Source organism: bacterium (assembly GCA_026414725.1).
Taxonomy (GTDB): Bacteria; Ratteibacteria; UBA8468; order B48-G9; family JAFGKM01; genus JAAYXZ01.
The window spans coordinates 1-57,671 of record JAOAIL010000009.1 but is presented as its reverse complement, the minus strand read 5'-3'; the positions used below and the strand labels follow the sequence as shown (position 1 = coordinate 57,671).

At 35.3% G+C, this 57,671-nt stretch carries 61 protein-coding genes, 1 tRNA gene and 1 pseudogene (1 of these 63 running past the window's edge); 20 read left to right on the top strand and 43 right to left on the bottom strand.

The genetic code is table 11. The features are described 5' to 3' along the window. The 8 genes in view from N3D17_04770 to N3D17_04735 are tightly spaced (at most 48 nt apart) and all read right to left on the bottom strand, a layout consistent with a single transcriptional unit that may run on beyond the window. Positions 1-659: the 5' portion of a carbamoyl phosphate synthase small subunit gene (locus N3D17_04770; protein MCX8082689.1), read on the bottom strand. Its footprint begins 346 nt before the window's first position; 659 of the gene's 1,005 nt are visible here — the first part of the coding sequence; the start codon lies at positions 657-659; its stop codon lies off the left edge, out of view. Then, the gene (gene purF, locus N3D17_04765; GenBank protein ID MCX8082688.1) at positions 656-1,984 is read right to left on the bottom strand and encodes an amidophosphoribosyltransferase; all 1,329 of its coding nucleotides are present in this window, start codon (positions 1,982-1,984) and stop codon (positions 656-658) included. Before purF ends, N3D17_04770 begins: the two co-directional genes overlap by 4 nt. Positions 1,985-2,032: 48 nt before the next feature. Next, positions 2,033-2,968 (bottom strand): 7-cyano-7-deazaguanine synthase, encoded by a 936-nt coding sequence (locus N3D17_04760; protein MCX8082687.1) that lies wholly within the window; start codon positions 2,966-2,968, stop codon positions 2,033-2,035. 45 nt (positions 2,969-3,013) lie between these two features. Continuing rightward, positions 3,014-3,985 (bottom strand): tetraacyldisaccharide 4'-kinase, encoded by a 972-nt coding sequence (lpxK, locus tag N3D17_04755; protein ID MCX8082686.1) that lies wholly within the window; start codon positions 3,983-3,985, stop codon positions 3,014-3,016. Between the two features lie 37 nt (positions 3,986-4,022). Then, positions 4,023-5,255 (bottom strand): endonuclease Q family protein, encoded by a 1,233-nt coding sequence (locus N3D17_04750; GenBank protein MCX8082685.1) that lies wholly within the window; start codon positions 5,253-5,255, stop codon positions 4,023-4,025. Then, positions 5,246-5,743, bottom strand: a complete 498-nt coding sequence (locus N3D17_04745) for an HIT domain-containing protein (GenBank protein MCX8082684.1) — start codon at positions 5,741-5,743, stop codon at positions 5,246-5,248. The genes N3D17_04750 and N3D17_04745 overlap by 10 nt, the downstream gene beginning before the upstream one ends. Before the next feature lie 8 nt (positions 5,744-5,751). Further along, positions 5,752-7,143 (bottom strand): CCA tRNA nucleotidyltransferase, encoded by a 1,392-nt coding sequence (locus N3D17_04740; protein MCX8082683.1) that lies wholly within the window; start codon positions 7,141-7,143, stop codon positions 5,752-5,754. Beyond that, positions 7,140-7,508: a hypothetical protein gene (locus tag N3D17_04735; GenBank protein ID MCX8082682.1), complete on the bottom strand. Its 369-nt coding sequence runs from the start codon at positions 7,506-7,508 to the stop codon at positions 7,140-7,142. Before N3D17_04735 ends, N3D17_04740 begins: the two co-directional genes overlap by 4 nt. A gap of 110 nt (positions 7,509-7,618) precedes the next feature. Here N3D17_04735 and nusA point away from each other — a divergent pair, with 110 nt between their 5' ends. The 17 genes from nusA (at position 7,619) to N3D17_04650 (ending at position 24,162) form a co-directional block, all read left to right on the top strand. Further along, a complete protein-coding gene (gene nusA / locus N3D17_04730; GenBank protein ID MCX8082681.1) occupies positions 7,619-8,818 on the top strand; it encodes a transcription termination factor NusA in 1,200 nt (399 codons plus the stop codon). Beyond that, a complete protein-coding gene (gene infB, locus N3D17_04725; protein ID MCX8082680.1) occupies positions 8,775-10,940 on the top strand; it encodes a translation initiation factor IF-2 in 2,166 nt (721 codons plus the stop codon). The genes nusA and infB overlap by 44 nt, the downstream gene beginning before the upstream one ends. Positions 10,941-10,963: 23 nt before the next feature. Continuing rightward, a complete protein-coding gene (locus N3D17_04720; GenBank protein MCX8082679.1) occupies positions 10,964-11,302 on the top strand; it encodes a histidine triad nucleotide-binding protein in 339 nt (112 codons plus the stop codon). A 27-nt stretch (positions 11,303-11,329) separates the two neighbouring features. Next, a complete protein-coding gene (gene kdsA, locus N3D17_04715; GenBank protein MCX8082678.1) occupies positions 11,330-12,166 on the top strand; it encodes a 3-deoxy-8-phosphooctulonate synthase in 837 nt (278 codons plus the stop codon). A 48-nt stretch (positions 12,167-12,214) separates the two neighbouring features. Next, positions 12,215-13,210, top strand: a complete 996-nt coding sequence (locus N3D17_04710) for a KpsF/GutQ family sugar-phosphate isomerase (GenBank protein ID MCX8082677.1) — start codon at positions 12,215-12,217, stop codon at positions 13,208-13,210. After that, the gene (locus N3D17_04705; protein MCX8082676.1) at positions 13,200-13,712 is read left to right on the top strand and encodes an HAD hydrolase family protein; all 513 of its coding nucleotides are present in this window, start codon (positions 13,200-13,202) and stop codon (positions 13,710-13,712) included. The genes N3D17_04710 and N3D17_04705 overlap by 11 nt, the downstream gene beginning before the upstream one ends. Further along, complete coding sequence (locus N3D17_04700; GenBank protein ID MCX8082675.1) at positions 13,673-14,239, top strand: hypothetical protein; 567 nt, start codon at positions 13,673-13,675, stop codon at positions 14,237-14,239. Before N3D17_04705 ends, N3D17_04700 begins: the two co-directional genes overlap by 40 nt. Next, a complete protein-coding gene (locus N3D17_04695; protein ID MCX8082674.1) occupies positions 14,205-15,101 on the top strand; it encodes a SpoIID/LytB domain-containing protein in 897 nt (298 codons plus the stop codon). Before N3D17_04700 ends, N3D17_04695 begins: the two co-directional genes overlap by 35 nt. A gap of 13 nt (positions 15,102-15,114) precedes the next feature. After that, positions 15,115-15,411: an HPF/RaiA family ribosome-associated protein gene (locus tag N3D17_04690; GenBank protein MCX8082673.1), complete on the top strand. Its 297-nt coding sequence runs from the start codon at positions 15,115-15,117 to the stop codon at positions 15,409-15,411. A gap of 20 nt (positions 15,412-15,431) precedes the next feature. Further along, positions 15,432-15,905, top strand: a complete 474-nt coding sequence (locus N3D17_04685; GenBank protein MCX8082672.1) for a PTS sugar transporter subunit IIA — start codon at positions 15,432-15,434, stop codon at positions 15,903-15,905. Between the two features lie 30 nt (positions 15,906-15,935). Beyond that, positions 15,936-17,660 carry a phosphoenolpyruvate--protein phosphotransferase gene (gene ptsP / locus N3D17_04680; protein MCX8082671.1) on the top strand — a complete coding sequence of 575 codons (1,725 nt, stop codon included), beginning with the start codon at positions 15,936-15,938 and terminating at the stop codon, positions 17,658-17,660. 1 nt (position 17,661) lies between these two features. After that, positions 17,662-18,693 carry a bifunctional phosphoglucose/phosphomannose isomerase gene (locus tag N3D17_04675; protein MCX8082670.1) on the top strand — a complete coding sequence of 344 codons (1,032 nt, stop codon included), beginning with the start codon at positions 17,662-17,664 and terminating at the stop codon, positions 18,691-18,693. A gap of 2 nt (positions 18,694-18,695) precedes the next feature. After that, on the top strand, positions 18,696-19,838 hold the full coding sequence (gene metK, locus N3D17_04670) for a methionine adenosyltransferase (protein ID MCX8082669.1): 1,143 nt from the start codon (positions 18,696-18,698) through the stop codon (positions 19,836-19,838). Beyond that, on the top strand, positions 19,835-21,082 hold the full coding sequence (ahcY, locus tag N3D17_04665) for an adenosylhomocysteinase (GenBank protein ID MCX8082668.1): 1,248 nt from the start codon (positions 19,835-19,837) through the stop codon (positions 21,080-21,082). The genes metK and ahcY overlap by 4 nt, the downstream gene beginning before the upstream one ends. Next, positions 21,064-21,684: a dephospho-CoA kinase gene (gene coaE, locus N3D17_04660; GenBank protein MCX8082667.1), complete on the top strand. Its 621-nt coding sequence runs from the start codon at positions 21,064-21,066 to the stop codon at positions 21,682-21,684. The genes ahcY and coaE overlap by 19 nt, the downstream gene beginning before the upstream one ends. Before the next feature lie 84 nt (positions 21,685-21,768). Then, positions 21,769-23,025, top strand: a complete 1,257-nt coding sequence (rho, locus tag N3D17_04655) for a transcription termination factor Rho (GenBank protein MCX8082666.1) — start codon at positions 21,769-21,771, stop codon at positions 23,023-23,025. A 60-nt stretch (positions 23,026-23,085) separates the two neighbouring features. Further along, the gene (locus N3D17_04650) at positions 23,086-24,162 is read left to right on the top strand and encodes an MFS transporter (protein MCX8082665.1); all 1,077 of its coding nucleotides are present in this window, start codon (positions 23,086-23,088) and stop codon (positions 24,160-24,162) included. On the opposite strand, the gene N3D17_04645 is transcribed toward N3D17_04650, so the two are convergent. The 11 genes and pseudogenes from N3D17_04645 to N3D17_04595 form a co-directional block, all read right to left on the bottom strand. Further along, positions 24,150-24,593 (bottom strand): hypothetical protein, encoded by a 444-nt coding sequence (locus tag N3D17_04645; protein MCX8082664.1) that lies wholly within the window; start codon positions 24,591-24,593, stop codon positions 24,150-24,152. The genes N3D17_04650 and N3D17_04645 overlap by 13 nt on opposite strands. Position 24,594: 1 nt before the next feature. After that, entirely contained in the window at positions 24,595-25,023 is a 429-nt protein-coding gene (locus tag N3D17_04640; GenBank protein ID MCX8082663.1) for a hypothetical protein, read from the bottom strand. Positions 25,024-25,026: 3 nt separating this feature from the next. Further along, a complete protein-coding gene (locus N3D17_04635; GenBank protein MCX8082662.1) occupies positions 25,027-25,932 on the bottom strand; it encodes a dihydrodipicolinate synthase family protein in 906 nt (301 codons plus the stop codon). A gap of 12 nt (positions 25,933-25,944) precedes the next feature. Continuing rightward, positions 25,945-26,724: an SDR family oxidoreductase gene (locus N3D17_04630; protein ID MCX8082661.1), complete on the bottom strand. Its 780-nt coding sequence runs from the start codon at positions 26,722-26,724 to the stop codon at positions 25,945-25,947. Then, on the bottom strand, positions 26,725-27,648 hold the full coding sequence (locus N3D17_04625; protein MCX8082660.1) for a Gfo/Idh/MocA family oxidoreductase: 924 nt from the start codon (positions 27,646-27,648) through the stop codon (positions 26,725-26,727). It abuts the gene before it with no gap. A 9-nt stretch (positions 27,649-27,657) separates the two neighbouring features. Then, positions 27,658-28,971 (bottom strand): aminotransferase class III-fold pyridoxal phosphate-dependent enzyme, encoded by a 1,314-nt coding sequence (locus N3D17_04620; GenBank protein ID MCX8082659.1) that lies wholly within the window; start codon positions 28,969-28,971, stop codon positions 27,658-27,660. A 155-nt stretch (positions 28,972-29,126) separates the two neighbouring features. Then, on the bottom strand, positions 29,127-29,663 hold the full coding sequence (locus tag N3D17_04615) for a trimethylamine methyltransferase family protein (GenBank protein MCX8082658.1): 537 nt from the start codon (positions 29,661-29,663) through the stop codon (positions 29,127-29,129). Continuing rightward, a pseudogene (locus N3D17_04610) lies at positions 29,658-29,705 on the bottom strand (hypothetical protein). The gene N3D17_04615 and the pseudogene N3D17_04610 overlap by 6 nt, the downstream one beginning before the upstream one ends. Before the next feature lie 138 nt (positions 29,706-29,843). Beyond that, a complete protein-coding gene (locus tag N3D17_04605) occupies positions 29,844-30,935 on the bottom strand; it encodes a glycoside hydrolase (GenBank protein ID MCX8082657.1) in 1,092 nt (363 codons plus the stop codon). Continuing rightward, entirely contained in the window at positions 30,928-32,115 is a 1,188-nt protein-coding gene (locus N3D17_04600; protein ID MCX8082656.1) for a glycoside hydrolase, read from the bottom strand. The genes N3D17_04605 and N3D17_04600 overlap by 8 nt, the downstream gene beginning before the upstream one ends. A gap of 75 nt (positions 32,116-32,190) precedes the next feature. After that, positions 32,191-32,862 (bottom strand): GntR family transcriptional regulator, encoded by a 672-nt coding sequence (locus N3D17_04595; protein MCX8082655.1) that lies wholly within the window; start codon positions 32,860-32,862, stop codon positions 32,191-32,193. Between the two features lie 111 nt (positions 32,863-32,973). Here N3D17_04595 and N3D17_04590 point away from each other — a divergent pair, with 111 nt between their 5' ends. After that, positions 32,974-33,234 carry a hypothetical protein gene (locus N3D17_04590; protein MCX8082654.1) on the top strand — a complete coding sequence of 87 codons (261 nt, stop codon included), beginning with the start codon at positions 32,974-32,976 and terminating at the stop codon, positions 33,232-33,234. 118 nt (positions 33,235-33,352) lie between these two features. On the opposite strand, the gene N3D17_04585 is transcribed toward N3D17_04590, so the two are convergent. Beyond that, on the bottom strand, positions 33,353-34,297 hold the full coding sequence (locus N3D17_04585; protein MCX8082653.1) for a sugar kinase: 945 nt from the start codon (positions 34,295-34,297) through the stop codon (positions 33,353-33,355). Between the two features lie 289 nt (positions 34,298-34,586). Between N3D17_04585 and N3D17_04580 the strand changes: the two genes are divergently transcribed. Beyond that, positions 34,587-35,513: a transglutaminase domain-containing protein gene (locus tag N3D17_04580; protein ID MCX8082652.1), complete on the top strand. Its 927-nt coding sequence runs from the start codon at positions 34,587-34,589 to the stop codon at positions 35,511-35,513. Between the two features lie 100 nt (positions 35,514-35,613). Beyond that, positions 35,614-35,698 (top strand) — tRNA-Ser (locus tag N3D17_04575). Between the two features lie 156 nt (positions 35,699-35,854). On the opposite strand, the gene N3D17_04570 is transcribed toward N3D17_04575, so the two are convergent. The 23 genes from N3D17_04570 to N3D17_04460 all read right to left on the bottom strand — a co-directional run. Continuing rightward, positions 35,855-36,565, bottom strand: coding sequence for a vitamin B12 dependent methionine synthase (locus tag N3D17_04570; GenBank protein ID MCX8082651.1), 711 nt, complete (start codon positions 36,563-36,565; stop codon positions 35,855-35,857). An 18-nt stretch (positions 36,566-36,583) separates the two neighbouring features. Next, positions 36,584-37,213: a hypothetical protein gene (locus N3D17_04565; protein MCX8082650.1), complete on the bottom strand. Its 630-nt coding sequence runs from the start codon at positions 37,211-37,213 to the stop codon at positions 36,584-36,586. Then, positions 37,189-38,295 (bottom strand): peptide chain release factor 2, encoded by a 1,107-nt coding sequence (gene prfB / locus N3D17_04560; GenBank protein MCX8082649.1) that lies wholly within the window; start codon positions 38,293-38,295, stop codon positions 37,189-37,191. The genes N3D17_04565 and prfB overlap by 25 nt, the downstream gene beginning before the upstream one ends. Beyond that, on the bottom strand, positions 38,270-39,280 hold the full coding sequence (gene obgE / locus N3D17_04555; GenBank protein MCX8082648.1) for a GTPase ObgE: 1,011 nt from the start codon (positions 39,278-39,280) through the stop codon (positions 38,270-38,272). Before obgE ends, prfB begins: the two co-directional genes overlap by 26 nt. Continuing rightward, positions 39,273-40,550: an excinuclease ABC subunit UvrC gene (locus N3D17_04550; GenBank protein MCX8082647.1), complete on the bottom strand. Its 1,278-nt coding sequence runs from the start codon at positions 40,548-40,550 to the stop codon at positions 39,273-39,275. The genes obgE and N3D17_04550 overlap by 8 nt, the downstream gene beginning before the upstream one ends. After that, on the bottom strand, positions 40,513-40,818 hold the full coding sequence (locus tag N3D17_04545) for a DUF1844 domain-containing protein (GenBank protein MCX8082646.1): 306 nt from the start codon (positions 40,816-40,818) through the stop codon (positions 40,513-40,515). Before N3D17_04545 ends, N3D17_04550 begins: the two co-directional genes overlap by 38 nt. Positions 40,819-40,832: 14 nt before the next feature. Then, positions 40,833-41,453 (bottom strand): site-2 protease family protein, encoded by a 621-nt coding sequence (locus N3D17_04540; GenBank protein MCX8082645.1) that lies wholly within the window; start codon positions 41,451-41,453, stop codon positions 40,833-40,835. After that, complete coding sequence (gene murJ / locus N3D17_04535) at positions 41,454-42,974, bottom strand: murein biosynthesis integral membrane protein MurJ (protein ID MCX8082644.1); 1,521 nt, start codon at positions 42,972-42,974, stop codon at positions 41,454-41,456. Next, positions 42,971-44,398 carry a lysine--tRNA ligase gene (gene lysS, locus N3D17_04530; protein MCX8082643.1) on the bottom strand — a complete coding sequence of 476 codons (1,428 nt, stop codon included), beginning with the start codon at positions 44,396-44,398 and terminating at the stop codon, positions 42,971-42,973. Before lysS ends, murJ begins: the two co-directional genes overlap by 4 nt. Then, the gene (locus tag N3D17_04525) at positions 44,391-45,662 is read right to left on the bottom strand and encodes a hemolysin family protein (protein MCX8082642.1); all 1,272 of its coding nucleotides are present in this window, start codon (positions 45,660-45,662) and stop codon (positions 44,391-44,393) included. The genes lysS and N3D17_04525 overlap by 8 nt, the downstream gene beginning before the upstream one ends. Continuing rightward, a complete protein-coding gene (locus N3D17_04520; protein MCX8082641.1) occupies positions 45,659-46,240 on the bottom strand; it encodes a biotin--[acetyl-CoA-carboxylase] ligase in 582 nt (193 codons plus the stop codon). The genes N3D17_04525 and N3D17_04520 overlap by 4 nt, the downstream gene beginning before the upstream one ends. After that, the gene (locus N3D17_04515) at positions 46,218-46,991 is read right to left on the bottom strand and encodes a type III pantothenate kinase (protein MCX8082640.1); all 774 of its coding nucleotides are present in this window, start codon (positions 46,989-46,991) and stop codon (positions 46,218-46,220) included. Before N3D17_04515 ends, N3D17_04520 begins: the two co-directional genes overlap by 23 nt. After that, a complete protein-coding gene (locus N3D17_04510; protein MCX8082639.1) occupies positions 46,988-48,289 on the bottom strand; it encodes a CsgG/HfaB family protein in 1,302 nt (433 codons plus the stop codon). The genes N3D17_04515 and N3D17_04510 overlap by 4 nt, the downstream gene beginning before the upstream one ends. 92 nt (positions 48,290-48,381) lie before the next feature. After that, on the bottom strand, positions 48,382-49,668 hold the full coding sequence (locus tag N3D17_04505; protein MCX8082638.1) for a homoserine dehydrogenase: 1,287 nt from the start codon (positions 49,666-49,668) through the stop codon (positions 48,382-48,384). 3 nt (positions 49,669-49,671) lie between these two features. Continuing rightward, entirely contained in the window at positions 49,672-50,415 is a 744-nt protein-coding gene (locus tag N3D17_04500) for a hypothetical protein (GenBank protein MCX8082637.1), read from the bottom strand. Continuing rightward, entirely contained in the window at positions 50,376-51,155 is a 780-nt protein-coding gene (trpA, locus tag N3D17_04495; protein MCX8082636.1) for a tryptophan synthase subunit alpha, read from the bottom strand. Before trpA ends, N3D17_04500 begins: the two co-directional genes overlap by 40 nt. 6 nt (positions 51,156-51,161) lie before the next feature. Beyond that, positions 51,162-52,346 (bottom strand): tryptophan synthase subunit beta, encoded by a 1,185-nt coding sequence (trpB, locus tag N3D17_04490; GenBank protein MCX8082635.1) that lies wholly within the window; start codon positions 52,344-52,346, stop codon positions 51,162-51,164. Continuing rightward, on the bottom strand, positions 52,333-52,977 hold the full coding sequence (locus N3D17_04485) for a phosphoribosylanthranilate isomerase (GenBank protein ID MCX8082634.1): 645 nt from the start codon (positions 52,975-52,977) through the stop codon (positions 52,333-52,335). Before N3D17_04485 ends, trpB begins: the two co-directional genes overlap by 14 nt. An 88-nt stretch (positions 52,978-53,065) precedes the next feature. After that, the gene (locus tag N3D17_04480) at positions 53,066-54,412 is read right to left on the bottom strand and encodes a TrpB-like pyridoxal phosphate-dependent enzyme (protein ID MCX8082633.1); all 1,347 of its coding nucleotides are present in this window, start codon (positions 54,410-54,412) and stop codon (positions 53,066-53,068) included. 14 nt (positions 54,413-54,426) lie between these two features. Beyond that, positions 54,427-55,194, bottom strand: a complete 768-nt coding sequence (gene trpC / locus N3D17_04475) for an indole-3-glycerol phosphate synthase TrpC (protein ID MCX8082632.1) — start codon at positions 55,192-55,194, stop codon at positions 54,427-54,429. Then, entirely contained in the window at positions 55,172-55,810 is a 639-nt protein-coding gene (locus tag N3D17_04470) for a hypothetical protein (protein MCX8082631.1), read from the bottom strand. The genes trpC and N3D17_04470 overlap by 23 nt, the downstream gene beginning before the upstream one ends. Beyond that, positions 55,807-56,832 carry an anthranilate phosphoribosyltransferase gene (gene trpD, locus N3D17_04465; protein MCX8082630.1) on the bottom strand — a complete coding sequence of 342 codons (1,026 nt, stop codon included), beginning with the start codon at positions 56,830-56,832 and terminating at the stop codon, positions 55,807-55,809. Before trpD ends, N3D17_04470 begins: the two co-directional genes overlap by 4 nt. A gap of 26 nt (positions 56,833-56,858) precedes the next feature. Next, the coding region (locus N3D17_04460; GenBank protein ID MCX8082629.1) for a Gfo/Idh/MocA family oxidoreductase at positions 56,859-57,671 on the bottom strand (813 nt) is incomplete at its 5' end.

Here is a 57,671-nt window from a genome sequence, read left to right as displayed (position 1 = left end):
AAAATTGTCTCTTCATCTTCAAAAGCAGAAGAAAGATATATCCATTCTGCACATTTAAGTACTTCTTTAATCTCCGAACAAAAACTCACATATAATAAATTATTGCCAAACGGCAAGGATTTTAAAATTTCTATTTCACTCCTTTTTGCAGGATGGACAACAGCAATATATGGACCCCCTACTTTTTCAATATTCTTTATATCAAGATAAAATCTTTTCTTTTCTTTCAATATATTCTGAACTTCTATTTCATCCACATCTGCAGGAGCAATTACTCCCTTTATCCCTTTATTCTCTCTTATTATTTCTGTGATATACTGGGTATCCACTCCTTCTACTACAGGAATTTTCTTATTGCATAAAAATTCCCTTAGAGAACATTTTGCACGGAAATTACTATAAATCTTACTATGTTCAGAGATGATAATACCGGAAGGGAATAATGTATCTGACTCTAAATCTTCATAATTTATACCATAATTCCCTATAAGTGGATATGTGAAACATACTATTTTCCCATAATATTCAGGACTGGTAAAAACCTTCTCATAACCAACAACCCTCGTATCAAAAATTATTTGTCCTGAACTTATTTCTCCCTCTATAAAAAAATCTCCTTCAAAAACATCTCCTGTTTCCAGTATAACTTTACTTTTCATCTCTCCTCCACACGTTTCCCTGTAAAACAGGAAAGACAAAGATAATTTGCCGGTAATCCTATTGCATCAATAAAGTCATCAAGAGTATTATATCTCAAACTATCTGCTCCTATCCGTTCTTTTATCTCATTCAAGGAAAATCGTTTTGCAGCAAGTTCCTTATAAGAACGGGTAGATATACCGTAAAAACAAGGGGCTATAAGTGGAGGGCAGGCAATCCTTACATGAACCTCTTTTGCACCTGCATTTTTCAACTCCATAACCTTAAACTGTATCTGTGTACCTCTAACAATAGAATCATCACAAAGAACTATTCTTTTCCCTTTCACATTGTCCTTTATCACAGAAAGTTTAATCCGTGCTTCTTCATCTCTCCTTTCCTGTGTTAATGGTGTATAACTTCTACTTGCAAACCTGTCTATAAGGAAGACCTCTTCATAAGGGAGTCCTGAAGTATGATGATATCCAAGTGCACATCCAATACCTGAAAAAGGAACAGGTGCAACTAAATCAGCAGATATCTTTCCATCTTTTTCTGCTAACCTTCTTCCAAAATTTTCTCTTGCTCTTATTACTGGAATCCCTTCAATAATAGAATCAATAGATGCAGTATATGCCCATTCAAAAGCACAGAAGGCAGGACTGGAATTTTTAATCTTTGTAAGTGTGGTAATACCTTTTTTATTTATAAATAATACCTCACCCGGTTCAACATCTCTGATAACTTCCATTCCTAAAATATCAAATGCTCTGGATTCAGAAGAAACAGCAATAGCACCAGCCCCTTTACCGATAATAAGTGGCTTAAAACCATAAGGGTCTCTCGCTGTATATATTCCTTCTTTTGTAAGTATAACAATACTGTATGCTCCTTTCACCCTTTCGCTCAATCGTACAATACCATTAAGAAAATCCTTTTCGTAAGAGATAAGTTTACCGATAAGTTCTATATCTGTCTCATTACTGAAGGAATGCCCTTCATTTTTTAACTGATTCCTTAACTTTACACTGTTCAGTATATTACCACTAAAAGCAATGGCAAACTTTCCCATTCTGGATATTAATATAACTGGCTGACGGTCCTTTAAACTTACATGTCCTATACCAGATGTGCCTTTCAGTGACTTAAGTTCTATATCTGTAAAGGTATGACGGACAAATCCTTTATGGGTAATAATATGGATATCTGTATTAGAGGATGTTGCTATACCACAATACCTCTGACCGCGATGCTGAAGTTTAAATATCCCATAGTATAAATCTTTTACTACCTGTTTATTATCGCTTCTGTACAATCCAAAAACACCGCAATTTTCTTCATTCATTACTTTTTAATATTACATTTTCTCTATGTTAATGTTTCTGTTCTCTTATTATATATACTCTATCGTACTCGGTGGTTTGGGTGTTATATCATATACTACTTTTACAACTCCTGGAACTTCCTTTAAAATTCTATCCCTCGCCTTGAAAAGAATCATCCATGGGATTTTACACGGACTGGCTGTTAGAGCATCTTTTGACTCTACTGCTCTAATGGCAATAATATCCCCCAATATCCTTTTACCATTCACTATACCTGTGGCTTTATCAGAAAGCAAAACTACAAGAACTTGAAAAACATTTTTACCTGTTATTGTCTCCTCTACTATTTTCGTTGCCTTTCTTATCTTTTCTACCTTTTCAGGAACAACTTCTCCTATTATCCTTGTTGCTAATCCAGGTCCTGGGAAGGGTCTTCTTTCTGCAAACTTATTCGGCAATCCCAATTTTTTAGCAACTTCCCTTACCTGATGTTTATAAAGTTCCTTTAAGGGTTCAACAACTTTCAGTCCAAAAGTGGAAGGATTAAGTCCTATCTGAGATAAAACATTGTGCTGTGTTTTTATTCCTTTCTGTGTTTCTACAATATCTGCTGCAATAGTCCCCTGAATAAGAAAATCCACAGAATAACTTTTCACTGCCTGTCCGAGTGTTCTATAAAAGGCATCTCTGAAAGCAATCCGTTTTTCTTCGGGGTCTATCTTCCCCTTCAATGCTTCAAAAAACCTGTCTTTTACATCCCAGACCTCAAGGTTTATTCCCATACTTTCAAAAAATTTCCTAACTTCTTCTGGTTCTCCCTCTCTCATAAGTCCATCATCAAGAAAAAGTACAACAACATTATTACCCAGTACCTTCTTTGCAAGTATTGCACAGGTCATACTATCAACACCACCTGATGTTGCTACTATCGCTCTGGAATTGCCTATTTTAACTTTAAGTTCTTTTTCTTTCTCTGATATAAATTTAGTAGGTGAGAAAGACATTTTTTTGACCTCCTTATGATTTTCTTCTTATTCTTCTTAAACAAATTATTCTACTGTATTATATAGTAATATGTCAAATTCCTCTCTGTTATTCAAAATCGGTTTTATCTTAAGAAAAAAGACAGGTACTTTCCATCTATACTCACTTAATTTCACATAGTCCTTTTCTGTCGTTATAAGATATTCTGCCCCTTTCTTTAGGAAGGTATCTTCCAGTTCTTTTATATCCTGTGTCTGATAATGGAAATGGTCGGGATATATAACTCCGTATATTTTTAATGGTGATACCGTTGATAATAAAGAGAAAAAACTAAAAGGATTTCCTGTCCCTGTAAAGGCAAGAAGCACTTTACCTTTTAATGAACTTAAAGGCAGATGTCCATTTATATTATTCTGTATGGAATCAATTTTATAATCCATAGTAAATACAGGTTTTCTATATCTTTTTAGATACCTTATAAGATTCTTACACCTCATAGTATCTACCATAGAAGAATGACTTATTATAAATACATCTGCCCTTTTAAGTTCTCTCTTAGGTTCTCTCAAAAGACCCGCTGGTATCAGAAAATTATTGTCAAAAGGATTTGTAGCATCTATAACTAAAATGTCCATATCTTTATAGATATGATGGCAGTGAAATCCATCATCCAGAATCACAATATCCTTTTTATTGCCAGAAAGCTCCTTATAAATCTCTTCTATCTTTTTACCTGTAATTGTTATTCCTGGTATATTCTGTTTTAACATAATTGCTTCATCTTCCATTGATGAATTTATCTGCCCTTTCTTATTGCCAGAAGAAGCCACAACGATATGTTTTCTATATCTCTGATAAAAATCTGCAATATACATTACTAGAGATGTTTTCCCTGTTCCACCAGCGGTGATATTTCCTACACTTATAACAGGAACTTCTAATCTTCTTATTCGGACAAAACACCTTTTCAGATATATAACTGCCAGATAACACAGAGAAAAAGGTATAAGATATATTGAGAGAACTTTAAAAAACAAATTGTTTCTTTGAAGAGTAAATCTCCTGTAGATATTGCTAAAAAAGGGTCTGCTCGTCCTCAATTTTAAAATCTCTACAGGGTATCTCCACTTTTCCAAATTCTCCATCATATCCAGGAACAATATTTATTCTCCCTTCTCTTACTTTACATATTCCATCAACAATATCTTCATCAATCTTTTTCCTTAACTCATCTTCTGGAAGATTGAGAAGTACAGTGAATTCAGAACCCGTTCTTTCAATAATCTCTATATACTTGTTTCTTACCTGAAGTGAATCTACATCCTTATTTAAAATACTTGCAATAATCTGGTCAAGTGGAACCATCTTTCGGAAAGGAACAAATTTGGATGGTTTTTCTCCATAGTTTCTATCAGATAATTCATAAACACGATTCATCACACCTATTGTCATTTTTCTACCACACACAGGACAGATATTGTTATTCTTTTTTGTCTCTTCAGGAGACATACAGACATTACAGTTTCTATGACCATCAAAATGATATTTCCCTTCCTCAGGAAAATATTCAACCGTTAGTAAAAAATTATTTGTATCTTTATCTCTCAAAAATTTTTTTAACTGATAAAAATCAAACCTGTCTGTAAATATATTGACTTCTCTCCCTATTTTTGTAGGAGAGTGTGCATCTGAATTAGAAATAAGCGAATATCTATCAAGAGATGAAACCATCCAGTTCATTTCGGGGTCACTGCTTAAACCTGTCTCAAGAGCAAAAACCTCATCTTCAAAATCTCCAAAACATTCATATATGGAGTTAAAACCGGAGTTAGACCCAAAAAGAGAAAAATGAGGTGTCCATATATGAGCGGGTACTATAAAACCTGCATCATCACTGTCTTTAAATATCTTTACAAACTCTTTAACATCCATTTGTAATATAGGTCTACCATCTATATTAAGGTCCGTATATCTCTCCAGAACTTTATTAAGCTTATCTGCCTTTGAAAAAGAAGATAGAAATATAATGAGATGTACCCTTTTTACTTTCCCCTTTCTATCTTCAAAGATATTACATACCTCTCCTGTAAGAATAAAGTCAATACCGTTGTAATGGTATATACCATCCCTGTCGGTCTCTACAAGAACTCGTGAAAGTTCATGGAACCATAAGAAGTGAGTGATATCACCTGTTCCGAGTAGGTTTATACCTTTATATTTTGCCCATCTTGTAAGTTCATCAAGATTCATATTTTTACTTGTAGCACGACTGTATTTAGAATGAATATGAAAGTCCGCTATATACATCTTTTTAACTCCCTGAACTCTAAATATAAAATTTTATAAAGTTCCACTAGCGACTGACATATAACTTTTGAACTGGAGATTACAGGCATAAAATTTGTATCTCCTTTCCATCTGGGGACTATATGAAAATGTATATGTCCTGCAACACCTGCACCTGCAATCTCTCCAAGGTTAATTCCTATGTTGAACCCTTCTGGGTTAATAACCTTTTTTATTATTTTTACTGATGCTTTTAGAAGAAAAAATATCTCTTTTTCCTCTTCCTCTTTCATCTTTTCTATACTGGCTATATGTCTATTAGGAACGACCATAAGATGTCCATTATTATATGGAAATGTATTAATAATCACAAAAGAATATTTACCTCTATATAGAATAAAATTTTTCCTGTCATTACTATCCTTGATTGCTTTACAAAGAAAACATCCCTTTTTTTTATCACCCTGTTTTATATATGCCATTCTCCATGGTGCCCATAAAATATCCATATATTTTTTCATTTCTCTCCCTTCAAACTGGATAAAATTACCTCTTTATTTTCTTTTATATATCGCTTGAGGTCTCTTTTTCTGTTCTTTATTATTCCATCCAGCACAAGTGATTCTAATCTCTCTTTTATCTCTCCTACCTTCCTGCCCGGAGAGATACTGAATAAATCCATTATAACATAACCATCTATTGCAAGTTTGAAAGAACTTATCTTATCCTTTCTGTTGATTTCTTTTATACGTTCCTCCAGTTGTGCTAATTTTTCAAGTGCATTTCTTACCCTTCCAGGATTATGACTTGTAAGGTCTGCCTTCGCAAGTGTAAAAAGTGGTCTTATATCCTTCCCCATCTCCCTTATAAATCTCCTGAGAGCATTATCCGTAGGATTCTCTTTAGCAAGTAGATGTGGCCTGAGATGAAACCTTATCATTCGTCCAATAAATTTCCCTTTATCTTCAGGTATATTGAATCTTTTACATATCTTATAAGCCATTTTCTGTCCGACAAATTCATGTCTATGGAAACTTACTTTACCATTTATTATCTGTAGAGTTGAAGGTTTCCCAATATCATGAAGCAACGCTGCCATTTTAAGATATATATTTTTTGTATGGGCACTGGTATTATCAAGAACCTTTAAGGTATGAGGAAATAATTCTTTACAGGGATGTTCTGTTTTTTTCTCTTTCAACGCAGATACTTCCGGAAGAATTATTTCCAGTGCACCTATCTCATCCAGTAGATAAAAACCTCTTGATGGTTCTTTTGCCTCCAATATCTTCAATATCTCTTCTGATATTCTTTCTGTACTGACTATATGGAGGCGTGATACATTTCTTTTCATACCATCCATTGTATGTTTTTCTATCTCAAATTTTAATCTTGTCGCAAACCTTATACCTCTCAATATTCTTAATGGGTCATCATAAAATGTCTTTTCTGGAGATACAGGAGTTCTTATTATCTTATTTTTAATATCCTGTCTTCCATTAAAAAAATCAATAATTTCTCCGGTAATAAGATTCTGTGCTATAGTATTAATAGTAAAATCCCTTCTTGCACAATCTTCTTCTATGGTCGCATTCTGAACATACGGTTTCCTCGAATTGTCAGGATAACTTTCCTTTCTTGCTGTTGCAAATTCAATCTTTATACCTGAAATTTCTATCATGGCTGTCCCAAATCTACCGTAAAAAACAGGCATTGGAAGGTGATATTCAATAGCAAAGTCCTTTGCAAAAGCAAGCGCATCCATTTCCATTACAATATCAATATCATTACTCTTTCGTCTAAGTAATCTATCCCTTATATATCCACCCACAAGATATGAAATGATTCCTTTCCTTTCTGAAAATTCTCCAAGCTTTTTTATAATATCCTCCGAAGAAAATTTTTTCATCTTTCTATTCCTATGATAGTCCCATCTATATCAGTTATTTCAATAGAAGTTCCTTTTAACAATTGTTTAACAACCTTTTTATTGACACAATTCAGAGAAACAGAAAGGCACTGTTGAACAGTAACACCTTTTCCGACCTTGACATAACCACCATACTTACCTGAAATAAGCACTCCTATATAACCCTTTTCTGATTTAAAAAGCCGTGCTTCTGCAGGAATTTTGGAGAATTTAATAGAAGAGGGGTCTCTGAGAGTACAAATTCTAAATCTTTTAATCTGACCATCCGGAGCAGCAATTTTTACACTTCTCACCTCAACTATATTAATTCCTACAAAACCATCCCTGCATTTTTTCCATTCCATTAAATCATAAATTTTAGTTTATTTTATATAGTAAACTTTTATTTTATTATTATACCTTATATTGACTAATCTCTGAAAAGTTCGTAAAATAGAAATGGAGGTGGAATTGAATGAAGAAGGAACTAATGGTTTTACTTGAGTACTGGGAAAAAGAAAAAGGTATAGATAAAGCATTTTTACTTTCTGCCCTGGAAAGTGGACTGTTAACGGTATATCGCAAAAAAGCAAAGATGGATGAAGGTATAAGTATAAAGATAGATCCTGATACAGGGGACATTAAGTTTCTCAATGAAAAGGGTGAAGTAATACCACCTCCTTCTTTTCCATGGGAACGTATAGCAGCACAGACAGCAAAACATGTCATTATGCAACGGCTGAGGGAAGCAGAAAAATCCACTATATACAATGAATTCAAGAAATTAGAAGGTACTGTAGTAAGTGGACGGGTGGAAAGATTTGAAGAAGATAATATTGTAGTGTCTTTAGGAAAAGCTGAGGGACTTCTTCCACATCTCCATAGATTAGAAAATGACCACTTCAAGGTAGGTAGTCCTATAAACGCTTATATACTGGAAGTTAGAAAGCCCAATAAAGGAATCTATCAGATAATCCTTTCCAGAACACATCCTGATTTTGTAAGGTGTCTTTTAGAAAAAGAGGTCCCCGAAATTACAGAAGGGATTGTACAAATTAAAGATATAGCACGATTTCCTGGTGACCTTGTAAAAATCGCTGTATTTTCAACTGACTCTAAAATTGACCCTGTTGGAACATGTGTTGGAGAAAAAGCAAGTAGAATAAAAAACATAATGAAAGAATTAAGCGGAGAGAAGGTAGAGATTATACTATGGGATAAAGATATAAATAAATATATCCTGAACTCTTTAAGCCCTGCAACAGGGAAAAAAGTTATAATACACGAGAGGAAAAAAGAAGCGATAGTAGTTGTTGAAGATAGTCAGGTGTTCCTAGCTGTCGGGAAAAAAGGACAAAATGTACGGCTTGCTTCAAAACTCACTGGCTGGGATATAAGAGTTGTCAGGGAAAGTGAATATGCAGCAGGAGGAAAACCTGCTATTTCTGTAATAGAAGGCATGGATGAAACAATTGCTACTGAACTGGCAAAGTATGGGTTTGGCTCAATAAAATCTCTTTCAGAAGCAGATGTGGAAGAATTAAAAAAGATACCTTCCATTAGTGAAGATATGGCTGAACAACTTATAAAAAAAGCAAAAGAATACAGAGAAAAGATAATTAAGGAAAACAATGAAAGTAAGGGACAAAGCGAAGAAACTCAAGATGCAGGGTAAGGATTTTCTTGCCCTGCTGGAGAAAAATTTAGGAATTAAAGGCAAGAAAACAGTAAGTGTTCTGTCGGATGAAGAGATAGAAAAAATTGACAGATATATTGAGAATAAATTGAAAGAGCCGAAAGATAAACGAACAGGGGAAAAAAAAGAAAAAAAAGGGGAAACTACTGAAAAACATAAGAAGAAGGTGCTATCCAAGAAGAAAAAAGAGACGCCATCAAAAACAATCTCCCGGGAGAAAAAAAGAAAAACAACCCATAAAGCAAAAAGTGTAAAAACTAAAAAAGAAGATATAGAAAAAATACCAGAAACTGTAATACAAACAGAAGAAATTAGCCCACCTGTTACAGAAATTACAGAAAAAACAACTACTGAAGAAGTAAAACCAAATGTTCTCTTGCAAGGGACAGAGAATATAAAACAACTTGCTGAGAAAATTGCAATACCAGCAAACGAAATCATAAAATTTTTCCTTACAAAAGGGATTGTGCTAAATATCAACCAGTGTCCAGGGAAAGAAAATATTAAAAATTTGTGTGAATACTTTGGTTTGAAAACAGAGTTCGTTACACCTGCAATAGAAAAAAAACCTGTTGTAGAAAAAGAAAAACTACTTGTACCGCGTGCCCCTGTTGTTACGATTATGGGACATGTAGACCACGGTAAAACAACTATACTTGATACTATCAGAAAAAGTCGTATAGCAGACAAAGAATATGGACAGATTACTCAGAAAATCGGAGCATATAAACTTAATACTTCTAAAGGTTCTATTGTCTTTCTTGATACGCCAGGACATGAAGCATTTACATCTATGAGAGCACGAGGTGCGATGATTACAGATATAGTTGTTCTGGTTGTTGCCGCTGATGAAGGGGTAAAACCACAAACAGTTGAAGCGATAAATCATGCAAGGTCTGCAAATGTCCCCATCATAGTAGCAGTGAACAAGATAGATAAACCCAATGTCAATCCGGATAAAGTGAAGAAACAACTTGCTGAACACAAACTTATTCCAGAAGAATGGGGTGGAGATACAATATTTGTTAATGTTTCAGGTCTAACAGGACAGGGGATAGAAGATTTGCTTGATATGATAATTCTTTTAGGAGAGATGCTTGAATTGAAAGCATCTCCAGAAGGCAGAGCAGATGGAATAGTTATTGAATCATATATTGACAAAACGAAAGGTCCTATTATAAATGTGCTTATAAGAAATGGGGAACTGAAAACCGGTGATTTTTTTGTAGCAGGAGCTATTAAGGGAAAAGTTAGAGCAATTATAGACGACTGGGGAAGACGGCTTGAAAAAGTCGGACCTTCAACCCCTGTTGAGATATTAGGGGGTGAGGGAGTAGCAAACCCTGGAGAAGATTTTCATGTTGTAGAGTCAGAAAAGATTGCGAGGGAGATTATAGAACAAAGGAACTATAGAACTGCTGGAAAAGAAATATCTACAAGGAAGATAACACTTGAAAATCTTTACAAAGAAATTCAGAAGGGTGGATTGAAAGAATTAAAATTGATATTGAAGACGGATTATGTGGGAACAATTGAAGCAATAAGAAATATTATTGAAAAGATACCAACAAGTGAGGTTAAAATTGATATAATCCATTCAGAAACAGGGGCAGTATCAGAATCAGATATTCTTTTGGCTTCTGCTTCAAATGCGATTGTGTTAGGTTTTAATGTCCCTGTATTACAAAAAGCGGAAGAACTTGCTAAAAGTGAAGGCGTAGAAGTTAGAACTTACAGGATTATCTATGAACTTGCTGATGAGATAAGAAGAGCTGTTGAAGGCATGTTGGAACCGGAAGAAAAGGAAGTTCTATCAGGACAGGCACAGGTAAAAAAGGTCTTCCGTCTTTCAAATAATGAGTGTGTTGCAGGATGCCTTGTGGTTAACGGAGTGATTACGAGAGATTCTATCGCTAAAATTATAAGGAATGGTACTGTTATATACCAGGGGAGTATATCCAGTTTAAAAAGGTTCAAAGAGAATGTAAAAGAAGTAAAACAAAATACTGAATGTGGAATAGGAATAGAAAAATTCTCTGACTTCCAGGAAGGAGATATTATCCAGTCGTATATAAAAACTAAAGTAGCGAGGAAAATTTAAGTGTTTAAAAGGAGAACATAGAAATGGAAGAATGTATCTTCTGTAAAATAGTCAGGGGAGAAATGAAATGTAGCAGTGTCTATGAAGATAATGACTTCATTGCTTTCCGTGATATAAACCCTCAGGCACCTATCCATATCCTTATAATTCCTAAAAAACACATTGCGAAACTTTATGATACAGAGGATATATCTATACTGGGACAGTTATTAAATATCGCTACGAAACTTGCAAAAAAAGAAGGAATAGAAGAAAACGGATATAGAATTGTTATAAACACCAACCGTAATGCTGGACAGAGTGTTGAACATCTCCATCTGCATCTATTAGGAGGCAGGGTTATGCAATGGCCTCCTGGTTGATATTTCTGATAATCAGTGAATATTCATATGGTTAAAGAAATAAAACTAAAAAATATTAAAATTGGAGGGGAAAATATCTTCTGTCTTATAGCCGGTCCCTGTGTTATAGAAAATGAAAAGATTGTATTTGATACTGCTGAATATCTTAAAAAGATATGTGAGAAAGAAGATATCCCCTTCGTATTCAAAGCATCATTTGACAAGGCAAACAGGTCTTCTATCAGTTCATTTAGAGGGCATGGAATGAAAAAGGGGCTTGAAATACTTGCAAAAGTCAAAAAGAAATTTGAAATACCTGTTACAACTGATGTACACTGTCAAACTCAGATAATGCCGGTTGCTGATGTAGTTGATATAATTCAGATACCTGCCTTCCTCTGCAGACAGACAGACCTCCTTGTTACTGCAGGTAAAACTGGAAAGGCAGTTAATGTAAAAAAAGGTCAATTCCTTTCACCATGGGAAGTAAAAAACATAATAGAGAAAGTTATCTCAACAGGTAACCAAAAAGTGCTTATTACTGAACGTGGAACAAGTTTTGGATATAACAACCTTGTATCTGATTTCCGTGCTCTACCTATAATGAGAAGTTTTGGATACCCTGTAATATTTGATGTTACTCATAGTGTTCAACAACCTGGTGGACTGGGAAAAAGTTCTGGAGGGAACAGGGAATTTGTTCCTTATCTTGCAAAAGCTGCCATAGCGGTTGGCTGTGATGGAATATTTGCTGAGGTTCATCCCGACCCTTCAAAAGCATTGTCAGATAGTTCCAATATGCTAAACTTAAAAGAGATGGAGATACTTCTGACAGAACTTAAATCTATATATCTTGCTTTATCTGGAAATAAAAAGAATAGTTGATGAATAATAAAGATATTATTGATTCTATATTGATTCTATAGAGTATATATGAAAACGAATATGAAGAAAATGGATTTATTAAATTATGCTAAAAATGTTATTGATACAGAATGCCAGAATTTAAAAAACATACGTAATCATCTGGGTAACGATTTTATAAATGCACTTGATACAATTTCTCATTGTAAAGGCAAGATTATACTTACAGGTATGGGGAAAAGTGGTATTATATGTCGTAAAATCGCAGGTACATTTTCCAGTTTAGGGATACCTTCTGTATTTTTACACCCAGGAGATGCTGTCCATGGAGACCTCGGTACTGTTTCAAAAAACGATATAGTTATGGTTGTTTCAAACAGTGGAGAGACAGAAGAGATATTAAGAATACTGCCTTCTATAAGAAAGATAGGAGCGGTTGTCATATCTCTTACCTGTTCAAAAAATTCTTCATTAGGAAGATACAGTGATATTGTAATAGAAACAGGAGATATTAAGGAAGCAGATGTCTTCGGTATGATACCATCTTCAAGTACAACCTGCGCATTGGTCCTCGGAGACGCAATGGCATTATCGTTAATGCGTATAAAAGGTGTTCAGAAACGTGACTTTGCATTTTTCCATCCTGCAGGGAATCTGGGGAAAAGGTTGATGCTGAAAGTTAAAGATGTTATGCATAAAGGAAAAGAGATTCCTTTTGTAGGCAAGGATGCTAAAATATCTGACGTCGTAAGAGAAATAACTGAAAAGAATCTTGGGTTTACCCTCGTCAGTGATAAAAATGGAAGGGTGGCAGGTATTATCACAGATGGTGATATAAGACGACTGCTAAATAAAAAAACAGATATCTCTGATGTAAAGGCAGAAGAGTATATGACAAAACAACCAAAAACCATAGATGAAGAATGTCTTGCTGTAGAGGCATTGAGTATAATGGAAAAATTAGAAATTACCTGTCTTGTAATACTTAACAAAGATAGAAAAGCAAGGGGAGTTGTACACTTACATGACTTACTTGGAAAAAAAGAGTTCAAAATTGAATATTGAAAATATAAAAGTTGTTGCAACTGATATTGATGGTGTTTTAACAAACGGAAAGATTTTCTATTTCAAAGGGGAGATATACCGCAATTTTAACACAAAAGATGGAACTGGTTTTAAACTACTTTCAATAGCAGGTATAAAAACAATAGTTATAAGTGCCAAGAAATCAGAAGAGACCAAAAAACGGTTTTCTGAAATTAAAGTTGACTGTTATATTGAAGGTGTAGAGAATAAACTCTCAGCGATAGAAAAATTTATAACAAAGAAAGGTATAAGATGGCAAGAGATATGTTATATCGGTGATGACCTCCAAGATTTTAATATAATGAAGCAAGCAGGGTTTTCTGTTGCTCCTTATAATGCCTGTAAAGAGATTAAAAATATCGCTGACTATATATGTAAGAAAGCCGGAGGGGATGGTGTATTCAGAGAGACGGTTGAAGTCATTCTAAAAGGGAAAGGTGTATGGGAAAACATTCTAAAAAAGTTTTTAGCATCATTATAGTTTTACTTCTGATATGTGGATGTGTTAGAAAAGAAGAAAATAAAGCATTAGAAAAACCAGAAGAAGAGATAAAAAACTTTACATTGAAACAATTTACAGACAAGAGGGCTGGCTTTGTTTTAGAGGGTGAAAGTGCTGAAATCTCTTCCCAAGAAGCATCAATAAACACTCCACAATTATCACTCTCAACAGGAACAGAGATTATAGAAATATCAACAGGGAAAGAAGGTTCTGGTGAAATTAAAATAGACCCTGACGAAAAGAAAGTCAAAACCATTATAATTACAGGTAATATAAAAATTGTCTACAGAGATATAAAAACGAAAGATATAACAATGGAAGGCAGTTGTAAAAAACTTACTTATAGAGAAACAGAAAAAACTATTATTATGGAGATATCCCCTATTATAAAACGGGGAGACAATTATTTTTCTGGAGACATAATGTACTATAATCTTGAGAAAAACTCTCTTGATATTAAAGGGAATGTAAATGCACAGATATATACAGAAAAAAGTTCTCATTAGTATTTTATTATTTACAGGTATGGTTTTCTGTCAGGATATAAGGGTATGTGTTAAAAAATATGGAAATAATCTGACTATTAATACCCTTGATATAGAAAACTATCTTGTAGGAGTTCTTTCAAAAGAGATGGATTCTCTCTGGCCTGAAGAAGCATTAAAAGCACAGGCGGTTGTATCTCGTACATTTGCTGTATATATGATAAATGAGAGTAGAAAAAAAGAACTTCCATACGATATTGAGAATTCTATATTCCATCAGGTATATGATGCAAATTGCTGTGAAAAAATAGAAAAAGCAGTAAAAGATACAGAAGGAGAGATTTTAACTTATAATGGAAATATTGTTCAGGTATTTTTCCACGCTACCTGCGGTGGACATACGGCAAAAACATCGGATGTATGGGGAGGAAGTTATTTTCACATCTCTTCAGTAGAAGATCCTTACTGTATTGAAAGCCCCTACTCTTTATGGAAAAAGTCATTCTCACAGGAAAAACTATCAAAAATACTGGGATTGCCATATATTGAAAAGATATCTATTGAAAAAAGAGATAATACAGGTCGTGTGATTTCCTTGAGATTAGCAGGAAAAGATGGTAAAATTATAAACCTGACGGGACATAGATTCAGGATGATGGTTAATGGAAATAAATATGTATCTTTCAATAATCCTGAAATAATTCCCAGTACAAATTTTAATATAAAGAGAGAGAATAATTTTTTTATATTTGAGGGTAGAGGTTATGGACATGGAGTCGGAATGTGCCAGTGGGGCGCAAAAAAGATGGCAGAAAATGGCTGGGATTATAAACAGATACTAAAGTATTACTTTCCTGAAATGGAATTGTCACGTATTGAATAATATGGAGGTGCTAATGGAAATAAAAATTCACTCAGCAGTTCCTATAGATAAAGGATTTGAAGAGTATATTAGAGATAAATTTGAACGGTTGAGAAAATTTCTCTTTGATGAGGGACATGCTGAATTTCATATAAAAAAAGAAGGGGCTATCTACATCAGTGAAATAAAAATTCATTCTAAAAGTTATAATATCTTTCTCAAAGATGAGGATAATGATATGAATAGAAGTGTTGAAAAATTGTTTGATAGAGCAAAAATGCAGACAAGAAAGATGCATGATAAAGTAGTGGCAAAAAACTATAAAATATAACTGAAAAAGGAGAGGACAGGATGAAAATAACAGATTTTTTGAAGGATGATTGTATATTAATAGGGATTAAGAGTAGAGAAACAAAAGGAGCAATTGCAGAATTACTGGACCTATTGAAAAAGAGAGGATACATCAACAATACTGATGAAATACTTGAGAGTGTACTGGAAAGAGAAAAGTTAGGTTCAACTGGGATAGGAGGCGGTATTGCAGTTCCACATACCAAGACAGACCAGATTGAAAATCTTGTAGGAGCAGTTGGTATCTCAGAAAATGGCGTTTCTTTTGATGCTCTTGATGGTGAACCTGTTTACATTATCTTTCTCATACTGGCACCTACAAAATCCATAGGGCTGCATCTTAAAGCACTTGCAAAGATAGCGCGGCTGCTCAAGGATAAAACATTCAGGAATGCTTTACGTAAGGCATCTTCACCTGTAGAAGTTTTCAATATCATAAAAGAAGATGAAGAAAAATTAACTACTATATCATAAAGATTATAGTAAAATTTGCTTTTCATGACAATGAAAAAAATAAAAGGGATAGGTATCTCTCCCGGTATTGCTATTGGAAAAGCATTTGTTCTTGAATCCTATTCTTTACAGGACACAGAATATACTATTGATAAGTCCACCATAGAAAAAGAAATAGCACGATTTCATGATGCAATCAATACATCGGAATCCCAGATTGAGGAACTCAAACAAACATTTGAAAAAGAGGTTGGTACTAAGTATGCAGATATATTTTCATTTCATCTTGCACTCCTGAAAGATAAATTGTTCAAAAGTGAAGTAGAAAGGATTATAAAAGAAGAAAAGGTAAACAGCGAGAGTGCAGTCAGGAAAGTAATAAATCAAATAAGTAGAATATTCAAAAAAGAAGAAAAGGATTTTCATCAAGACAGAAGAAGGGATATATTAGATGTTATTGAAAGAATTATTCATAATCTTCGGGGTTCTTCTTATACAGGAATAAAAATATTCTCTGATGAAATAATCGTTGCAAGAGACCTATCCCCCAGTCAAACTGTCTCAATTAATAAAAGTTATATTAGAGGATTTATAACAGCAATAGGGAGTGAAACATCACACACAGCAATAATTGCAAAAGCACTGGAAATTCCAGCAGTGGTTGCTGGGGAAAAGATAATAACAGAGATAAAAACCGGTGATACTGTGATTATAGATGGGTATACAGGAGATGTTATAATAAAGCCCTCAAAAAATATCATTGATGATTATAAAAAGAAGCAGGAACAATTATCAATGCGGAAAAAACAACTACTCTTTCTCAGAGATAAACCTTGCGAAACAATAGATGGTAAAAGGATATTCCTGCATGCTAACATAGAACTTCCAGAAGAAGTAGAGGCAGCCAAAAAATATGGAGCAGATGGAATTGGACTTTATAGAACAGAATATCTATATCTCAATAGGAATGACCTTCCTACAGAAGAGGAACACTTCATCGCATATAAAAAAGTGGCTGAAAAGATAGGAACGGAAAAACCTGTCATTATAAGAACAATAGATATTGGAGGAGATAAATTTGTATCTGTCCTTTCTATAAGGAAAGAACTTAATCCTTTTCTCGGGTGGCGAGGAATAAGATTTTCTTTAGAAAGACAGGATATTTTTGAAACCCAATTAAGGGCAATTCTGATGGCTTCTGTTTATGGGAATTTAAAGGTGATGTTTCCTATGGTTTCAACAATAGAAGAGGTAAGAATGTCTCATAAAATACTACAAAAGGTAAAAAATGACCTTAAAAAAGAGAAAAAACATTTTAAGGAAGATATTGAAGTAGGGATAATGGTAGAAACACCTTCAGCAGCCCTTATAACTGATAAACTTGCAGTAGAATCTGACTTCTTCAGTATCGGTTCAAATGACCTGGTGCAGTATACACTCGCAGTTGACAGGAGTAATGAAAAGATATTGCACCTTTATCAACCATGCCATCCGTCTGTTATAAAACTTATACAACTTACTATTGAAAACGGAAAGAGAAAAGGTATATGGACCGGCCTTTGCGGAGAGATGGCTTCCATTCCTGAGATAGCATGTCTTCTTGTAGGTATGGGTATAGACGAGTTAAGTATGGCTCCGTCTGCAATCCCTGCAGTAAAAGAAAAGATAAGGTCTGTAAAATATACTACTATGGTAGAAATTTTAAAAGAGGTCATTTCATTTGAAACACATGAACAGGTCTATAAATATCTTTTAAACAGAATAAATGGAGGTTGAAATGGAATCTATGATAGAAAATATAAAAAAACTGGATAAACAGGATATGTTCAACAAACTTAAAGGATTTGCCTCTCAGTGTAAAGATGGTTATTCCTTTGTTATTCCTGAAATGCCTTTTAAGTCAATAGAAAAAGTTATCTTCTCTGGTATGGGTGGCTCTGCAATAGGAGGAGATATAATCTCTACTATTGCTTCTGAAAATTCTAAAATACCTACTTTTGTGAACAGGGACTATACACTTCCACTCTGGGCTTCGGATGCAAAAACACTGGTAGTGGCTATAAGTTATTCAGGTAATACTGAAGAAACACTCAGTGTTCTAAAAGAATCTATAAAAAGAAAAACTTCTATAGTATGTATCTCAAGTGGTGGAAAAATAGAAGAAATTGTTAAAGAAGAAAATATACCTTTTGTAAAGATACCTGCTGGATTTCCCCCAAGATGTGCATTAGGATATCTTTTCTTCTCCTGTTATAAAATAATGGAGCAAATCGGTGTTGTCCCTTCTGTAGAAAATAAAATTTTTACTGCAATGGCAAGATGGATTGAAAAATTCTTACCGGAAAATAAAGATAATTTAGCAAAACATCTTGCAGAAAAATTCTATAACAGAATCCCTTTACTCTATTCAAGTAATAAATTTCTACCTGTAATTACAAGGTGGAAAACACAGATTGCAGAAAATAGCAAAGCATTTGCTTTTATGAACGTCTTCCCTGAAATGAACCATAATGAGATTATGTCCTGGCGTTATCCTGAATGGTTTATAGAAAAGTGCCTACCTGTCTTTATAATATCTAAAAAGGAACATCCGAGAGTAAATTTAAGATTTGAGATAACTAAAGAGATTATTTTCAAGAAACAACCACAGATAATTAATTTAATAGCTGAAGGAGAATCTTTACTTGAAGAATTATTCTATCTGATTGTTCTCGGTGACTGGATAAGTTTCTATCTCGCTATTCTCAATAATGAAAATCCAACAGAGATAGCAGAGATAAACTTACTTAAACAAAAATTAGGAGGTTAAATATGAAAAATTCTTATCTTTTTACTTCAGAATCAGTTACAGAGGGACATCCGGATAAAATCTGTGACCAGATATCTGATTCTATACTGGATGAAGTACTCAAGCAGGATAAAAATGGAAGGGTTGCTTGTGAATGTCTTACAACAAGAGGACTTATTTTTGTTGCGGGAGAGATAACAACAACTGGTTATGTTGACATTCCTGGCGTTGTAAGAGAATTATTAAAAGACATAGGATATACTGATACCTCTTATGGATTTAACTTTGATTCCAGTGCTATCATTACATCCATTCAGAACCAATCCCCTGATATTGCACTTGGAGTTAATAAAGGTGGTGCAGGGGACCAGGGAATGATGTTCGGGTATGCGACTGATGAGACAGAAGAACTAATGCCAATGCCAATAATCCTTGCACATAAACTTGTCCGCCGTCTTGCAGAGGTAAGAAAAAAAGGAGAACTAAAATACTTGAGACCTGATGGAAAATCCCAGGTAACAGTCCGTTATGAAAATGGTATACCGAGGAGTGTTGAAAGTGTTGTACTTTCATCACAGCATAATCCCAGTGTCAGTCATAAAAAAATTAAGGAAGACCTTATAGAATTGGTTATAAAAAAAGTTATACCCTACGAGATGAGAAGTAAAAAAATGAAAATTTTTGTTAATCCTACAGGTAGATTTATCATAGGGGGACCACAGGCAGATACAGGAGTAACGGGGAGAAAAATAATAGTAGATACCTATGGTGGAGTAGGCAGTCATGGAGGAGGATGTTTTTCTGGTAAAGACCCAACAAAGGTTGACAGGTCTGCTTCCTATATTGCAAGATACCTTGCAAAAAACATAGTGGCATCAGGATTAGCAAAAAGATGTGAACTTCAAATTGCCTATGTAATAGGAATGAAACAACCCGTATCAATAATGGTAAACACTGAAAATACAGGGATAATACCTGATAATGAAATAGTGAAATTAATCAGAAATAACTTTGACCTTTCACCGTGGGGCATAATAAAAAAACTGGACCTTTTAAAACCAATATACAGAAAAACCGCCTGTTATGGCCACTTTGGTAGAGAAGAAGAAGGATTTACATGGGAAAAGAAGGATGCTATCAAAATCTTCCAGAAGGAGATAAGATGAACTATTCAATAAAGGATATAAAATTAGCAGAAGGAGGTAAGAAAAGGATTGAATGGGCATATCAGGATATGAAAGTTATGGGTTTGCTGAGAGACACCTATAAAAAGATTAAATCATTTAAGGGGATGCGGATAGGATGCTGTCTGCATATTACAACCGAAACAGCCAATCTTGTAATAACCCTTAAAGAAGCCGGAGCAGATATTTATCTATGTGCTTCAAATCCATTAAGCACTCAGGACGATGTGGCTGCCTGTCTTGTAAAATATGAAAAAATAAATGTCTTTGGAAAGTATGGGGACGACAAGAAGGCATATTATCAGAACATTAAAAATGTTATGGCAATAAAACCACATCTTGTGGTAGATGATGGATGTGATCTTATATCATCACTTCATAAAAATCCTGTATTTACAGAAAACCTTATAGGAGCTACAGAAGAGACAACAACAGGTGTAATACGTCTTAGAAATTTAGCAAAAAAAGGGATGTTAAAATTTCCTGTTATTGCAGTGAATGACGCTGATACAAAACATCTTTTTGATAATAGATATGGAACAGGTCAGTCAACTGTTGATGGAATACTTCGCGCTACCAATATTATGATAAGTGGGAAGATAGCAGTTGTATGTGGTTATGGATGGTGTGGTAAAGGAATAGCAAAACGTTTATCAGGAATGGGTGCCAGGGTTATTATTACTGAGATAGAACCAGTGAAGGCACTTGAGGCAATAATGGATGGATATTATGTTTTACCTGTATCAGAAGCAGTAAAAATCGGAGATATTTTCATAACTTCAACAGGAAATACAACAGTCATAGGGTTAAAGGATATAAAAAAGATGAAAGATGGTGCAATCCTCGCCAATGCAGGACATTTCAATGTAGAGATTGATGTAGCATCTCTTGAAAGTATTGCTAAAAAAAGGAAAATAAAAGAGTGTCTTGATGAATATATAATGCCCAGCGGGAAAAAAATTTATCTATTAGGAGAAGGACGACTTGTAAACCTTGCATGTGCTGAAGGGCATCCTTCTTGTGTTATGGATATGAGTTTTGCCAATCAGTTTTTATCTCTTGAATATCTTAAAAATCATCCTTCATTAAAACCAGAGGTATATAAAGTTCCTTCTGATATAGATAGAAAAGTTGCGGAGATGAAACTTAAAACAATGGGTATAAGAATAGACAAACTAACCTCTGAACAAAAAAAATATCTGGCTTCATGGGAAGCGGGAACATAAAAAAACAAAAAAACTCCCTTAAAATTGGAATAACTGGTATATTTGGTTCAGGAAAAACCACAGTGAGTTCTATCTTTAAGAAAAATGGAATTCCTGTAATATCCTGTGATGATATAGTCCATAATCTTTTGAAGAAAAAAGAGATTATAAATAAGATAAGTCTTGTCTTTGGAAAAGATGTCATAAACAAAGGTAAGATTGACAGACAACGATTGAGTAATATTGTGTTTTCTAATAATAAGGAAAGAAAAAAACTTGAAATGATTTTACATCCTTATGTTTTCAAAGAGATTGATAAAAAATTACTTGACTACAGCAGAAAAAAGAGTATAATAGCAATAGAAATTCCTTTATTGTTTGAAACAAAATCGGAAAAATTAGTTGATAAAATAGTTGTTGTCTCAGCATCCCACCAGAAAATCTCGCAACGGCTGGAAGGAAGATTTAGTAAAAAAGAGATAAAAGAAAGATGGAACGCACAAATCCCATTGAGAGAGAAAGAAAAAAAAGCGGACTATGTTATTGATAATTCAGGTTTTTACTCTAAAACATTTCAACAGGTTAAAGATATTATAAAAAAGTTAAAAGTTCTCACAGAATAAATACATTATCTATTCCTTAAAAAATCAAGGAGGCAATATATGGAATTAATAAATAATATGGAAGTTCTTAAGGACTTGAAAGATATGGATGTAGCAGCACTGAGGAAATTAACAATCCCTAAATTGCAAACAATAGCAAAAGCACTTAAGGTTGAAGGTATAAGCAATCTCCGGAAAGAAGAACTTATATATAAGATAATGGAATCACAGACAAAAAGAGAAGGACTTTTGTTTGCTGAAGGGGTCTTAGAAATACTTCCTGATGGATTTGGATTTTTGAGGTCTCCAAATTACAACTATCTACCAGGACCTGATGATATATATGTCTCCCCGTCTCAGATTAAAAAATTCTCTTTGAAAACAGGAGATACAATCGCGGGACAGGTAAGACCACCAAAAGACAACGAAAAATATTTTGCTCTGTTAAAAGTTGAAAACGTAAATGGTGACCCACCTGAAAGTATTCAATCAAGAATACCATTTGAAGAACTTACTCCTATCCACCCCAACCAGCGACTCTTACTGGAGACAACTTCAGAAGAGATAACCACAAGGGTAATAGACCTTGTTACCCCCATAGGCAAAGGACAGAGAGGACTGATTGTATCACCACCACGAGCAGGAAAAACAGTTATCCTTCAAAAACTTGCAAATTCAATAGCAAAAAATCATCCTGAGGTATATCTTATTGTATTACTTGTAGCGGAAAGACCGGAAGAGGTTACAGAGATGAGACGAATCGTGAAAGGTGAAGTAATAAGTGCAACATTTGACGAATCACCTGAGAGACATACACAGGTAGCAGAAATAGTAATGGAAAAAGCAAAACGTCTTGTAGAACATAAAAAAGATGTTGTAATTCTACTTGACAGTATCACACGACTTGCAAGGGCTTATAATGTTCTCGTCCCTCACACAGGAAAAATTATGTCAGGCGGTCTTGAATCCACTGCTCTTGATAAACCCAAAAGGTTCTTTGGAGCAGCAAGAAACATTGAGGAAGGAGGAAGTTTAACAGTTATTGGAACAGCACTTATAGATACAGGGAGTAAGATGGATGATGTTATTTTTGAAGAGTTCAAAGGAACAGGAAATATGGAGATTAATCTTGACAGAAAACTTGCTGACAGGAGAATCTTTCCAGCAATAGATATTAACCGGTCTGGTACACGAAGAGAAGAACTCCTCGTAAATCCGGATGAACTACAACTTATGTGGCTTTTAAGAAAAGTTCTTGCTCCATTAAATCCCATAGAGGCGATGGAACTGCTAATAGCGAGGATGAAGAGTGCAAAATCCAATATAGAACTTCTCCTCAATATCAAAGCACAGACCCAGTAATATAAAGTAGCAAAAGGGAAAAACTGGTTTTAACTATTCAATAAGTATTCTAATATTCATATGTTCCAGGCAATATATATAGCAAGTTTTTTAATGACGTGCAGCGGTAATCTTCTTACCATAGCACTTACATTGTTTCTATCTAAAGAAAAAAATTGTGGACCTTTAATCATAGGACTTGTTGGATTCACTATAAATTTTATATACACTATTTCCACTTTATTACTTGCACGTTATCCTCTGAAAAATAAAATTTTTATATATGCACCTCTGATTATAGGGATAAATTATTTTCTATTATTCTTTTCTCCTCTACCCCTTATTTTCATATTTTTGTTCATAGGAGGTACTTTTCTCGGACTTTTCTGGCCATCGGTTCAGAGATGTTTTGCTGATACTAAAGATGATATTAAAATAGGCATATTTAATCTCTCCTGGTCTGCAGGAGTAATATGCGGTACATTCTTATCAGGATTTATATACGGTTTAAATCCTCACCTGCCAGCATTTATTATAATACTTTTGGAAATACTGGCTTTTTTTATCCTTATAAAAAACAGGAGCACATTATCTTTTCACACAATAAACTCTCCTTCATCTAAAATAACAGAAGTCCAGGTATTACCTATAAAAATTATAAAAAAAGTTAGATTAGTCCACTTTCTACACTTCTTTGCATCAGGTGCAGTATTCTTCCTGTATCCTAAACTTGGACTTATGAAAGGATTTAATCCCCAGTTTATTGGAATAACTATAGGAATGTTATTTGTTAGCAGGTTTATTACATTTTCCCTGCTTATGGATAAATCCCTTATATTATATCCGGCAAACTATATTCTTGTATGTATATTTCTTTTTATCAGCTGCATTACAATAGGACTTAGCAATCATCCTTTTATAATACTTTCATCTGTTATTATCATGGGTATTGCAGGAGCTTTTTCATACCATAACAGTTTGCATATGCATATAAAATATAACCTTAAAACTGAGATACATGAAGGTATAATAGGGGCTGGCGCATTCGTAGGGTCTATTACTGCAGGACTACTGGGCGAGTTCATAAATCTTCCTATGGCTTATGTAATAATTGGCTCTCTTATTCTTATTACTGGACTGTATATTCATAGATACTGATTTTTCTTTTTATTTTTATACACTTTTATACAACATATACCTTTGTCAACATCTATAAACCTTATTCTGTAGTTAAATCCATATTTCTCTATAATTCTTCTGTACAGGATATCACAGTGTTCACAGTAATAAGGATATTTTTCAACATTTCTTCTATTCATAATCCCTACAGAAGGACATTTCTTTATATATATCCCAAATCTATCTCTACCTACTTCCATACAGTACTCTGCTTTCTCTTCTGTAAGTGTATGTGTCCAGTACTCCGCCATACCTGCAATTCCTTTTTCCTTCACAAGTGTATCAAGGTTTGTCAGAAAATTGTCAGAGATATAAATCCAGAAGTCCACCACTGCCTTCTTTCCATACTTTTTATGAAGAAATTTGAAAAGTTCGTTATAGGCGAGGATAAACTCTGTACAGGAAATCATTCTATCTCTCCTTGAATTTCTGAATACACCTGCATTTATTTTGTTCTGAAACTACCTCTGAAACAAACCCTGTCTCTTCTGCAATTACTCTATTTATCACCCTGCACTGAATACAAAAATCACTGTAAATAGAATATCCTGCTTTTCTTATGTATGATATCGCAGGACATTCTGTAACTTTCAAAACCACCTCATTGCTTTTCCTTTCTATTTTAAATTTCGCTCCTTCAAGTGAAAAGATAGCATTCCAGTACTTTTCTATTGGATGAAGCCCTTCTTTTTTAATTTTCTTTATAAGGTCTCTATACATATTCCTGCCACAAACTTCCAGAAACTCTTCTAATGTCTTCTTCCCGAACCTTTTTTTAAGATATTCAAAACCGGTACTTAACGCACCATGAAAATCCTTGTGTATCTGTTCTCTTTCCATAGATTATTTTTCTATATATTCAGGAAATACCTCTTTCCATTCTTTATAAAATGTTCTTTCTTCCTCTTCAGTAAGTGTTTCCTTCATAGGACTTCTTCCATAACCAGCATCAATTCCTCTGAACTTCAGCGCTGTCTTCCATGAGGCAATACAATCACCATATTTTTTTAATAGCGAGACAGCAACTGTAATCTTTTTCTGCAACTCCATCGCCCTTTTTATATCACATCCCTTAAAACTTTTATATATATCTACAAAAATTTCAGGTAATACATTCTGCGTGGAACCGATACAGCCAGAAACACCCATAGTAAGCGCAGGTAAAAACATCTCATCAGGACCTGAAAATGCAATCCATCTACCCTTTGCTTTTATTAAAATATCCTGAAGTGTATAAAAATCATAGTTTGTATATTTCAACCCTTTGATATTCTCTATCTCTAAAAGTTTCAGGAATTTATCAACAGGGATAGTAACACCTGTGGTTGCAGGAATGTAATAGATAAAAAATGGTAATGAGATACTTTCTGCCGTTCTTTTGTAATACTCATAAATCTCATTGAAGTTAAACTTATAATAAATAGGTGGGATAGAACTTATCCCATCTGCTCTTATCATCTCTGCATGTTTTGCAAGTTCAACTGCATTTTTTGTATTTAGAGCACCTCCCACATGGACAATTATCCTCACCCTATCCCCTGCCTCTTCCTTTACTATCTCTGCTACCTTCTTCCTCTCCTCTATATCCATTGAAAGTCCTTCTCCTGTTCCACCGCATACATACAGTCCATTTATCCCTTTTGAAATAAGAAACCTTACAAGTCCTTTCAACCGCTTTTCACAGACATTCCCTTTCTCATTAAAAGGGGTTAAAAGTGCTGCATAGATACCGTAAAATTTGTTTTCCATATATTCTCCCTTTCATTTTACTGAAAGTCCTCCATCCATCATAATATTTTCGCCTGTGATATATGAACTTGCTTCTGAAGCAAGGAACACAACTACACCTTTAATATCCTCAGTGTTTGCCATCCTCCCTAAAAATGTCTTTTTATTGTATCTCTCAACAAACTCTGGATGCTGATTGGCAAAAAACCCACCAGGGGATATACAGTTCACCCTTATATTATAAGGACCAAGAAGAGAAGCATAATACCTTGTAATATTTATAATACCTGCCCTGTGGAAGAAATAGTCAGGTGGTGGAACTCCCATATCAGTCCCTTCATAAAGATAAGGGTCAACACCGAGCACACCATATATGGATGAGATATTTATTATCACCCCTGACCTCTGCTTTTTCATCTCCTCTGCAATGATTCTTGTTATATTCACAACACCTACCGCATTGACCTTCATTGAAAGTTCAAAGTCCTCTATTGGTCCATCCGGTCCCTTCATAGGTCTTAAAACAGCATTATTTACGAGAATGTCTATCCTGCCCTGTTCAGTAATTACTCTCTCCTTAAGCCGAATTATACTTTCTGTATCTGCCTGGTCCAGTTCTCCACCTGAAACATTATAACCCTTCTTTTTTAACTCCTCCGCCAGTTTATTACAATTATCCACATTCCTTGATACAATGTAAACATACGCACCTGCTTCTGCCAGCCCCTCAACAATACACCTGCCATAGAGCCCTGCACCACCTGTTACTATTGCTACCTTATCCTTTAATGAAAACTTTTCCAGAATACCCATCTATCCCACCTCCATCTCTTTCAGTTCCACTTTTCTTTTCTCTTTTCTTGATATTATCCCTGCTATGATCACCTTTATTATTTCTATTGTTTCTTCATATGGATAGGGATATCTTCTTTCATCAATAAACCTCACAAATGTCTCCATCTGTTTTTTAAACATATAAAACGTGTGTGTATCTTTTATAGTATAGGTGTTTTCGGGAGTGAAAATATCATATCCGGTAATTTTAGAATTATAAATGTTTTCAATGACTGCCTTCCTTTCATCGTTATACTCAATATACACCACATTTATATTGCCATCTCCCAAGTTTATAACACTCTTAATCCCTGCTCCGAGGATTTTATATAACCCTTCCATTGCATGCACTCCATATCTCTCCCAGGACTTATTCATTATACACCTTACAAACTCTATCTTTTCATTATTTTTCTTCCAAAAGTCCTCTATATCCTTTGAATATCTATAACTTGATGAGGAAAGTATGGGACTGCCTTCCTTGAAATATCTTATAAACTCCTTCAGATCATCTATATTGTCCGTAAGTGGTTTGTCTATAAAAACAGGGATACCCTCCTCAATAAATGGCTTTGCAAGTTTAAGGTGGGTGGAACCTATATCGGTCGTTATAACAACACCATCCACCTTACCTATCACATCTTCAGGTCTATCCACAACCTCATTTATATATGTTGTCTCTGCCACATATTCAGCATATTTTTTATCTTCAGTCCATACATAATACACATAGGCATCTTTTATCCCTAAATTTTCAGGTGGCTCTTTTGAAAGATATTCAGGGATTACAGGATAACCACACTTTTCCATCTTTTCCTTATCATATCTTCCGTTTATAATAGCACTCCAGGAAAATATGTGCCCATTCCCTTCATTTGTTCCTATAAATGCCAATTTCTTCATTTTCTTTTTTTATGTAAGCCGTCTGAAACCCTGCTCTGCAACAGGACCTTTCAACATTTTTCTTATCCTGCCCTTCTCCATTCCTTTTTTTATCACATTAAATACTTCCTTTACAGCACAGAGATACCTATCAACCTCTTTTTCTTTATGACTGTAAGAGACATATACACTTTCCCGTGCAAGAAAGCCCCTTTCCAGCATCTCCTGTGTAAAAAGTGTCATCAGTTCTCTTGAATTCTCATACTCAAAAGAAAATTTTGGAAGTGGTGGTATACCTGATACATTTATCTTCACTCCTGTTTCTTCTGATACTACCCTCCAGCCATCCATTATCTTCTTCCCTATCTTTATAAGGTGTGATGGTACATCCTTTTCCTTCATCTTCTTTATCGTTGCAATTGTTGCAGCAGGTCCTATCCTTTCAGTCCAGTATGTACTGCTTATAAAACTTTCCTCTGCCTTCTCCATCACCTCTGACCTACCCACAATAACTGCCATAGGATAACCATTACTTATTGCCTTACCATAAACAACTATATCAGGTATTACATTAAAAATTTTATATGCACCACCTAACCTCATCCTGAACCCGCTCGTTATCTCATCAAATATAAGGACTGCCTTATATCTATCCGCAATCTCCCTTACCTTTTGTATAAATCCATCTTCTGGATAATAATTTCTGATTGGCTCCATCACTATCACACCTATATCATTATTACTCTCCATTATCCTTTCCAGTTCTTCTATCTTATTATATGTAAACGGGAAAGCAGTTCCTAAAAGAGCCCGCGGAACACCGAGCGGTTTCAGTCCTGGTAGAAGATGGCCATCAAGGGCTTTATCTTCTGAGAGGTTTGCGGAAAGATACCAGTCATGCCAGCCGTGATAACCACAGAATGCAACCTTATCCTTACCTGAAAAGGCACGGGCAATCCTCACAGCGACAGCCATCGCCTCACCACCTGTTCTGACATACCTTACCTTACCAGCCCACGGTTCCATCTTTAAAAGTATCTCTGCAAGTTCCACCTCCTCTGGACTATTTAAGGTGCTCATATTTCCACTGTCTATTACCTTTTTTACTGCCCTGTTAACATCAGGGTCTGAATAACCGAGGATACAACTACCAACACCCATAATGGTAAAATCAAATAACTTATTTCCATCAAGGTCCCAGACCTCTATACCTTTTGCCTTCTTAAAATAAGAGGGCCACTGCTCTGGAAGAAAAAGGTCAGCATTTTTTGATAATAGTTGTGTTCCCATAGGGATAAGTTTTTTTGCTTTTTCCCACAATTTCTGCCCCTTTTTACAATTCATACTTCACCTCCACCACTCTCTTTTGAGAGATACTTTCCTCTATCGCAACGATTATATCAATTATTTTTTCTCCATAGCGAATGTATAGGGATACTTCTTTTCACTAAGATACTGTAGGCACCCTATACTTTTTATCCTCATTGAACCAAGTTAAATTACAAGGATTCTCCCTTCTTATTCTCTTTGAAAATTTTGTCTGAAAAATACTTTATAAGTTCCCCTTTTAGTTCATCTTTCAATGGTGATTGGAAATTACTTATCATTTCCTCAACCTTATTGTGTGCCTTTTCCAGCATTGATTTCCCTTCCGCTTCGCCAAAAAGTTCATTATAAAAAAACTCACCACTGCGAAGGTTTTTGAGTGTAAGGACATCTGTTAAAAAATTTCCACCAGGACCTGTATTTTTTATACTTTCCATTGCCTCCTGAAAGTCATCAAACTTTATACCTTCTGTCAGATATTTTGCAACCTCAAACCAGGTAGTTTGTATTACCATCATCTCTGCTGACATACCCATCGCATTATAACAGGAACCAATACCACTTAATATACTGGCTCCAGAGAGATAAGCGGATAACATAAAAAGGACTCCCTCTGCACCACTCTGCCCATCAAACCGATATACCATAGACCCACCACATTCTACTCCATATGGTAGATTGTATCTCTTTGCCAGCCTTTTCCATTCCACATGTCCATCCACAAATAAAATATTCGCTCCTCCGTTATGATACTTTCCTGGAAGCTTACAATCACCTGCTGGAAATGAAAAACAACTCTATCGCCCTTTTTCATTTATCTTCCTTCTTTCTGCCTCCTTATTTTCTTCAATCTGTTTTTCCTTCCTCTCATCAGATTTATTTTTTCCTATCTATACTCCAATACAAACCCGATAACCCAAAATTTTACTTATACAGTCCTCAACTGCCCAGAAAACAACTAAAAATTCTTTGTTATCTTTTACAGGAAAGATAGATGGTTGTCCGAATTTAAGTGACTTACCCATATCCTTCAACCCTTTTATCTCTCTACCTTCAGTATTTCCCCATATCTTTTTACTGAAAATTACATTCCACGAATCTTTAAATTCAACAATATTTAAGTATAAACCAACATCTTTTTCTCTAAAACAGTGGATTGATAAAAGCAGATTTTTATCAAGATGGAGAAGATTTGATGCCTGTCCAAATATCCCGGTATCTATAGGTTCTGACCAACTAAAACCATTATCATAAGAAACCACTATGTGATTTGTAAGATTCCTTTTGTTTTTTTCATCATAAAGCCATAACATTACCAAAACCCTTCCATCATCCATCTGGCAGAGCCGTGACTCATATGCAACAATATCTCTGGAAGAGAAAAAGATTGTATTATCATCCCAAGACATTCCATTATCTTTGCTTCTCAAGATAACACCTATCTTCCCTGATGGATACTTTCCTTCCCAGTCAGGAAAAGAAGTCCCTGAAGCAATGATATCTCCGTCTTTCAATTGGATACAGGGACCTGAAATTTCAAAAAGACCCGGTCTACTTAAAGGAATTGTTTCAGGAAGAGTCCAACTCTTTCCTCTGTTATAAGAAAAAGAAACGACATTTACCCCTTTGGGTAGTCCACCTGTCTTTAAGTTGATAAAAACTTCAGGATTATCTCTGTAAAACCCATAACCAATAGCGATAATAGAATTATTATCAAGAAGGGTGGGTTTCAATGTACAGGGACCCATATTGTTAAATGTATCTTTAAATATAGCCCCCTCAAAATTCCAGGTTTTTCCTTCATCTGTTGAACGTGAGATACATATCCGGCTATTCATTGATTCAAATGCCTCACCTATGCTAAACAAAGCAATAATATCTCCTTCACTTATTTTTGTAAGTCCTGGGAAATAGGCATGCCGACTTACAAGATTGGGTATGGGATTTTCAAAAATAACTACCTTTTCTTTTATCTCAATCATTGATTATCTCTATCCTGTATCTGTAATAGTCAGAAAGCAGCCAGCGGTTGTCTTCATGCCCTCTCTCAGCATATCTTGTCAAAAACAATACCACATCTCCATTCTCCCTATCCTGATATATCCTGAAATTAGAAAGTTGTAGTTGTGGTGGTTCTCCTGCCTGCCGCCTGTCTATCACCTTTATCGTATCCCTCTTTATTACAAATAGTTCCTCTTCTATCTCTGCTATTACAAGTGGTGTCCTCGGCCAGTTCCCATTCGGACGCACCCCTTCTATACATAAATTCCCTATCCAGTACACCCTGCCATCCTTTATTGACCTGAAGACAACTGAACCTGTAGAACTTGACTCTATCGGTTCTCCTTTATCACATCCCAACGGAATTGCCTCTGTCCATGTTTCACAACCATCATAAGAAAAACTTACCCATTTATATCCGGGCTTCTCTGGATACATACTGTTATCTCCCCTAAGTATCATAGCAAAACTTCCATCCTTCCTCTCTATCACTGTCGGCTCATAAAACCCTTCGGATGTCTTTTCTAAATCAGGATAAAGCGGACTACTTAATTTCCAATCTATAATACTATTCTCTCTATAATCACCGAGGATATGAACAATTATTCCTGTAGGATTCCAACACCCTTTACAATGAACTATCTTACCATCCTTATCTATATAATAACTCTGGGCAGGAAATACAATCCTTCCTTTAGATGTCTTTATAGGTCTACAGAAACTTACCGCTATCCCACCGGGTATATCAAAATTAAGCGGTATCTCTCCACTCCATCTATTCTTCTTCGGGTCATACTCTTCATATACAACTGACCAGGGCAGGTCAACATCTAAACTATCTTCTGGATATAACTTTTTGTCTGTTATTGTTATCAACTTCTCTGTATCAGGGTCAAAAAGTCCTGCGGATTCTGCATATCTTATCTTTCCTTCAGGTGTAATTATACTCTTATAATGTAAGACCGGCTCTGTCCATGTCCTTCCATTGTCATAACTGATTATATCTGTGAAATCATCATATCCATCTGAGTAGTCCTCCCTGCTATACCTGTGAATTAAAGTCGGCTTCTCATTGGAAATATAGCTAATAAAACAAGGCATTATAGGTCTACCCTTCTCATCATAACCTAAAAACTTCTCTCTCTTTACCCTTATCTCCATCCTGTAACTCCAGTAAACATTTTTACTTCACCTGCATTAAAACTGTAGTTAATATCCTTTGACTGTCTACTAATGCTACTTAATATTTTTCTCTTTTACATCAGATCCTTTCATCAAATTCTTTATTATATTATCCCTTGCCCACAAAATATGGTTTTTTACAAACCCTTCTGCTATATCTGGATTACCTGTAGTAATCGCCTTTATTATCTTTGTATGAGAATAAGGATTTATATCATATCCCTTGTAATAAAATTTGTTTTTCTTATATATCTTTACTTTAAATACTTTGGTGAAAAGATTTAATCTCTTCACCATAGAAATCAGATATCTGTTATTTGAAAATTCTATTATCTTTGTATGGAATAACCTGTCCAATTCCTCCACCTTTCTCATATCATGTTTTTCCCCTGCCATATGAAACATTTTTACCCATTCTTTTAATTCTCTTATATCTTTTTCTGTTACATTCTTTATACCTTCCCTTATAGCAAATCCTTCCAGCAACGCTCGCAAATCATACATCTCCTTTATCTCCTTTTCATTGAACTTCTTAAATGTAATGCCTGCCTTCCTCTTTGTCTGTATAATTCCTTCATGTTCAAGATGCTTCAATACCTCCCTTACAGGGGTTCTGCTTACCTTAAAATAGGAAGCAATCGCTTCCTCTGTTATCCCTTTATTATCTCCACTGTTCATCAAATATTCTATGATTTTTTCTCTTAATTCTTTCGTCTTTGTCTTCATTTTTTGTATGCATATTATACCACACAGAAATTTTTGTCAACTGTTCATACGGATAGGGGTATAGATAACACTTTAAACCATTTCCCTCTCCTTTGAGTGAAGAGGACAAAGGTGAGGATGAGACCTCTCCTTTATTCTCACCCCCACCAGCACCTCTACCATAAGGGAAGAAATCCTAACCTTATTACTTCTGCTAACTTATCTATAACGATATTTACCTATGTATCTCAAATTCTGCAGGGGTTTATAAAACTGACATATAGAGAAATTAAAATTAAGATGGAAGGAACTGAATATTCAGATGAAATTAACTGGATAACCAAAGATATAAGTTTCATATCCAGAAATTTTAAAAATATGAGAGGCCCTTAAATAGATATTATTTTCAAGTTGATATGGATTCTTTGAAATGACAAATAGTTATTATTAATATACAGCAATAAACTTAATCTTTATATGTACTCTCTAAATGAATAATTCCTTTAGAGAGTTAAAATCTATAACCAAACTTTTTCCCGAACTCTAATGTATCCTCATATGATGTAATTCCAGCAGTAGCACCTATGGCAGTGGCTGCCTTTGCTCCTACAAGATTTGCTAAAAGTCCACACTTCTCAAAAGAAAAACCTTTCACTATTCCTGTGATAAATCCAGCAACATAAGCATCTCCACAACCAGTAGTATCCACAACATCAAACTTTAATGGATGAAACCTATATTTTTCTTTTTCATTGCATATAAAAGAACCATCCCCTCCCATTTTAAGTCCAACATTTTTTACACCTTTATCCATCAGGAACTTTGCAATATCCTCCGGAGTCGTCTGTCCTGTCAGCATCTTTGCTTCCTCAATGCTCGGTAAAAAATAGTCAGTATATTGTAATGCATCTTCAATAAGTTCAAGCCACTTACCTGTTGCATCCCATGCGGTATCAAGGGATGTGATAAGCCCCATTTTTTTTGCCCTTTTTAATGTTTCAGCCAGTGGCTTACCATCAAATCCTGGCATAAGAAGTGCTCCCGCAATATGGATAATAGGGAAATTACTTATATATTCAAAATCAATCTCTTCAAGATGCAAATCACTGTTTGCCCCTATTGAATGGATAAATGACCTCTCACCATCAGAATGAACAATAACCATAGAACCAGAGGTATTCTTAATCTTGCTTGTTTTTATTTGTGATACATCTACTCCTTCATCTTTAAGTTTACTTATTAAAAACCTTCCTAAATTATCATCCCCCACATTACCAGAAATGCTTACACTTATACCTAATTTTGAAAGGACAATCCCTGTATTTGCAGCACATCCCCCAATATGTAATTCCACTTTATCTATAAGCACAAGTTTCCCTTTTTCCGGTATATCTTTTACTGGTCTACCGAGGAAATCCCCTACAATAAGTCCGAAACAAAACACTTTGTTCTCCATAATATATCTCCCTATTTTCAATATTATAGAATAGATATTTAAAAACATCAATCTGCTGATAGATACATCTCTGTATTAAATTTTCAATTCACATCATGCTTTTCTGCAAATCTTTATTGTCCTAAAATCTCCTTATAATTTATAATGTAATAAATAAGGGAGCCCTTTTATATATTTCTTTTAATCATTTTTTCAAAAAGACATATTTTTCAAAAGAGAAGAAACGGTAAACTATAAACCTTTTATAGTATATATGTGTCTAACAAAAGAGAATGGTTAAGGAAGATGTGTGTTAAAACAGATGTTAAAAGATAAAATTCATAGATTTTTCTCAAACTGGTATAGAAAGAAAAAGGAAAAAAGAATCATTTTTGTAACATATTTATCAATTTTACTCTGCTCTATTTATTTTACGATAAAAAATCCTCTATTATTGGTAAGAATTATTTCTATTGATGACTATAAAGTTTTTAATCAGGGACCTGACCAACAAATGAAAATACAGGTCAAAAATAAAGTATTTGACTATAAATTTCCTGTAATACTGAACAAACATGAACTTACCTTTTTGAATATTGATGTTGAAAAAAATACTTCCACCTTTGTAAAAGTAATAAATATATGTAAAAGTGTCAGAAACAGTTTAAAATTTGGAGATGATAAAGTTCACTACTATTACTGGGAACCTCATTTAATTCTAAAGGATATGAAGAGATATAGATTTTTATGTGATGGGTATGCACGACTGGCTGCTTCCATAGCACAGTCCTATGGTATTCCTTCAAGAGTTTTATGGCTAAAAGGGCATGTAACATCTGAATTTTATATTTCTGAATTTGACAAATGGGTACTTATAGACCCCAGCTTTGGACTTTATTTTTCTTCAAACAATATCCCTCTATCAACTACTGAAGTAATCCATGCCTACGAAAATAACCATCCACCTGAAATTTCCTTTTTCAATAATAAAACTGATGAAGAACCCATCCCTTCCATTACAAAACTTACGTCAGCATTAACTAATAGATTTACATTTGTTTTTTCAGGTGAAAACACACAAAAAGGGATTAGATATACTATATTAAAAGAGAAACATTTACCACTGGGTTTACAATATAAAGAAAAAGAAGGATGTAACTTAGAAATATGCAGTAAAATCACTCAAATCTGTCTAATACTTGAATTTTTAGGACTCCTTATTTTCCTATTAATTTAAGTCATATTTAATACATATTTCCAAATTCATTTCAGAAAGACTAGAGGAATACCGGATTATTGCATAAAGGATAAAGAATAAGGTATACTATCTATCTCTCGGAGGGTTAGCCTAACTGGTAAGGCAGCGGATTTGAAATCCGCCGTCCCTCGCGGGACATGGGGGTTCGAGTCCCTCACCCTCCGCTTCTTGGTATATTCCGGGCACATCCTTAACACAATATTCCGAGCACATAGTTTACAGTTTATGGGGTATATTCCACTCATTAAGTGAAATTTCATTACAGAAAACCCGTAGTTATATTAATTACATCTTGTTCCTTAAATTACCTAAAATGTACCCTATAACTTATATTTTTCATCACACAGGGAACTGTTGTAAGGAGCACGACGGGACGGACATTTTTCTCTCGGGCATAGCATGCAGCTTTCAAATGTTATCTCTGCAGGAAAGATAATCCCTGATACGGATTTTGAAGGAATCATGAGAAAACTATCTGTAAGTATAACTCCTGCTGTATTTTCTACATCCCCGATAGTTTCAAAAAGTTTTCTCTGTTGCTGGATAGGCCAGTCATTAAGAGAACCAGGTGCCATCTTTGAAAATTTCGGGATTTTATATGTATCTTTTATATAATCAAAGAAAAAATTTATTGTAGAACGTAAAATTAATTCTTTTACGTAGTCGGTTATATAACTAAAAAATGGGTCTGTATATTTTTTTGACCAATTATCAAGTTCTCTTCCACAGGTTATTACATATAAAAATACTCTTTCTGCATCTTCAAGATTTACTCTCAATACTCTACTCTGAAACTCTATACCATTAATAACCACACTACTCTCTGTTTTTTTATCAATATATCCGATTTTATATACTGCCTTTGGAATAGCAATCTCTTCTGCTTCTCTTAACATATTTTTTAAGATAGAAAATTCATTACTGTTAGGGAAAATCTTAAACTTTTGCGCTATATCTTCTAAAACAAACCGAAAGGGAATACAGGAGAGTAAAAATAGTCCATCTTTAGAAGTTATTATTAGTTTATCCATTTTATATGTCAAGTGAGATTAAAGGAAAGAAACTATTTTTTTTGCTACCTCTTCCTTTTTTATCTTTTTGTACTCTATAACTTGTCCCTCTTTAGATATGAAAATAACCTTTGATGGTTTCCCCTCTCCGAAAAATTCAGGTGTATTTGCTACAATTAAATCAAGTTTCTTTTCCTTCAGTTTCTTTTCAGCATTTTTTATAATATCTTCTGTCTCAAGTGCGAACCCAATTATCTTATGTTTATCTCCCTTTATCTTCGCCACTTCTTTTAGTATATCAGAATTAGGAATAAGTTTAAGAGACCAATCCTTTTTTTGCTTTATTTTTTCTTTTGACTTTTTTGCAGGTCTCCAGTCACTTACAGCAGAAGACATAATAAGAACATCTACTTGTGGTAAATATTTCAAGACCGATTTTCTCATCTCTTCCGCTGTTTCAACTTTTATACATTTAATCCCTGAGGGTATTTCCAGATATACAGGACCACTTATGAGGATAACCTCATAGCCATTTCTTACACACTCTTCTGCTATAAGATATCCCATCTTCCCTGTTGAAGGATTACTTATAAATCTCACAGGGTCAATATATTCCCTCGTGGGTCCTGCTGTAATAAGAACTTTCATTGTTGATTTTTTGTAAGCCATTCAAGTTCTGCGTCTATAAATCCATCTATCTCGCCATCCATCACTGATTCAACATTACCTACCTCAAAACCTGTTCTGTGGTCTTTCACAAGTGTATATGGACAGAATATATACGACCTTATCTGACTGCCCCATTCTATCTTTTTTTGCTTTCCACGCATCTCTGCTTCTGCCTTTTGCTGTTCTTCAAGTTGTTTCTGATAGAGACGGCTTTTTAAAAGTTTCATTGCAAGTTCTCTGTTTTTAAACTGACTACGCTCTGTCTGACACTGAACAATAATACCTGTAGGTATATGTTTCAAACGTACCGCTGTAGAAACCTTATTGACATTCTGACCGCCAGGTCCACCTGACCTGAATGTCTCCATCTCTATATCTTCCTCCTTTATTTCAATGTTAATATCCTTAGAAATCTCAGGTAATACTGTTACAGCAGCAAAACTCGTATGCCTTCTTTTATTTGCATCAAAAGGAGAAATTCTTACGAGACGATGAACACCGCTTTCACCTTTAAGGTATCCATATGCATAAGGACCTGATATTATAGCTGTAAGGTGTTTTATACCTGCCTCTTCACCCGGTAAAAAATCCACCACTTCTACGTCAAAACCTTTTTTGGTAGCCCACTTTGAATACAATCGCCATAGCATACTTGTCCAATCACATGCTTCTGTTCCACCTGCACCTGCGTGAAGTTCCACTATTGCATTCTTTGTATCCTCTTCTGAATTCCAGATAAGTGTCTTTTTTATTTTAGCAACACTATTTTCTATATCCTCAATCTCTTTAATCCCTTCTTTTTCTATCTCCTCATCATATTGATGAGAAAGGAGTTCTATAATAGTTTTGAGGTTATCTATCTTTCTGTCTATCTCCATAACAGATGAAACTCTTTCGTTAAGAAGGTTCCACCTGTCCATTTTATCCCTTTCAATCCTCGGATCCCAGAATCCCTTTTTCGCTCTTTCTTCCTCAAGCAATAAAAACTCTTTATGTAGAGATGGAATATCAAATTTATTTTTTATCCCTTCCCATATCTCCACTATTTCCTTATACTTATCTCTCATCTGGTTTATCTCTATACTCATTTATTATCCTCCAGACCGCTTCCATCAGTTCTTTAAGTCCTTCTCCAGTAAGAGCAGAAATAAAATAGATATCGCTGAATTTTTCTTTTAAAATTTTTATATTCTCCTTTGATACATCAAGGTCAATTTTATTACCTGCAATAACCTCTGGTTTTTCACTCAAATTCTTGCTGTATCTTTCAATCTCCTCCCTTATATTATAATATCTTTTCATCGCATCTGGAACTGATAGGTCAATAATGTGTATCAGTACCTTTGTCCTTTCTATATGCCTCAAAAATTTATGCCCCAGCCCTTTACCTTCAGATGCACCCTCTATAATACCCGGGATATCTGCTATTACAAAACTCCTGAATTCACCGAGATTCACTACACCTAAATGGGGCTCAAGTGTGGTAAAGGGATAGTCAGCAATCTTTGGCCTTGCCGAAGAGACCTTTGATATAAGCGTTGACTTACCAGCATTGGGATATCCTATAATTCCTGCATCTGCAAGAAGTTTTAATTCAAGTTTTAGATATTTTTCTTCTCCTTTTTCACCTGGTGTTGCCTTCCTCGGTGCCTGATTTGTAGACGACTTAAAGGAGGCATTGCCCCTTCCTCCTTTACCACCTTTAGCCACAATATATTCCATACCATCCTGTGAAAGGTCAATCAGAAAAATCTCTTTATCATCCTTTATTTCAGATATTATTGTACCAACAGGAACAGGAACTACAAGGTCTTCCCCTGATTTTCCTTCCCTGTTATTTCCCTCTCCATTCCTCCCTTTTTCCGCTTTAAAGTGCTGTCTGTAATGAAAATCAATAAGTGTACGGATATCCTTTTTTGCCCTGAATATCACATCACCACCCTTACCACCATTGCCTCCCGAAGGACCTCCTTTGGGGATGTACTTTTCTCTTCGGAAAGCAACACAACCATCTCCACCATCACCTGCCTTTACCCATATCTTTGCTTCATCAATAAATTTAGCCATTCCTTATACCCTTACTCCTTAATTTTCTATGATAGGCAATAGCAAACCTGTGCGCTTCATCACGTATTGACTGAAGAAGATGCATCTCTGGCAATGTCTTATCTAAATGAAGGGGTTTTTTAAATCCCTTAATGTATATATCTTCCTCCCGTTTTGCCAGTGATATAACAGGAATATTAATATTCATTTGCTCCAGAACCTTCAATGCGGTATTAAGCTGCGCTTTTCCTCCATCTATAAGGATAAGAGAAGGCATTTCTTTTCTCTCTTCTGGAGTATCAAATCTTCTCGTAAGAACTTCTTCCAGCATCTTACAATCATCAATTCCTTTAACTGTCTTTATTCTATATCTCCTGTAATTTTCTTTATCAGGAACTCCCCCCTTAAAAGAGACCTTACATCCAGTTGCAGAATCACCCTGAATATTTGAGATATCGTAACCCTCTATGTGATATGGAAGATTCTCAAGATGCAATATCTCCTTTAGCCGGAGTAAGACATTGCTTTCCCCATAAGAAAAAAGTGCCTTTTCATCCCTTAAGGGAAATCTTTTCTTCATCTCATCAAGCATAAAAATACGCCTTTTTATCTCTTCTGCTTTCTCAAACTCAAGTTTTTCTATTGCCTGTTTCATCTCTCGCTTCAATTTTTTAATAAAGTCCTGATAGTTTCCTTCAAAAAATGACTTTATTCCCTCTATAAGTTTCTTATATTCTCCTTCTGATATCTTTCCCTCACATGGTCCTGAACATCTTCTTATATAATACTGGGTACATAACCTTATCTTTTTCTTCTCCAGATTATACCTGCAATTTCTTACAGGATAATACCTCCTTATAAACTTAAGTATACTTTTTAAAAGTTCAACCTTTGTAAATGGTCCAAAATATCTGGATACACCATCATTTTCTTCTCTGACAATCTTAATAGATGGAAATTTCTCTTCTGTAATCTTCACATATGGATAACTTTTATCATCCTTAAGGTTTACGTTATATTTGGGGTGATATTTTTTTATAAGATTATCTTCAAGGATAAGTGCCTCTGCTTCTGATGCCACAGGAATAAATTCAAAATCATATATATTTGAAATCAGGGAAATGTTTTTAGGACTGGTATCTGTCCTGTAAAAATATGATGTAATCCTTTTTCTCAAAGAGACCGCCTTCCCCACATATATTACCTCTCCTCCCTTATCTTTCATCAAATACACACCAGGGATATCAGGGACATCAGCCAGTTTTTTCTGTATCCTCTTTCTTTTCTCCATCTGTTTTATGGGTGGCTCTCTCCTTTTCTAACTCATCAACATAGTTTAACTGCAATTCAGTAATAGTAGCATTAAGGATTCGCTCTTCATCCTTTGTAAGGTTCCCTTTTGTTTTCTCTCTCAACATCTCCATTATATCTATTATTTGCTTTGCGAGTGTAAGGTTTTTTTCTGTCTTGCCTGTTACAGGATTTGCAACCTTACCCAGTGCCTGCCAACCCCAGTCAGCAAAAAATGAAACAATAAAGACAAAAAGTCCCTCTTCCATTTTTTACTCCTTTTTTAGAAGTTTACCCGGCTTCCTGCAATAAAGTTAACAACTGCAGAACTTAATGGCCAGAGCCATTGCAGCCCACCCGCGAATACAAAAATCATCACTATTATGATACCATACCGTTCCATCTGTTCATATCTGTACCTTATCCGCCCGGGTAAAAAAACACTTAAAATCCTTGAACCATCAAGAGGAGGTATAGGGATGAGATTGAAAAAAGCAAGTACAAAGTTGATTAAAGCACCTATAATAATAAACTGGACTAAAGGACTATGTAAAAACAATCGGGAAATAATTGCAAGAAATGTTCCTATAACTATATTACTACCAGGACCTGCTATACCTACAGATAACATACCTTTGTCATAGTTTCTGAAATTAAATGGGTTAATGGGAACTGGCTTTGCCATTCCTATAGCAAACCTTCCACCACTTAATAAGAGAAGAAGGACGGGCAGTAGTATTGTACTGAATGGGTCAATATGAGGCAGGGGATTGAGGGTGAGTCGCCCCATCAACTTTGCTGTGTCATCTCCATTAAGATAAGCAACATATCCGTGACAGAACTCATGCATAACAACAGAAAAAAATACAATAAAAAGTATAAATATAACTGAAATAAGTTCCATTTATTCTTCTTTCAACCTCCGTATCTTTATTAAAATCCCTGTGGAAAAGATATAGACGAGCACAGCAACTATTATACAGGAAAGAAGAAGCAGGGGCAAGGAGAGAACTGGAGATAGTACTCTCTTACTGATATAAAGGAAACATCCTGTAAGTATACAGGCAAGGATTATTTTGAAAAAAAACAGGCGCTCTTTTTTCAAGTCAATACACATATGTCTTCTATTAAAGAGGATAACTAAAAGTATAAAGTTTGTAATGCCAACAATAGATGTAGCAAGTGCAATCCCGTTGTGTCCCATAAACTGCATCAGGATAATATCCATAATGAAATTTACCAGTATGCTTAATATCCCGACCTTTACAGGTGTGGCTGTATCTTTACAGGCATAGAATGCCCTACTCCATACAGAAGCACCACCATATCCTAATAATCCCAGAGAATAGAAAGCAAGAGGGGAAGCAACGAGTTCAACTGATTTTGCGGTAAACATCCCTCTTTCAAAAAGAATTTTTACTATTTCTGTCTTAAGAATTATCATTCCAAAGGTAAAAGGTAGCAGTAAAAAGACAAGCATACGTGTGGCAAAAATAAGGTTTTTGATAAATTCTTTATGATTATTTGATGAGATATTTTCTGAAAACCATGGTAGTACTGCTGTTGATATTGAGATAGCAAAGACACCCAGAGGCAACTGAAATATACGGGTACTATACCATAAACCAGAAACAGCCCCTTCATATAAAGTATATGCGAGAGAGTTATCCACGAGAAGATTAATAGGTGTTACAGCAACTCCTATTACCATAGGAGCAAGAAGCAATCCCATTCTTTTAACAGCAGGATGTGTAAAATTAAAATTCAGATGGGGTATATATCCCCTTTTAATTACAGGCATTAGCGTAAAAACAAATTGACCCATTCCACCCAATATAACGCCTGCACACAAAACAAATATCTGATGTTCCGGAATAGCAGGCATTAATGGCAGGATAAGGAAAAGTACTGCTATCCAGAATATATCCAGAACAACAGGAGATAATGAAGGAAGGAAAAAGTCCTTGTGAACATTCAAAATACCTGTGTTGATTGCAGCAAGCGATATAAATATAAGATATGGAAATGTAAATCTCACCAATATCCATACACTATGCCACCTTGATGTCTCGCTTACTATTCCTGCTGATATAAAACTTACACCCAGAATAAGTAAAAATAAAAAGGTTGTAATGATTAAAGAGATGGTAAAACAGATATTGAATATATCCTTCCCTTCTGCCCTTTTATTTTCATCAATGGCATATTCAGTAAAAACAGGTATAAAAGCAGTATTGAGTGCTCCTTCTGCAATAAGTCCTCTGAAAAAATTTGGTATCATAAAAGCAAGAAGAAAAGCATCATATATTGAGATAGTACCAAAGAAATTTGCGGTTGCAATCTCTCTGGCAAGTCCAAAAACCCTGGCAATTATTGTTCCTAAAGAGACAATTGAAACGGCTCTGATAATTTTTTTTGAACTCATTTTTTGGGTCTTAAAAGCGGAAAGAATATCACCTCTCTTATGGAGGAAGCATTTGTAAGAAGCATAACGAGACGGTCTATACCAATACCAAGTCCTCCTGCAGGAGGCATTCCGTATTCAAGTGCTTCAATATAATCTTCATCAACCATCTTCTCTTTATTACCTGTCTGTTTGTTGACTGCTTCTAAAAACCTTCTGTGCTGCTCAAAAGGGTCATTAAGTTCTGAATAAGCATTTGCTATCTCAAGTCCTCCAATGAAAAGTTCAAACCTTTCTACCATATCTTTCCTGTCCGGTAATGACTTTGCGAGGGGTGAAATCTCTACAGGATATTGATGGATAAATGTAGGGTTTATAAGTTCTGGCTGTATCTTTTTCTTGAATATCTTATCCAGTACTTCAAATATATTCCCTTTATCATCATCCGTCAGTTCAATACCCTCCTCCTCTGCCTTTTTAAGTACTGCTTCTCTGTCTTTCCAATCAGAAATACCTTCATTTGAAAACACTTCAGACCATTTTATCCTTTTCCATGGTAAAGACATATCTATCCTTTTGCCCTGATAATCTAATGTAAGAGTACCATTTACCCTCTCTGTAAGTGATGTGATTAGTCCCTCTGTTATTTCCATCATTTCTTTACAATCACCATAAGCAGAATATAGTTCAAGCATTGTAAATTCAGGATTATGCAATGGAGAAATACCCTCATTTCTGAAAGAACGGTTGATTTCATATATCTTCTCAAAATTACCCACCAATAACCTTTTCAGATATAGTTCAGGAGCAATCCTTAAGTAAAGGTTCATATCAAGTGTATTATGGTAGGTGATAAATGGCCTTGCTTCAGCTCCACCTGGTATAGGATGCATCATAGGGGTATCCACCTCAATAAATCCAATATTATTTAGAAACTCCCTTATGTATTGTATTATCTTTACTCTCTTATTAAAAACCTCTCTTACATCCTGGTTCATAATAAGGTCAAGGTATCTCTTTCTAAACCTTATCTCCACATCTTTGAGTCCATGCCACTTCTCTGGTAATGGATTTAACGCTTTTGATAGGAGAGTAAGATCTTTAACAAGTATAGTAATCTCTCCTGTTTTTGTTTTAAATACATCTCCTTCAACCCCTATAATATCACCTATATCTAAATGGTTAAATACAAAAAGTGTTTCTTCGTCTAAGATGTTCTTTTTAAAATAGAGCTGTATTTTCCCTGTACTATCTTTTATATCAAGGAAAGAAGACCCCCCATGATGTCTCATTGCCATAATCCTGCCCGCTGTTTTTACACCAGTTTCACCCTCTTTAATAAGTGATATCTCCTTTTTAGTAAATGCCCTTCCATAAACATCAATGCCTCTCTTTTTAAGTTCTTCTATCTTTTCAATCCGCTGTTTTTTTATCTCTTCACTCATAATCATTCCCCTTAAGTTTTCTAATCTTTACCATTATAACCTTTTTTCTATCCGACTCCTGAACTGTAAATTGATAGTTATTATACACAAAACTCTCTCCTTTTACAGGGAACCTGCCAAATCTGTCAAGGACAAAACCCGCGAGTGTCTCAAATTTACCTTCAGGTATACCCACGCCTATTTCCTCATTTACTTTCTCAACCTCTGTGCCACCAGAGATAAGAAAATCACCATCCGGTAATACATAAAGTTCTTTCGGTTCTTTCTTATATTCATCGGAAATTTCACCGACTATCTCCTCAACGAGGTCTTCCATTGTAACAAGTCCTCCTGTACCACCATATTCATCCACCACTATTGCCATCTGTATCTTCTTTTCCTGAAGTTCTTTCATTAAATCCTTGACCTTTTTGCTTTCAGGGACAAAGTATGGTTCTCTCATAAGGTCTTTCGCCTTTAATCCTTCTACATCTTCTACTCTATGCCCTATAATATCTTTGATATAGATAATCCCTGTTATCCTGTCAATACTTTCTCTATAAACAGGCAATCTTGAATAACCTTCCCGTGCCATTACCCTTACAACATCTTCAATAGATGTCTCCTCTTTTACAGAAATGATATTAACCCTCGGTGTCATAATCTCTCTTACCATCTTATCTCCCAATTCAAATATGCTGTCTATCATATCCCTCTCTTCTTCTTCAATAATCCCTTCCTCTTCTCCAGCAATAATCATTGCTTTTATATCTTCTTCTGTTAAAACAGGCATAATATTTTCTATCCTTCCACCGAACAGACGAACAAAAAGATGGGAGATACCAATAAGAAACTTTGCCACCGGGTTAAGAAGAATACAGAAAAACATAACAGGGAATGTAAAATAATATGCAATCTTCTCTGCATATTTTTTTGCTAAACTCTTCGGGATAATCTCCCCAAAAACAAGTATCATAAATGTCATTATCCCCGCTACAAGAGTAGCACTTATCCTGTGCAGATAATTATATGTCAATGTTGCTGCTATAATAGAAGCAGATATATTCACTATATTGTTGCCTATCAGTGTGGTTACAAGGATTCTATTAGGATTTTCAAACCAGAATTCCAACCTTCTCGCCTTTTTCTCATCCCTTTCAGAAATCTTCTGGAAGTGGTGTCTACCAAAAGAGATAAATGCTGCCTCTGCTGCTGAGAAAAAAGCAGAGAGTATTAGGAGTATGATAATAGTGATTATATACCAGAACAAGTCAGATTCACTCATTTTATAAGATATTCACCCCATTGTTTTAAAGGTCTGCTGGAGTCCGTGTAAAATTCATCTCTGTAATGCAAAAACGCCTTTATAAAATATTCAATTACTTTTTTCTTATCCACCTGTCTACCAGTAATATCCTTTACAGATACCTGATGTGTTTCATCTTCAACAGGGTTGTTCAGATTTACTCCTATTCCTGCAATATACCAGCCCTGTTTTTTTACAATAAGAATACCTGCTATCTTTCTACCTCCTGTTATTATATCATTGGGAAGTTTAATTTTGCAATCTATACCAAAATATCTTAATGTTTTCACTATACTTAAAGATAGCATTTCAGAAAGGAAAAGGGGATATAAATGCTCTTCTTTCAAAATCCATGAAAGATAAAGCCCCCCTCTCGGAGAAAACCACCTTCTTCCATATCTTCCCCTGCCCTTTTCCTGCTGTTCTGCAACAACTATCCCTGTCTTACCTTCACTTAAAAAAGTATCCGCTAAATCCATAGTTGAGATAACATTACCAAAAAAATATACAGGGATACCCTCTATTATTATCCTTTCACATTCTTCTTGTTTTTCCATACATTCCATAAAGCACCATACCGAGACCTTCAAGACCAAGATATTTCCTCATTATATCAAACTCTATACCTTTATTGAATTCCTTACTCCCTCCACCTGTAAGAACCACCTTTACAGAAGGGTATCTTTTCTTATAAACAGAAACTATACTGTTTATTGCTCCCGGTATCCCATATCTTATCCCGCTACATATTGCCTCTGATGTATCCTTCCCCGGTATTTTTGCCCTTACCTCCTTTATATCCTTTATCAGTGCTGTCGAAGTCAATGCACCCTTCCAGAGAAAAGGTCCCGGTATTATAACCCCGCCAAAGAAACCTTTTCTTGAGGCATAATCCATTGTAATAGCAGTACCTATATCAATAACAACCACATCAGAATTAAAAAACTCTATCGCTGCTTTACAGTTTAATACCCTGTCCACACCTACCCTATCAGGATTTTTAATTTTTAAAGGTATTCCACATAAAGAAGGGGTGATAAAAAAAACTTTTTTTTTGTATATGCTGAACTTCTCTTTCAAAAGCGTGTTTATCTGTGGAACGACTGATGCAATCCCTATTAATACAGGTTTTCTATTGTTCCAGAAAGCAGGTATTTTAAAACATTCAATATCTTTTGTGGGGAAGGTTATCACCTTAACCAATCTTTCTTTATAGAAAAGCCCTATCTTTACATTACTGTTTCCAACCTCAATGCCGATGGTTTCCATCACTGTAATTAATCCTTTTCTTTCTATACCTTCCCTCATTTATATTCTGCTATCCTCATATCTGTAAGAATACACTCCTGCCCTTGATTTATATCTATACCTTTTGTAGAGATAACTACATTTTCTGATAAACTACCCTGTGGTGTTGTTGTATATATCCTTTTTCCATTGAGATAAAAAACCACCTGATTATTTTTCCTTGAAACAGCAAGTGTATGGATATTGTCCCTGTTTAATGTACCACCGGAAATACCTCCTATCTTCAAGGAATTTCCAGTTATCTCACACTCTGGCATATCTCCATATTTCAATGAGAAAGATGTTGCAGTATCAGGCGCAAAAAATGTCAGTTCAAGTGAATAATCAGAACTTACTTTTACTTTCTTTTGTATGGTACCTGAATTTAAAAATCTTATCCATTTTTTACCTTCATACTCTGCAATTTCTACAGATGTCTTGTTTAATGTCCATCCCTCAGGCACTTCTCCAGTACCATATTTTGTAAAATCCTCTGACCACACAACACTTCCACCTGGATTGAATTTATCCAGTCCACCCACTATACCTAATGTCTTTTTCTCTCCTTGTGATGGAACCTGTTTACCTTCAGCAGTATATCTGTAATATTCTGCAGGGACACTATCCACTATCTCTTTTATCGCATTCTCAAGCATTATCATAACTGCTTTCTCCATAGGAGTGTTCTTATAATTCTCAAAACCTACGCCGAGAGCCACAGGACCTATTAAACCACCACCTATAATCCCTAAACTTGACTTTGAAGAATACCCTTCAACAGTCCCTGTTTTTATCACCCTTCGTGTTTTAACATCCACAAGACGAATACTCGCTGCTATATATGCCTCTTTCTTCTCTACTTTCAACCCACCACCTATCTTTAAGGGAAGAGGAATAACAACTCCACCACCACCTGTTCCTCTATAGTCCGGCTCAAACGCAGTAATAGCACCTGTAAGAATAATATCCGCTGACTCAAAAGTTCCTTTGGTAGGTGCTTCAGATGACCATCCACTCTCACCCAATTCATATTCGCTTTGGAGGTCTGCAAGTGCCGCCTTTTCAAGTACGATAAACCTGTTTGTCTTGAAAAGTGCATCTATAAGCATATCCTGAATACCCTCACCAATCCTCCCATACGCTTTGGCTGCCTTTACTTCAAAACTACCTACAGCAATCCTTGCCTTTGGTCCCTGATAAGAAACAATATCAGCAGCTGATGCCCCACCTGTTGTGACCTTTGTCTTTACTTCTTCTGCTCTGAGGAAGAATGAACAAATAATAAAACTGAATGCAATTATCAGGACTTTTCGGTTCATCTTTACCTCCTGTTATGTATTTTTATAATACAATTTTTATCCTATAACAGCAAGTATCAAGGTATAAAAATGAAAGGCAGATTTTAGTTTTTTTACTCTTCAAGACGTATAATAACAGTCGGGCTTTTGATAAATGGAAGTTTGTCTATCTTTTTTATTGCCTTTCTTACGAACGACTCTTTTGCTCTGTGGGTTAACATAAGAATAGGAACTGCCTTTTCAGGACTTTCCTCTTTTTGAATAACTGATGCGATACTTATATTATTTTCTCCTAATACCCTTGCGATACCCGCTAAGACCCCGGGTCTGTCAAGAGCAGTAAATCTAAAGTAATACCTTGTCTGGACATCCTCTACAGAAAGCAATTGCATTGTTTTATCTTCTGAAGCAATGGTCTTATAAGGAAGATTATTGTGTATAAGTTTCTTCCCGATATCAACAATATCAGAGATAACTGCACTGGAAGCAGCAATTCCACCAGCCCCTTCACCATAAAGCAGTGACCTCCCAAACATATCTCCTTCAAGATAAACACCATTATAAACACCATCTACAAAAGAGAGCAGGTGTTTTGAAGGTAGTAGTGCGGGATGAACCCGTATATCAAGTTTGTTCTCTTCCTTTTTTGCAACAGCAAGAAGTTTAATCCTGTATCCAAATTCTGCAGTAAAATTTATATCTATTGGTTCAATTGTCTCAATCCCCTCCACATAAATATCCTTCCAGTGGATATATTTTCGGAAGGCAAGTGTTGAAAGTATAGAGATTTTATGTGCGGTATCAATTCCCTTTATATCAAGGGAAGGGTCTGCTTCAGCATAACCACGTTGTTTAGCCATTGATAGGGCAGTAGTAAAATTTAAAGAATTATGGAACATCTCTGTAAGTATATAGTTTGTAGTACCATTAAGTATTCCGAAGATTTTCAGGATGTTATTTCCAACAAAACTCTCTCTTATTGTCTTTATAACAGGTATGGCTCCTGCAACACTTGCTTCAAATCCAATATGAACCCTCTTTTCTTCTGCAAGGTTAAATAGTTCTCTACCTCTTTCTGAAATAACTGCTTTGTTTGCTGTAACAACTGACTTACCTTTATTCAGTACCCTTTTGATTATATCAAAGGCAATATCTGTTCCGCCTATAAGTTCCACAACTATATCTATATCAGGTGCATTTACAATATCCTCTGGATTTGAAGTGAATAGTGAAGGGAGTAAACTTCTCTTTTTAATGTCTTTATCACAAACCCTTGAAATTATAAAATCAACTCCTGTTTTTTGCTTAAGGGAGTTTCTTGTTTTAAGAAGGGTTTCTACAACCGCACTTCCAACAGTTCCACATCCAATAATTCCAATATTAACGGCCTTTTTATCCATCACTTATAGGGTAGAAGGGACTGTTGCTTCCCTTACCTTTTCTGAGTAGAAGAACAATTCTCTCTGGCGGTTTCTAACTTCATCTTCTTCTGGCGCAATAGCAATGTGGTGCTTTTTACGGATAGCAATCGCTTTATCAAAATAATCCCTGCTTATAAGATAGTAATAAAGAGGATTTTCTGCCTTCATCCCTTTAACAGCATTTTCTTTTGCCATTATAAGATTCACAGAGTACTCATTAACATAGGTCTTCTTCAAAACACTACCTTTCAAATCTTCCAGTTCTTTCATAACCGGTATTTTTGAAACTTCTTCTCTTACATAAAAGTATTTATAAATATCCACATTCAATTTTTCCAGTTCTTTAAGTTTCTTTTTATATTCTGCAACTTCTATAAGATGCAGTATCCTGTATATCTCGTCTGTATTGAAGTTATATTGTTTTGCCAGTTCCAGTGCCCTGCGAGCAATTTCCCTCGCTTTTTCAAAATCCCCTGCCTCATAATACTTTTTCATCTCATCAATAAGGTTCTCAAATTCCTTTCTTTTTTCTTCAAGTAATTTTCTCTGTCTTTCTTTTTCAAGTTCTTCCTGCCTCTTCTTTTCAGCAAGTTCCATCTGTTTCTTCTTCTCCTGAAGATATTTAAGATAAAAGTTAACCCCTGCACCTGCAATCGCGAGGCAGATAATAGTAATAACTATCTTTTTTAACTTAAAACCTTTTTTATTGCTTTTATTTCTTTCCATAGTTCTTTTATTTTACCATCTATTACCTTTTTTACAAAAAAACTTCCTATAATCACCCCGTCTATCTTTTCCTTTAATTTTTTTACCTGCTGGACACTTGATATTCCAAAACCTGCTGCTACAGGAATATCTGACACTCTTCTTATTACTGACAATCCTTCCCACATTTCTTTTGAAAAATCTTCCCTCGGTCCTGTAACACCTGCTGATGTAATAAAATATATAAATCCATCTGATGCCTTTACAATTTTTTCTGCCCGCCTTTCTGGTGTAAAAGGAGTAAGGAAGTTAATAAGATATATGTCTCTCTTCTTCAGTATTTCCCTTATCTCCTTACCCTCTTCAAATGGAAGGTCAGGAATAATAAGACCGGATACACCTGTCTCTGCACATCTTCCTACAAATTTTTCTATCCCGTATCTGTAAACAGGATTGTAATATGTCATAAGGAGATATGGTATATCTACTGAATTTTTCAGTTCTCTGCATATCTCAAATACATTATCTGTATTTGTTCCTTTTTCAAGTGAAAGATGTGAGGCATACTGTATAATAGGTCCATCTGCAATCGGGTCTGAAAAAGGAATCCCAATCTCTATAATATCCACACCTGACTGCTCTGCCTTTTTAATTATATCAACCGTACCAGCAGTAGAAGGCAAACCGGCAGTAAAATATGCAATCAATGCCTTCTCTTCTTTTTTCTTTAACCTCTTAAATTTTTCATCTATCCTGTTCATTTTTACTCACATACAACCTTCTATTGCAGCAACTCCAGCCACATCCTTATCACCTCTGCCTGAGAGACATATTACTACAGTATCATTTTTCTTAAACCTCTTTTTATTCTTTATCAGCCAGCCAATTGCATGTGCTGACTCAAGTGCAGGGATAATTCCTTCCGTCTCACTTAAAACATGAAAACCATTAAGTGCTTCCTTATCTGTAGCATAAACATAGATAGCCCTTCCTGTCTCTTTATAAAATGCATGTTCTGGTCCAACCCCAGGATAATCAAGCCCTGCTGAAACAGAATGTGTTTCGTTTATCTGTCCGTATCTATCCTGTAATATATAAGAAAAACTACCATGAAGTACTCCTTTGCTTCCTCTATTAAGTGTTGCTGAATGTTTTAATGTATCTATTCCATCCCCTCCTGCTTCCACCCCTATAAATTTAACACTTTTATTTTTATAGAATGGATAGAAAAGTCCAATACTATTACTTCCTCCACCTACACAGGCAACGAGATAGTCAGGCAGACACTTTTCTTTTTTAAGTATCTGTTTTCTAGTTTCTGTACCTATTACTGACTGAAAATCCCTCACTATTTGAGGATATGGGTGTGGACCAACAACAGAACCAATAACATAATGGGTATTAGAAAAATTTGCTATCCAGTCCCGCATTGCCTCATTGATTGCATCTTTAAGTGTTTTACTGCCTGACTTTACCGGTATAACCTCTGCACCTAAAAGTTTCATTCTGTAAACATTCAGTTTCTGTCTCTCACAGTCAATCTCACCCATATATACACAGCAGTCCATACCAAAAAGGGCAGAGGCAGTTGCGGTTGCTACACCATGTTGCCCTGCCCCTGTCTCTGCTATTATTCGGGTTTTCCCCATCTTTTTAGCAAGAAGCACCTGTCCCAGTGTATTGTTAATTTTATGTGCCCCTGTAAATGCAAGGTCCTCCCTTTTTAGATATATTTTACAGCCAATAACTCTACTAAAATTTTCAGCGAGATAAAGAGGTGTAGGACGGCCCGCATATTCAGAAAGGAGAGATGCAAGTTCTTTTCTAAAACCTTTATCTTTTGAGATGTTTCTGTATTCTCTCTCTAATTCTTCAAGTGCAGGTATAAGTGTTTCAGGAGCAAACCTTCCACCAAAAATTCCATACTTCCCGTACATATCAGGCAGTTTCATATTTCATCTCTCTTATATTTTTAAGCAATTGCTCTACTTTGTTTTTATCCTTTATACCTGGCGCACTCTCTACACCTGAAGCCACATCTATTCCATACGGATGAAAGACATTAAGAATTTCCTTTACATTATCCGGTGTGATACCACCTGCAAGAAAAACCTTCCCCCAGGGTATATAAGACCCATCAAGTAAAGAAATATCTATCCTTTTACCTGTACCTCCACGGATAAAACTATCATATGCATCAAGGAGAAAAAAGTCAGGTGTATATATCTTCATGCTTTCTTTCAGCACTCTCTTATCTTTTACTCGCAGTGCTTTTATAACTATCTTTTCTGGGAATTTCTTTTTAAACTTTTCTATAAGTAACGGGCTCTCATCCCCATGTAGTTGCACACCAGAAAGATTTAAAAATTCTGTTATTTGAAAAAGGTTTTCTTCTTCAGGGTTTACAAATACACCAATAACCTTAATATCCTTATAAATATCCACAAGAAATTCTTTTGCTTTCTCCTGTGATATAAACCTTGGACTTTTATTATAAAAATTCAGTCCTATAATCTTAATACCGAGAGAAAAAGCATCGTATATATCCTGTCTTCTGGTAAAACCACATATTTTTATATGCATAACCTTCAAAATTAAGATAATACCTTCCCTCTCTCCTTTTTTCCTCTATCCTTTTACAGAAAAAGGATATCAATGAGAATATACTTAATTATTCTATATCAGGCAGTTCTGAAAGTGCCTGTTTTATCTTTTCCTCAGGATATTCATAGTCCTCAAGTTTTCCCTCAAAATATGACTGATAGGCAGAGAGGTCAAAGTACCCATGCCCTGAGTGATTGTAAACAATTACCTTACCTTCTGGTGCATCCTTTGCTTCTTCTACCACCGCTCTTATAGCATGGGATGTCTCAGGGGCTGGTAAGAACCCTTCAGTTCTGGCAAAAAGAACTGCTGACTCAAAACACTCTTTCTGGTGATATGCTGCCGCTTCTATAAGTTTATGTTTCAAAAGATGACATACAATAGGTGCTGCTCCATGATATCTCAATCCACCTGCATGGATACCTGGTGGTATAAAACTGTGTCCCAGTGTAAACATCTTAATAAGTGGTGTTGTACAGGCAGTATCTCCAAAATCATATTTATAAAGCCCCTTTGTAAGAGTAGGACATGCCTTTGGTTCAACTGCAATTATTTTTATTTTTTCTCCTTTTAACTTATCAGGGATAAAGGGCAATATTAAACCACCAAAATTACTACCACCACCTACACAGCCAATAAGAACATCAGGTTTCTCCCCTATCATCTCCAACTGTTTTTTTGTCTCAAGTCCTACAATGGTCTGGTGAAGAAGTACATGGTTAAGGACACTTCCTAATGAATACTTTGTATCTTCTCTTGAAGCAGCATCTTCAACTGCTTCTGATATAGCAATACCTAAACTGCCAGGAGAATCCGGATTTTCTGCAAGAACCTTTCTTCCATAGTTTGTCTTATCGGATGGAGAAGGATACATAGTTGCACCCCACACCTGACATAGCAATCTTCTATATGGCTTCTGGTTATATGATACCTTTACCATATATATCGTACATTCCAATCCAAACATCCTGCAGGCAAAGGCAAGTGCACTACCCCACTGACCTGCTCCTGTTTCTGTAGCAATCCTCTTTACCCCTTCTGCTTTGTTATAATATACCTGAGCAACCGCAGTATTGGGCTTATGTGAACCCGGGGGAGAAACTGACTCATCTTTAAAGTATATTCTTGCCTTTGTCTTCAATGCCTTTTCAAAGTTTTTTGCCCTTCTTAAAGGAGTTGGACGATACAGTCGGTAAACATCCATTACAGGGTCAGGGATTTCTATCCATCTTTCAGGAGAAAACTCCTGCTGTATAAGAGCCATAGGGAATATGGGTGCAAGGTCTTCTGGCTTAATTGGTTGCTTTGTTCCCGGATGTATCACAGGCGGTAAGGATACAGGCAGGTCAGGTAAAATATTATACCACTTCTGTGGCATCTCCTTTGCTGATAAAACAATTATGTTGTCTTCCATCTATCCTCCCTCGTTTAACTCAGAAACTCCTTTAGTTTCTCTTTAATATCAATACTTTTCAACAAACTCTCGCCTACCAAAATACCCTTCACTCCTGCATCTTTCAATCTTTCTACATCTTCTTTACTTTTGATACCACTTTCACTTATAGCAACTATTTTATCTTTTGGAATTAACTTAATCAAATTAAATGTTACAGAAATATCTGTTTTTAATGTATCAAGGTCTCTATTGTTTATCCCTAAAATCTTGTTTTCCCAATTCTGTACCAGATTCAACGCTCTTTTAACTTCATCCTCATTATGTACCTCTATAAGCACTTCCATCTTCATATCTTCACCTATTTTTAAAAGATTTAAAAAAATTTCATCTGATAAAATTCTTAATATGAGTAAAAAAACATCTGCACCGTACATCCTTCCCAGATATACCTGATAAGGGTCAATAATAAAATCCTTCATCAGTATTGGGATATCAACAACTTCCCTCACTTTTTTTATGTCTTCTATCTTGCCCTTAAAGAATGGCTCACAGGTAAGTACCGATATACCAGAAGCACCATATCTGCTGTAGAATAAAGATATCTCTTTTACATCTATATCTTCTTTTATAATACCTGCGGATGGAGATGCTCTTTTTATTTCAGCAATAACACCAAATCCATCCTGTAATCTTTTCTTCAAACTTATTGTCTCTCTTATCCTGCCTTTTTTCTCTAATCCTTCTTCTTTTTGTCTTTCTATAATTCTCTTCTTTTCCTCAATTATTTTTTTCAATATCACTCTTTAACTCCGTAATAAACCTGTCTGCAACATCGTTCATCTCAGGGAAAAACTTTTTCACTGTTTCCCAGACCTTTATTGCCTCTTCTGTTCTTCCTAATTTTTGATATGTATGTGCCTTGATATGTAAAAAGTGGAACGAAGGATATGGCACTTCTATACTTTCCAGATAATAAAGGGCATTTTCATAATCCTGCCTGTTATAGTAATACATAGCCAGTTCCATATAAAGCCGGGCATCTTCAGGATTTGCCTTTATACCTTTTTTCATAAACTCAACAGCATAATTAATCACCCTCTCCTTCTCTTTTCCCGAAAGTTTTGGGACAATACCATTTATGAGAAACCAGCCCCCCAGTGTCCATGCTTCAACATCTGATGGTGAAATAGTGGTTATCAACTTCAACACAGGAAAGATTCTCTCATACATTCCTCTGTGCCATAGTTCATCCACATATAGATACAAAAGGTCTATAACCCCTTCTCTGACAGATGGGTATGCACAGAGGTCTACTGCTGCTTGATGTGAAAGGGAAATGTCTATATCACTGGCAAAAGAGGTAGAGATAAAAACAATAAATAATAGAATAAGAACAATAGTAATAACCTTCTTCATCTATTCACCGCCTCTAAAACCTCATTAATCTTCTTCCAGCATATCCCCTTTTCTATAGCACTTACTGAAAGTTCAATTCCCTCTTTAACGGTTTTTGTAGTCCCTGCAGCATTAAGTAAAAATGCTGTATTCAAGAGAACAACATCCCTCATTGCTCCTTTTTCTTTTCCTTTTATGATACTTAAAAGAATTTCACCATTCGTTTTTACATCCCCACCTTTAAGGTCAGAAAGGTTACATTTTTTAAATCCAAAGTCCTGAGGATATATCTCAAACTCTCTTATTCCTTTGGTTGATACTTCTGACATATATGTTTTTCCTGTAAGTGATATCTCATCAAGACCATCTTCTGAGTGAAATATATAGCCCCTTATTCCCAGCCGTTGAAAAACAGGAGGTATAATCTTTAAGAGTTTATAGTCATTTACGCCCATTATCTGTACATCAGAACCAGCAGGATTACAGAGAGGTCCTATGATATTGAAGATTGTTTTAAATCCGAGTTCTTTTCTTATAGGTGAAACATTTTTCATTGCCTTATGGTACAAAGGGGCAAAGAGAAAGGCAAACCCATATTTATTCAAAATCGCTTCACTCTTTGATGGCTCTACCTCAATCTTATATCCAATTGCTTCAAGAACATCTGCACTCCCACAACTGCTGGTCATTGAACGATTACCATGCTTGGCAACTGTCAGTCCTGTAGAGAAACCAACTATTGCAGCACAGGTTGATATATTAAATGTTCCTGAATAATCACCACCTGTTCCACAGGTATCACATACAGAAATTTTTTTGTTAATAATTATCTTCGTTGCCTTGTCACGGAGAAGTTTAGCAGCACCTGTAATCTCTGACGGGTCTTCGCCTTTCATCCTTAAGAGGGAAAGAAAAGCAGCAGTCTTCACAGGAGATATCTCTTCCTCCATAATCATCTTAAAAATACCATAACTTGTCTCTTCGTCCAGCGCCTTTCTTTCAAACAATATATCAAATATATCTTTTATATCAACTTTTTCCATATTAGGTATATTATCATAAAAAATATCTATATTGAAAGTATTCCCTGCTCTTTTATACTTTTTTCACATTCTTCAAGAATAGCAATAACTCTTCTTGACTGCTCTGGTTTTACTATCAGTTCTTCTCCCATAAGAATATGGTCTGCTATGTTTCTATAATACTGCCACCAGTTTCCGGTTGTCTGCTGCGGTACTTTTATAATTCCTTCCTGTTTTATACCTGATACATAACTTACAAGTTTTATCTCTTCCCAGTTTGTCTGCTCTATTGCTCCTTTTGTGCCTAAAATTCTCCATCTTGATTTGGGCAACGCACTTATCTGAGATAGAACAAAGTCAGCTGATACTCCATTTTCAAACTTCATATATATCTCTCCATAATCCTCATTGGTCACAGAATTCCATACAAGTTTTTTCAGTTCTCCTGTTATACTTAAAACCCTTGAATCTACAAGGTTTAGTACCCAGTCAAGGAAATGAGCACCCCAGTCATAAAGTAATCCACCACTTATCTTTTTATCTGAACGCCAGGAAAATCCAGGATGGCTGTAAGAAGAAGCACCGCACTCTATATGGAATATATCTCCTATAAGTCCTTTGTTTATGATTTCCCTGATGAGTAGATAGTCAGGGTCCCATCTCCTGTTATGAAATACACTGAGCATCAATCCAGAAGAACGCGCCTTCTCAATCATCTCATCCGCTTCCTTTACAGTAATACAGAATGGCTTTTCTACAACCACATGTTTTCCTGCCTCAAGGCACTCCATTACAGCAGGCGCATGAAGATTATGAGGAAGTATTACCACAACGAGGTCAAGTTTATCCATCTTTAACAT

What these genes read in the sequence shown, in the direction of transcription:
- N3D17_04745 (MCX8082684.1), bottom strand. Translation starts at nt 5,743, where the DNA reads ATGGATATTTTATGGGCACCATGGAGAATGGCATATATAAAACAGGGT.
- N3D17_04485 (MCX8082634.1), bottom strand. Translation starts at nt 52,977, where the DNA reads ATGCATATAAAAATATGTGGTTTTACCAGAAGACAGGATATATACGAT.
- N3D17_04685 (MCX8082672.1), top strand. Translation starts at nt 15,432, where the DNA reads ATGAAAATAACAGATTTTTTGAAGGATGATTGTATATTAATAGGGATT.
- N3D17_04700 (MCX8082675.1), top strand. Translation starts at nt 13,673, where the DNA reads ATGGGAAAACATTCTAAAAAAGTTTTTAGCATCATTATAGTTTTACTT.
- N3D17_04650 (MCX8082665.1), top strand. Translation starts at nt 23,086, where the DNA reads ATGTTCCAGGCAATATATATAGCAAGTTTTTTAATGACGTGCAGCGGT.
- N3D17_04760 (MCX8082687.1), bottom strand. Translation starts at nt 2,968, where the DNA reads ATGTCTTTCTCACCTACTAAATTTATATCAGAGAAAGAAAAAGAACTT.
- N3D17_04510 (MCX8082639.1), bottom strand. Translation starts at nt 48,289, where the DNA reads ATGAACCGAAAAGTCCTGATAATTGCATTCAGTTTTATTATTTGTTCA.
- purF (MCX8082688.1), bottom strand. Translation starts at nt 1,984, where the DNA reads ATGAATGAAGAAAATTGCGGTGTTTTTGGATTGTACAGAAGCGATAAT.
- N3D17_04750 (MCX8082685.1), bottom strand. Translation starts at nt 5,255, where the DNA reads ATGTATATAGCGGACTTTCATATTCATTCTAAATACAGTCGTGCTACA.
- N3D17_04470 (MCX8082631.1), bottom strand. Translation starts at nt 55,810, where the DNA reads ATGAAGAAGGTTATTACTATTGTTCTTATTCTATTATTTATTGTTTTT.
- lysS (MCX8082643.1), bottom strand. Translation starts at nt 44,398, where the DNA reads ATGAGTGAAGAGATAAAAAAACAGCGGATTGAAAAGATAGAAGAACTT.
- metK (MCX8082669.1), top strand. Translation starts at nt 18,696, where the DNA reads ATGAAAAATTCTTATCTTTTTACTTCAGAATCAGTTACAGAGGGACAT.
- N3D17_04735 (MCX8082682.1), bottom strand. Translation starts at nt 7,508, where the DNA reads ATGGAATGGAAAAAATGCAGGGATGGTTTTGTAGGAATTAATATAGTT.
- N3D17_04525 (MCX8082642.1), bottom strand. Translation starts at nt 45,662, where the DNA reads ATGAGTGAATCTGACTTGTTCTGGTATATAATCACTATTATCATACTC.
- infB (MCX8082680.1), top strand. Translation starts at nt 8,775, where the DNA reads ATGAAAGTAAGGGACAAAGCGAAGAAACTCAAGATGCAGGGTAAGGAT.
- trpA (MCX8082636.1), bottom strand. Translation starts at nt 51,155, where the DNA reads ATGAACAGGATAGATGAAAAATTTAAGAGGTTAAAGAAAAAAGAAGAG.
- N3D17_04605 (MCX8082657.1), bottom strand. Translation starts at nt 30,935, where the DNA reads ATGATTGAGATAAAAGAAAAGGTAGTTATTTTTGAAAATCCCATACCC.
- N3D17_04570 (MCX8082651.1), bottom strand. Translation starts at nt 36,565, where the DNA reads ATGGATAAACTAATAATAACTTCTAAAGATGGACTATTTTTACTCTCC.
- N3D17_04675 (MCX8082670.1), top strand. Translation starts at nt 17,662, where the DNA reads ATGGAATCTATGATAGAAAATATAAAAAAACTGGATAAACAGGATATG.
- N3D17_04540 (MCX8082645.1), bottom strand. Translation starts at nt 41,453, where the DNA reads ATGGAACTTATTTCAGTTATATTTATACTTTTTATTGTATTTTTTTCT.
- N3D17_04640 (MCX8082663.1), bottom strand. Translation starts at nt 25,023, where the DNA reads ATGGAAAGAGAACAGATACACAAGGATTTTCATGGTGCGTTAAGTACC.
- N3D17_04505 (MCX8082638.1), bottom strand. Translation starts at nt 49,668, where the DNA reads ATGGATAAAAAGGCCGTTAATATTGGAATTATTGGATGTGGAACTGTT.
- coaE (MCX8082667.1), top strand. Translation starts at nt 21,064, where the DNA reads ATGGGAAGCGGGAACATAAAAAAACAAAAAAACTCCCTTAAAATTGGA.
- ahcY (MCX8082668.1), top strand. Translation starts at nt 19,835, where the DNA reads ATGAACTATTCAATAAAGGATATAAAATTAGCAGAAGGAGGTAAGAAA.
- nusA (MCX8082681.1), top strand. Translation starts at nt 7,619, where the DNA reads ATGAAGAAGGAACTAATGGTTTTACTTGAGTACTGGGAAAAAGAAAAA.
- N3D17_04595 (MCX8082655.1), bottom strand. Translation starts at nt 32,862, where the DNA reads ATGAAGACAAAGACGAAAGAATTAAGAGAAAAAATCATAGAATATTTG.
- obgE (MCX8082648.1), bottom strand. Translation starts at nt 39,280, where the DNA reads ATGGCTAAATTTATTGATGAAGCAAAGATATGGGTAAAGGCAGGTGAT.
- N3D17_04550 (MCX8082647.1), bottom strand. Translation starts at nt 40,550, where the DNA reads ATGGAGAAAAGAAAGAGGATACAGAAAAAACTGGCTGATGTCCCTGAT.
- N3D17_04520 (MCX8082641.1), bottom strand. Translation starts at nt 46,240, where the DNA reads ATGGAAAAACAAGAAGAATGTGAAAGGATAATAATAGAGGGTATCCCT.
- N3D17_04585 (MCX8082653.1), bottom strand. Translation starts at nt 34,297, where the DNA reads ATGGAGAACAAAGTGTTTTGTTTCGGACTTATTGTAGGGGATTTCCTC.
- murJ (MCX8082644.1), bottom strand. Translation starts at nt 42,974, where the DNA reads ATGAGTTCAAAAAAAATTATCAGAGCCGTTTCAATTGTCTCTTTAGGA.
- N3D17_04630 (MCX8082661.1), bottom strand. Translation starts at nt 26,724, where the DNA reads ATGGGTATTCTGGAAAAGTTTTCATTAAAGGATAAGGTAGCAATAGTA.
- rho (MCX8082666.1), top strand. Translation starts at nt 21,769, where the DNA reads ATGGATGTAGCAGCACTGAGGAAATTAACAATCCCTAAATTGCAAACA.
- N3D17_04500 (MCX8082637.1), bottom strand. Translation starts at nt 50,415, where the DNA reads ATGGAAAGAAATAAAAGCAATAAAAAAGGTTTTAAGTTAAAAAAGATA.
- trpB (MCX8082635.1), bottom strand. Translation starts at nt 52,346, where the DNA reads ATGAAACTGCCTGATATGTACGGGAAGTATGGAATTTTTGGTGGAAGG.
- N3D17_04740 (MCX8082683.1), bottom strand. Translation starts at nt 7,143, where the DNA reads ATGAAAAAATTTTCTTCGGAGGATATTATAAAAAAGCTTGGAGAATTT.
- N3D17_04545 (MCX8082646.1), bottom strand. Translation starts at nt 40,818, where the DNA reads ATGGAAGAGGGACTTTTTGTCTTTATTGTTTCATTTTTTGCTGACTGG.
- N3D17_04695 (MCX8082674.1), top strand. Translation starts at nt 14,205, where the DNA reads ATGCACAGATATATACAGAAAAAAGTTCTCATTAGTATTTTATTATTT.
- kdsA (MCX8082678.1), top strand. Translation starts at nt 11,330, where the DNA reads ATGGTTAAAGAAATAAAACTAAAAAATATTAAAATTGGAGGGGAAAAT.
- N3D17_04635 (MCX8082662.1), bottom strand. Translation starts at nt 25,932, where the DNA reads ATGGAAAACAAATTTTACGGTATCTATGCAGCACTTTTAACCCCTTTT.
- N3D17_04710 (MCX8082677.1), top strand. Translation starts at nt 12,215, where the DNA reads ATGAAAACGAATATGAAGAAAATGGATTTATTAAATTATGCTAAAAAT.
- N3D17_04690 (MCX8082673.1), top strand. Translation starts at nt 15,115, where the DNA reads ATGGAAATAAAAATTCACTCAGCAGTTCCTATAGATAAAGGATTTGAA.
- N3D17_04620 (MCX8082659.1), bottom strand. Translation starts at nt 28,971, where the DNA reads ATGAATTGTAAAAAGGGGCAGAAATTGTGGGAAAAAGCAAAAAAACTT.
- N3D17_04720 (MCX8082679.1), top strand. Translation starts at nt 10,964, where the DNA reads ATGGAAGAATGTATCTTCTGTAAAATAGTCAGGGGAGAAATGAAATGT.
- N3D17_04565 (MCX8082650.1), bottom strand. Translation starts at nt 37,213, where the DNA reads ATGGCTTACAAAAAATCAACAATGAAAGTTCTTATTACAGCAGGACCC.
- N3D17_04515 (MCX8082640.1), bottom strand. Translation starts at nt 46,991, where the DNA reads ATGAGGGAAGGTATAGAAAGAAAAGGATTAATTACAGTGATGGAAACC.
- trpD (MCX8082630.1), bottom strand. Translation starts at nt 56,832, where the DNA reads ATGGAAAAAGTTGATATAAAAGATATATTTGATATATTGTTTGAAAGA.
- ptsP (MCX8082671.1), top strand. Translation starts at nt 15,936, where the DNA reads ATGAAAAAAATAAAAGGGATAGGTATCTCTCCCGGTATTGCTATTGGA.
- N3D17_04480 (MCX8082633.1), bottom strand. Translation starts at nt 54,412, where the DNA reads ATGGAAGACAACATAATTGTTTTATCAGCAAAGGAGATGCCACAGAAG.
- N3D17_04625 (MCX8082660.1), bottom strand. Translation starts at nt 27,648, where the DNA reads ATGAAGAAATTGGCATTTATAGGAACAAATGAAGGGAATGGGCACATA.
- N3D17_04600 (MCX8082656.1), bottom strand. Translation starts at nt 32,115, where the DNA reads ATGGAGATAAGGGTAAAGAGAGAGAAGTTTTTAGGTTATGATGAGAAG.
- N3D17_04645 (MCX8082664.1), bottom strand. Translation starts at nt 24,593, where the DNA reads ATGATTTCCTGTACAGAGTTTATCCTCGCCTATAACGAACTTTTCAAA.